This is a genomic window from Mesorhizobium sp. LSJC280B00 (assembly GCF_000502835.1).
Classification (GTDB): Bacteria; Pseudomonadota; Alphaproteobacteria; order Rhizobiales; family Rhizobiaceae; genus Mesorhizobium.
In genome coordinates, this window is record NZ_AYVL01000040.1 from 1 (window position 1) to 52,615 (window position 52,615).

Consider the following 52,615-nt stretch of genomic DNA (forward strand, 5'->3'; position numbering starts at 1 on the left):
CCATCCCGGAGGTCGGCGGTCACGTCAGCCGTTTTCTTCAGCCCCTGGCGGAACCATTCCAAGGAGTGGAGTGAGGCGTTCCGTACCCATGTCGAACGGTTGCCGGAGGTGATCGATTTCTAATCGGATCGGAGGAGATTGGGACTACCTGATCAAGGTCGTGACACAAGGCATGTCCGGCTACGATGCATTCTACCAGAAACTGATCACGAACTTCGACCTGGCTACGGTGTCAGGCTTCTTTTCCATGGAAGCGATCATCAACAATCGTCCAGTGGATCTGACCAATCTGCGATAATGCGGCGCCTGCTGTTAGACACTTCGCCTTCATCGTCGCCAAGCCGTCGACCGTGGCACCACCAGGGTGAGGTGTCGATTACATGAGCCCGCAGGTCTGGCTGCGAGTTCGCCCCATCAGCTGTTTGCAGGCCTCAACTGAGCCTTGAGTTCCTCCGCCCTTGCTGCGCGGGTCCTGACGACGCTTCGGTCAGGTCCGCACCCTCAGCGCCTGCTCCAGCCTGTCGGCAATCTGGGTGACGATATAGGCAATCACCATGTAGATCACGACGGCAATCACGAAGGCTTCGAGGTAGTAGTAGTTCAGCGCGGCGGTCAACTGGGACTGGGCGAAGATGTCGACAACCTCGATGGCGAATCCGAGAGAAAGCGCCTTCATGATGACCATCATCGAGGTTGTGAGGTCGGGAATTGCCGTGAGGGCCACCTGGGGAAATAGGATACGTCGGAACAGTTGGCCGCCCGTATAGCCCAGCGAATGGGCTGCGTCCGACTGACCGGTGTCGAACGCATTCAGGGCTCCCTTGATAATCTCCGATTGGAACGCGGCGACACAGCCGGTAATCGCAACTACAAGGATGACCCAATTGGGGGTTTCGTGGGCGTTGAAGTTGATCCCCAGCAATGAGACCAGGAACTGGAATGCGGGCGGCAGACCGAAATAGGCGAGGAAAATCACGATAACCATCGGAACGCCCTTGAAGACAATCTTGTAAGTCATGATGAGCTCTCGCAGCACCGGCACCCGTCTGTATTCGATAAGCGCGAATATGCTGCCGACGATCGTCGACAGGACGAAGATCATGAGCGCCATTCCAATTGTCATGGGTACGGCACTCAAAATTTCCTGCGTGTCCTGGAGCAAAATATCGGTATCGAACATGGTTTAATACCCTTTAGGTCAGACGCTGGCGACGGCCGCATTCTTGATCGGAGTTGTTGTCGTCGCCTCAGGCGCTTGCATCGGCGATCGAAGCTCGAAGAAGCGCACGATGAGCCATGCGACCAGGCACATCAGCGAATAGATGACCGCCAGGACGAGGTAGGTTTCGAACTGGAACTGGTTGTAGTCGCGCTCCATGATCAGATGCGCAGTCGCCATCACGTCGGCCGCCCCGATGTACATGACCAGCGCAACGTTATGGATCAGGTAGATGATGGCGTTCCCATAGCCCGGCAAAGCGAAGTGCACCGCTTGCGGGCCGACGACGCGGGTGATCTTCTGTCGGAAGGTATATCNTGGCGAGAGTCAGCGGCAACGCCGAGACCAACTCGGGAATCATAGCAGAAACATCCACTTTGAAACGCTCCTTCTTGCAATTCAGCCTTACCGCTGGCTATCGCTACATGGTTGGGAAAAGGTCCTGTTACTTCATGTATTTGACGATGTCCTCGCCGAACCATTTCTGCGAGAGCTTTTCGATCGTGCCATCGTCTTTTAATTCCTTGAGAACCTTGTTCACATCGTCGGCTAAAACCTTGTTTTCGTCCGACCTATGAATCAGCATGTAGGTGTTGTTGCTGAAGACCGGATCGGACGCCACGATATCGAGCTTCTTTTCCTCGATGACGGTCTGCTCACCGAGATTCGAAGGCAGAACAAGCGCGTCGAATTTGCCGTTCTGAACTTCGTCCAGTCGGTTGGGATAGGGAATACCGGCGCTCGATGCCGTAACATCAAGCTTGTATTGTGGATTTTCTTTTTGCCAGTTCATGATGAACTTGTAGGTGCCGCCGCCGGCCGTGGTCGGAACGATCCTCTTGCCGACCAGGTCCTTCATTTCCTTGATGCCGCTGCCTTTTTTGCTGTAGATCTTCATCAGGCTGGCGCCCATGGGGTTTTCCGGAATGAAGAACTGCTTGGCGCGCTCAGGGGNTTTTGCTGTAGATCTTCATCAGGCTGGCGCCCATGGGGTTTTCCGGAATGAAGAACTGCTTGGCGCGCTCAGGGGATTTGTAGTAGCCACCGACGGCGATGTCGTACTTGCCCGTGGCGAGGCCGGTTTCCTGCGCGATATCCGAAACACCTTCCATTTCGAACTTATACTGCGGCAGCTTTGCGTTGATCGCTCTCAGAAGATCGGGTTCATAGCCTTGCGGCTCTACGCCGATCGCACCCCATGCCAGCGGCTTGGATTCGGCAGACGTCGCGATCTTGATCGTGCGAACGGTCTGACCATTGCTGATCCCCGAGGTTGCAAGAGCAANACGCCGATCGCACCCCATGCCAGCGGCTTGGATTCGGCAGACGTCGCGATCTTGATCGTGCGAACGGTCTGACCATTGCTGATCCCCGCGGTTGCAAGAGCAATTGCGATGCCGCCGGCAACAGCCAGGGCAGCGCGACGGGAAAAACTGGATGTGATTGCAGACATTTCTTAGGTTCCCTTCTTGTTGAGCTATTGAAAAGCGAGTTCTGACTGCAGGAATTGAGCAAGTCGTGGGCTGGATGGTGCATCGAAGATCTCAGCTGGACTGCCATCGGCGGCAACCACGCCACGATCCATGAAGACGATCCGGTTCGAGATGTTCTTTGCGAATTGCATCTCGTGGGTCACGAGCAGCGAAGTGATCCCTGACGACGTGACATCCTTGATCACCTTCAGAACTTCACCGACGAGTTCAGGATCCAGCGATGACGTAGGCTCATCGAAGAGCATCACGTTGGGACGAACCGCCAGCGCACGCGCGATGCCGGTGCGCTGGAGCTGGCCGCCCGACAGCTGGGACGGATAGCTGTCCCGCTTCGCTGAGAGACCGACCCGGTCAAGCTCTCGCAGCGCGATTTCACGCGCCTCGTCCGTTGACTTGCGCTGCACGACGACCAGCGGATCCATCACGTTCTGGAGGACGGTCATGTTCTTGAAGACATTGAACTGCTGAAAGACCATCGCTGTGCGAAGCCGGATCGCCTGGACAGCGGTCTTGTCGGCGCGCTGGTAGTCCATCCGAATCTGGTCGAACGCGATGGTTCCTGACGACGGCTTGGCCAGGTAGTTGATGCATTTCAGCAGCGTGGTCTTGCCGGTGCCGCTGGGGCCGATGATCGACACCACGTCACCCCGCTTTACCGAGAGATTGACGCCGTTCAGGACCTGCGTGCTTCCGTAAGACAGCTTTACATCTTTGAGTTCAAGCATTTCTGGTTGGTCCTTCAGAGTGGGACGGACTGCTTTGACCGTATGCGACGTCATCATCCGCTCTCCGCGTGGCCGAGAACGTGCATCAGCCTGTTTGCCCAGCCGAAGATCGCTATGGCGTGGACAAGGTCGATGATCTCGGCATCATTCATGCCGACGGCACGCAGCGAGGCGATGTCGTCTACCGTTGCTTCCGACGGCGCCGCCGACAGACGGCGGGCAAAGCTGTAGATTGCCGCATCGCGCGGCCCGAGCGCCTCGGGTTTGTCGAGATAAANATAAAGCGCGGTGACCACATCATCGCTCTTGGTCAGCTCTGCATGGCGGCGGGCGTGAACAACGGCGCAGAATTTGCAGCCATTGACGATCGAGGCACCCAATGCGCCAAGTTCGCGGTCGGGACGGGCAAGCCCGCCTTCGACATACATGATCGCGTTGAACAGAATCGTGCGGGCAAGATAGCTCTCTGGGTCATGCACAAGGGTGCGCACATATTCCGAAACTTTCTTGGCCGATGGCGTAACCTTCATCGCTTCAAGCTGTTCCGGCGTCGCCCCGGAGAGCTCGACCGGCGCGATGTACGGGTGCCAATTCAATGGCTTCAGGCGAACCGAGGAAATCATATCGACCTCATCAGGCGCAAGCCGGCCGCCACCCGTGTCTGGAAGTTCACAAAGGCAATCAGTTCGGAGAGCGCGACGATTTGAGGATTGTTCAATCCGGCCTTGGCGAGGAGGGCGATATGGCTCGCTTCCGCCTTTTTCGGCATCAGCGTGATCAGGTCGACGTGACGGGCGATGGTCGCCAATGGCTCATCGAGATCCGTTTCGCCCCGAGCCAATGCTCTGAGCTGCTCTGTCGGACCAAGTTGGGCCAGTTGCACATCATATTCGGCCATCAGGACGGGATCGGCATTCAGAGCGGCCATGCGACGGGCCAGAGCAACCCTCAAATTCGGCGCCAGCCCCTGATCGTTTGCCGGCTGCAGGACGGAGAGGCGACATTCCTCCGCCCCTTGCACAAATTCGGGCCGAAACCGCCGCGCAGCGAAAAGTGCATCGTTCGGCGAAATACCGGCGGCCTTGTCCATTGCGTCGATCACAGCGCGGCCTCCTTATGCAGCAAGGGTGTTGAATCGACCCATTCGTCGCCCAGAAGCTCGGGCGTGTCGTAGGCGATCAGATTGGCGAAGTGGGTTTCGACATCTTCGGCAAACAGCGATGCGGCAATGCCGCGGACGAGACGGTCGGCCCCGGCGCTGACGGCCGGGATGTCGCCGGAGANTCCGACCAGGTGCGGATATGTGGGGCGATCGCCGCAAATTCCGGGCGGCCGCTGAAGTCATTTGAGAAGCCGGTTGCCGCGATCAGGAAGTCGTATCGCATCGGCCCTTGTGTGGTTTCGACCAGAAGGCCTCCCGCATCTTCCTTCACCGCAACTATGCCGCAGTCGAGAAAGAACCGGGCATTCGAGTGGCGAGACACGCGAAGCGTCGATGAACGCGGCGGCGGTGTCTGGGTCGAGGCGGTATAGTCGAAGAATTTCCACTTCCAGGCATCGGGCAGGTGGTAGATGCCGAGGACGACACCCTGGCTACCTATGCCGGTCAGCTTGTTGATGCGCGGCATTTCCTTGCGCCGGATTAACATGTCGACAGAGCCGGCACCCGCTTCGAGTGCCGTTGCGGCATTGTCCATGGACGAGGCACCAGCGCCGATAACCGCTACACGCTTACCTTTCAGCGCGTCGAAATCGATGTCGCCGGCAGAATGGGCCCAATAGGCGCGATCGATGCCCCTGAGGAAATCGGGCACGGCAAAACCGCCGAGACCGGACCGACCGGTGGCCAGAACGAGGCGACGGGTGAGAACCCGGCCGGCTTCCGCGCCCTCGATATCGATTGCAATCAGATCACCAACGGCTGCGACGCCGGTCATGCGTACACTGTTGCGCACCGGCAGACCAAGAACCTTCCGGTACCAGACCAGGTAGTCCATCCACTGGCCCTTGGGGATTTTGTCCAGCGACTGCCAGGCCTCAGGTCCCCATTGTGCCGTAAACCAGGCGCGGAACGTGAGCTGCGGCAGCCCGAGCGACGGACCGTGGAGGGTCTTCGGCGAGCGCAGCGTCTGCATACGCGCAAACGTTACCCATGGTCCTTCGAGCCCGGCCGGAGCCGCATCGTAGGCAACGACATTGGTTATCCCGGTCAGCACAAGCTTTGCCGTGGCAGCAAGTCCGCACATGCCGGCGCCGATCACTACGACGTCACGGACANAGGCAACGACATTGGTTATCCCGGTCAGCACAAGCTTTGCCGTGGCAGCAAGTCCGCACATGCCGGCGCCGATCACTACGACGTCACGGACTGGGGCGCCATCGTGCGTGCGCTTGGGAACCCATGGCTTGGCGGGCAGTTCGAGAAAGTCGAGATCTTGCGCGAGCTGTGCTTCGAGCGCAGCAAGACCTGTCGGCGTTGGCGCGGCGGGGGTATGCTTCATATTCCCGTTCCGTGATTTGTGCCGGATGCAGGATCGCTCACCAATTGGCCAGCGAGGGTCGGATCTAGCTTCTTGAAGCCGACGATCGACCGTTCAGCCACCGCCTCGACCGCATCCATCAACGCCTGCGCGACTGGACGAAGGGGACGTTTTTCGGCAGCCACAACCCCCCAATAAAAGAGAACGGTCGCGTCAATCGGGCGGATGGCGACCCCAGGCAAGGCCACGCCATAGGCGGTGAGGGGATCAATGACAGCGGCAACGCCGGTCCGGCGCACGAGCTGCAACGCGCCATAGGCAGTATTCGTCCGGATCACTGGCCCGGTGTCGATGCCCCTGGCGGCCAATGCCTTGGAGACGTGCAGTTGGAAACGCAGCGGGTTGAGCAACGTAGCGACGCGACGGCCGGCAAAGGCCGAAAGCGGTATGACACCAAGTTCTGCCAGCGGATCATCCTCCCGCACGGCAGCAACATCGGGCGCCGAATAGAGCCGCAGGACATCCAGACCGGGCGTATCGAGCGGCAGGCTTGAAAAGCCGATCTCGGCACGACCGCTGCGTACTTCCTGGGCGACGGTGGAAGGAAGAAACTGTCCGAGATGTGTCTCGTGCGGAAGCTCGATACCCTTGAGCTCGGCCATGGCCGTCGGAATTAGGCCAGTGCCGATCGCAGAGGTTGTGACGATCTGCAGGATCCGACCCCGGCCGGCGGCGATCATCTTGGCCCGCGCGGCAAGCTCGGTGAAGGACATCAGCAGTCGCCGCGCCTCCTCTTCGAAAGCTACACCCTCTTCAGATAGCTGCACCCGGCGACCGACACGGTGCAGCAATTCGAAGCCGAGCTCCGCCTCGAGGTCCTGAATGGTGCGTGTCACCGAAGGCTGGGAACAGCCGAGCATCTCGGCAGCCTTGGTGATGCTGCCNCAATTCGAAGCCGAGCTCCGCCTCGCGGTCCTGAATGGTGCGTGTCACCGAAGGCTGGGAACAGCCGAGCATCTCGGCAGCCTTGGTGATGCTGCCGTTGGCGGCAACGGCAAGAAAGGCCTGGAGATCTCGTGTTTCCATTTACGCCTGCATGCGCATTGTGTATGAGTAAGATCGTCTCATGCAGATTTGATATATGTCAAGGCGGAAATGAAATATGGCCGGAGGCGCGTGATTCGCCGTACGGTCGGAATAATTCGCAAGCCCACAGAGCGTCGTCGGCCGTCTCGGCCATGTGGCTCGAACGCGTTCCAGCTGAACCCCGTGGATGACGATTTCATGGGTAGCCAGGCTCTAGGAAGCGATGGGTTTGGATCGAGCTGTGCCTGCCTGTTGGCTGTGCATGCAATGGCGTTCGCCGCGCTGCGATCCATTAGGACTGGAACAGGAGAAATCCTATGCGCGTGAGTATTCTGGGGGCCGGCGCAATTGCTTACGGCCTTGCTGCCTACCTGGCGGAGGCGGGGCACGATCCAATGCTTTGGTCGCCGTCGGGAGAGCGCACCAAGGCGCTGGCCACCGGCGAATCGCTAACGGCCACGGGTGCTGTCGAGGTAACGGTCTCGGTGCGTATCGCCAAGGATTGTAAAGAGGCTATTGCCACTGCAGACGTTGTGATGATCGCGATGCCGGCTAATGGGCACAAGAAAGTGATGGATGCTGCCGCTCCTTATCTGAGGGAGGGAACGCCGGTAATCATCAGCTCGCACAGTTCCTTCGGAGCGCTGTATCTCTCCAGGCAGTTGGCGCAACGTAAGGTTAGTCTGCCGATCGNGCCGCCCATTTTGGAATTGCCGTGCGCACAGTTGAAGAGCATTTTTCATTGTCGTTTCACGTCCCCATGGCCACCGTTTCGGAAATGAACCAGGAGATGGATCGCCAAAGCCGCGGCGGCTTCGGCCCGTCAACCATCGAAAGCCGCTATATTCTCGAGGACGTTCCGTTCGGGCTGCTGCCGACCGTTTTGTTGGGGAAGATCAGCGGAAATTCAGCGATTCTCCATGAATCTGGAATTGCCATATTCTCGGCGGCTTACGGTCGCGATCTTAAGGGAGATAATGATATTCTTCCCGCGCTGGGCTTCGAGGGAATGGCAAAAGCGGACCTCGAAAACCTTTGCCGTAAGGGATTTTAACAAGTTTCCACAGTGGACTGGGACATAGGCCAAGTGCCCGAAAAACCACCGGGGCTGGTTGCCGGCGAGCACGACATGCAGGTTCCTCGGCGAGCGCCGGGAGATGTCTCCAGGAACTCAGCACGAGATCAAATGGTCCCGCCCGGCGGTGTGAGTGGGTCTGTAGCAGGGTCCGTCATCGAAACCCAGTGCGGCATGGTTCCGTCAGTTGCCAGATGCCTGAACATTGCATCAACTGCGCAGGCGCTTCGCGCCTCCATCAAGCCATGCAGGCGCCGACAGTCCGGAACAACGAGTGTCGTAGCCCGTTCAGGATAAGTGGTTCGTCCACAATCAGCTACGCGAGATAGACATGTTCCGATTTCTAGCGTTGGCAGGGACCATCTTGGGTCTGACGATCTCGCCGGCGCAGGCCGCCAGTGATGCGGATCAGGCTGTCGAACAATTTCACCGTACCTGTCTGGCCGAGGGTCCCAATTTCGAGCGCATGATAGAGACCGCGCACGAACGCAGGTGGACACTTATTGCCGAAGCAGGCTTCGCCGAACTCGCGCCAATCGCTAATCCAACCTCAGTGGAGGCATGGCTGGTGGCCGAAGCGGAGGAAGGATTGCCAGCAGGAACCATCATCGGCACCACCAAGGCAACGATGAGCGGCAAACCGGTGCAGACGTGTACGCTGGCATTTCCCGATATCGATCATGAGGCATTTCGGAAGAGTTTCTTCACCCGTACGGATGCCGAGAAGATTGCCGAAGATCGCGATACGGAGGAGTTCTCGCGTCTCTACATCCTTATTGCCGGCGGACGTAAGCAATTTGTCCGGCTGGTGGTCCTGCCTTCAACGCCACCAGGAAACCCGCGCGTCGTTGCCAGTTCGATCATCGCCGACTGACATGTCATTCCTCCCGCCCCCGTGCTCCTCTGGAGGGCGAACACTGCGAAATGTCGCGAGCAGCAGAAGGTCGTAGATAATTTTCAGCCCACCGGCGATGATCAGGGGCCAGCCGAAGCTGGAGACGGCAAGGAGAGCCCCTGCGAGGACTGGACTGGCGGCCGCCGCGAGGCTGCGCGGGACGGCGGTGATGCTCGCCGCGGCAGCCCGCTCTTCGGGCGTCACCACGGCCATGACGTACGATGTGCGGGTCGGCACGTCCATCTGCGACAGCGCGCTTCTAATCAGCAGAAGAACGATAGCCGGAGCGACGCTCGGCATGAACGGGATGAGCACCAGACAGAGGCTCGACGGAAGGTGCGTAAACACCATCGTGTTTATGAGTCCGATCTGCTGGGAAATTCGCACAGCGACCAAATAGGACGCAGCCGAAAGGACACCCGTCCAGAAAAAGATTGCGCCGGTCGCGGCGAGCGACAGGCCGAACCGTTGAAAGAGCCAGAGGGCCAACAACGACTGGACGACGAAGCCGCCTGCGAAAGCATCGAGGCTGAAGAGTGCGGCGAGCGTTAGAACGATGGAGCGAGACCTGCGCAATGGCTGTGCCGACACTCTGTTTGCGTCAGGCGCGTCACTCGGCAGCCGCCGATAGAGGAGCACCGCCGCCAACCCAAGCGAGGCATAAAGTAGAAAAGCTGCCTGGAGGGCCTGTTTCATTTCCAGACCGATGGCGTCGCGGAGAAAGTCGGGCGCTCCGGCGGCCAGCGCCCCGACGGCGCCGGCGAGGGAGCCGATGAGGCTGTACCGCGCAAAGAGCGCCGTGCGGCCGCGGTCGGTGACGTTCTGAGCAAGCTGCGCATGTTCGAGCGGTAGAAACACGCTGACGTCCCCTGAAGATGGGTTCAGCGTGCCGACGAATGCGATGAGAAGCAGCGGCCAGAAGTCGTGAACTGCAGCGAAGACGATCCCCGTGGCTATCATCAGGACAGCCGCTGCGGTCAGCAGGGCACGACGGGAGAAGCGATGCGCGACGATCCCAACGGCCAGGGTGAGGACGGCTGAACCGGCGAGCGTCGCCGTCGACAGGGTTCCGATCTCGAAGGCGTCGAAGCCGAGCGTGGCCAAATAGGCGGGAAGCAGGATGCTGACCAGACCGTCACCGAACGCCCGCAGTCCCCTTGATATCAGCAGGTTCGCAGCAGTCGGCTCAGCACCGGCGGGAAGGAGCCTGAAGCGCCGCTTCGGAATAGCTTTGCGCAAGCCGTGCACGAGCCGCTGTAACGTCAACGATGCCTCCTTACCCCTGGTAAGCGGCGCTGGCTGCACGGCTTAGATCGCTCCTGTCGCCATCCCGTAGAGCAGCCCGAGGATCGAACAGCCGGCGAGCACCGGGAGCATGCCGATCTTGAAGCGAAACACCGCTAGCAGCGCACCCAATGTCAGGACGAGCGACGCGATGTTGACGGAGCTGGGCACGGGCACATCGAATGTCATGCCGAACCCTTTGACCTCGCGCAGTGCTCCAAACAGGACGTGAAGCGCGAACCACACCGCCAGGTTCAGGATCACGCCCACCACGGCCGCCGTGATGGTCGCCAGCGCGGCGGACAAGGCCTTGTTGCTGCGCAGAGTTTCCACAAATGGCGCACCAACAAATATCCACAGGAAGCAAGGCGTGAAGGTGACCCAGGTGGTGAGCAGGCCGCCCAGCGTTCCGGCGAGCAGTGGATTAAGCGATCCCGGCGCCCGGAACGCGCCCATGAAGCCGACGAACTGGGTCACCATGATCAAGGGGCCAGGCGTCGTCTCCGCCATGCCGAGGGCGTCCAGCATCTCGCCANCCGACGAACTGGGTCACCATGATCAAGGGGCCAGGCGTCGTCTCCGCCATGCCGAGGCCGTCCAGCATCTCGCCAGGCTTCAGCCACCCATAGGTATCGACAGCCTGCTGCGCCACGTAAGCAAGGACGGCGTAGGCGCCTCCGAAGGTCACGACCGCCATCTTCGAGAAAAAGACCGCGATATCGGCGAAGACATTGCCGGACCCGAACAGCACGAAAAGGCCGAGGACAGGTGCCAGCCATAGCACCAGAAACACACCTCCGATCTTCAACGACCAGCTGACCGGCGGGCGAGCATGGGCAGGAATGCCTTCGCCGAGCGCCGATTCCGCGTCGGCGACCTGCTTGCCGCCGACCTTGCCATGGCCGTTGCCCGCCATGAACGCTGTCAGCCCGGCCCGCCCGCCGACGTACCCGATCACTCCGGCCGTCAGGACAATGAGCGGGAACGGGAGATGGAACAGGAAGAGCCCGATAAAGGCGGCGGCGGCGAGGCCTATCATGACCTTGTTCTTGAGCGCTCGCTTGCCGACCCGGATAACCGCCTCGAGCACGATGGCGAGGACGGCGGCCTTCAGACCGAAGAAAAGCGCCTGCACCGCGCCGACATTGCCTAAAATCGCATAGATCCAGCTCAGCGCCATGATGGCGAGGACGCCCNCCCGGCAGTACGAACAGCGTGCCGGCCACGAGCCCGCCTCGGGTTTTATGCAGGAGCCACCCGATGTAGACGGCGAGCTGCTGGGCCTCCGGTCCTGGCAGGAGCATGCAGTAGTTCAGCGCATGCAGGAACCGCGTCTCGCCGATCCAGCGCTTCTCCTCAACGAGGATGCGATGCATTACCGCGATCTGGCCGGCCGGGCCACCAAAACTCAATGCAGCGACTCGCGCCCAGACCCGCACTGCTTCGCGGAAGGGGATGGCATGCGAAGGTTCATCCCCCAGCGCATTCGGATGGACGGCATGGACGCTGGTCATTGGTTCCCCTCACCCGCGCTTCTGGCGGAAATACTGGTAGAGATTGTCGAAGACCGGGCCGCCCTGCCCGATCCGCTGCTCGTCGCCCTTATTCGTCATGGCGATGCCCGCGATTAGGCTGGCAATGCCCGTCGTCTCGTCGCGCCCGAACTTGCCGTCCTTGAGGTCAATATCATGGACGATCTCGGCGATGGCCTGCAGCGCCGGGTCGTCAAGCCCGGCCCGGGTGAGCAGCACCTCGAAGCTGCAGCGGTCGCCCTCATGGGTGATCTCACCGTCAAACATATCAAAGCGCAGCTCTCCCGGTTTTGCCGCATAGCTCTTGCCCGGGACGAAGCGGATGACGGCGTCTGGATCAATGAAGCGGCGGATTAGCCAGCTGCAGGCCATCCGGTCGACGTGCACGTCGCGGCGTGTCACCCAGATCCGGCCCTTGAGGTCAGTAATCGGCTCAGTCGCCTTTGACTCCTCGGTCATGGGCCGGTCCTCCACGAGATGCGTCTCGAGCTCGCCGAGCAAACCCTCGACCGCGAGGCGACCTGTGGCGCCGAAGAAGTCGATCGTGTCCACCTCGGCGAGCCGCTTGCGTATTCGGCCGAGCTGCGACCGTGTCTCCGCACGCTTTTCCGGCGTGGCGTTCGCGCCGATCTCGGTGGCGAGACCACGCGCTTCCTTGGCGATCTCCGCATAGTCGGCATCACGCGCCGCATCGAAGAGCGCTTGGACCTCGGCATCCGACAATCCGTCGACGAGACGCGCCTCGCATACCATCGCCTCGCCACCACCCGCGACGATCTCCTTCAGGAGCCACTCGAAATCCTCCTGCGTCTCGGCATTGGCCGGCAGTGCATAGACGGTGCTTTTTACCGCGACCGCGCCGATGCCTTGCAGCCGCCGCCAGATCTTCACCCGGAAATAGGCCGGCTTGCTCGGCAGCCGATGGATAAGGAGCAGCCAGCGCTGTTCCGTCGTTTCCCCCTCACTCATAAGTGAACCGTATCACGTGCACAAATAAATGCAACACTTGTATCATTTCATATTCGGGCGTAGCCTTGACCTCCTTATGGCAGTGGGCCGCCTGGGCTTGTTGCCAAAACAAGGGAGACAAGGCCGTGAAATGGGTTACCCGCGAACGTCCGGTCATCGACCGCATTGCCTGCCCCTGGCTGATCGCCCGCTTCATCGACAAGGAGTCCGAATTCCTGTTCGTGCCACCCGATCAGGTGATCCGTGTTGCCCAGGAAACGGGCGCCACACCGTACGACGTGCCGGGCGTCGAATTCACGCATGTCGGCGACGGCTGCAGTTTCGACACCTTCGTCTCGAAATACGGCCTCGAGCGCGATCCAGCCATCGTGACGATCGCTTCGATCGTTCGCGGCGCCGACACGGATCGGCACGATCTTACTCCACAGTCGGCGGGGCTGCTTGCGATCTCCATGGGGCTCAGGGACGTGACGCCCGATGACCAGGAAGTGCTCAAGCACGGCTTCGTCATCTACGACGCGCTCTATGCCTGGGCTTCGCGCCGCAAGGCGGAAACGCATAGTTGGCCACCTGCCATGAAACCGGCCGTGGCTTGAAAAGCTGGGCGATGGGGGCAGATCAAGGAGAACTCCCATGCGTGCAAAACTCGTGAGCGGCGCGATGCTGATCGCGGTCTCGGCGCTGCTGGAACCAGCATCGGCGGCATCCAATTGGCAGACAGTCGCGCAAACACTGGGCAAAGCCGGAACGGAAATGCCTGGCGGCGTCTACCGGGTCGGGTTGCCACGAACGGACCTGAAGGTTTCGCTCGACGGTGTGGCCCTTCAGCCCGGCTTTGCGCTCGGAGGCTGGGTCGCGTTCGAACCCATGGGAAACCAGACTATGGTCATGGGCGACATCGTTCTAACCCAGGACGAGCTGAACCCGGTCATGAAGAAGCTTGAAGAAGGTGGGATCGAGATAACTGCGGTGCACAACCACTTGTTGCGCGCCGAACCGATGACACTCTACATGCACGTCTTCGGCCAGGGTGACCCCGTCACGCTCGCCACAGCGCTTCATTCCGGTTTGGCGCTGACAAAGACGCCGATGGAGAATGCCGCGTCCGGTGCGTCACAATCGCAAGCATCCACGCAGCAGATCGAGTTCGACACAGCGGCCGTCGACCGGGCTATTGGTTACAAAGGAAAGGCCAATGGCGGCGTCTACCAGTTCAGTATCCCGCGCGCCGAACCGGTCAAGGAGAACGGGATGGACGTGCCGGCTGCCTTGGGCACGGCCATAGCGATCAACTTCCAATCGACCGACGGCGACAAAGCAGCGATCACGGGTGATTTTGTGCTGATCGCCAAGGAGGTCAATCCGGTTATCAAGGCCATACAAGACAACGGCATCGAGATCACGGCGTTGCATAGCCACATGCTCGATGAGCAGCCCCGGCTCTTCTTCATGCATTTCTGGGCGAACGACGATGCGCAGAAGCTGGCGAAAGGCCTGCGCGCAGCCCTCGACAAGGTCGCCGTCAAGAAGAGCTAAATATTGGGCCTCCGCGCGATCGCACGCAGGGAGGGAATCAGCCGATGTTGATGCGAAGCCGGATGTCTGACAAGGCGCAAATCGCTACACGGCAAGAGGGAGGATATGCCCTTCAGGTCGGTGCGTTGACCAAGCGCTATGGCGAGCAAACCGCGTTGGCGGATGTTGCCTTCAACGAGGGGGCCGGCGAAGTTCTCGGTCTTATCGGGCCGAACGGCGCCGGCAAGACTACGCTGTTGGAAGCGATCGCCGGGCTTCTTCCGGCCGACTCGGGAAGGATTCTCCGGCACGGCGCCTCTCTGCCGCCTGCATCGCGCCGCAGGTCGATCTTCTTCCTTCCCGACGGCCTGCGGCCCTGGCGCGACCAGTACGTCGAACATGTTCTTGCGTTCTTCGCTGATGTCTACCGGACATCGCATCTCGACGTCGCGGAGACAGTCGGGGCCGTCGGACTTGCACCGGTGTTAATCAAGCGCGTGTCTGAATTGTCCAAGGGGTATGCCCGTCGACTGATGCTGGCGCTTGCCCTGATCACGCCGCATCCCGTGCTGCTGATGGACGAGCCCTTTGACGGCTTCGACTTACGACAGACCCGCGAGATCATGAGCGTGCTTCGCAAGGTCGCGGCGCAGGGGCGCAGCCTCGTCCTCGCGATACACCAACTGCTCGATGCCGAGCGCATGTGCGACCGTTTCGTCTTGCTCGCGGACGGCCGCGTGCGCGGCATCGGATCCCTGAGCGACCTGCGGGCGCGTGCGGGAATTTCGTCCGGTGGGTTGGAGGAGGTTTTCCTTGCGCTCACCTGAGGCAGCCGTACCGCTCGGCGCTCCCTTCGGCCCCTTGCTGGCCAAGGAGCTGCGGGAAATGGCGAGCGGCCGGCCGCTCTGGACAATGCTGCTGATGCTCTGCCCTCTCATCGGCTTCAGCTTCTTTCAGGCCGTGTCGCTCTACGGCGAAACGAGCGCTACTGCCCTCACCTCGCCTGGGCTCGCGAGCGCACTATCCCCGCTGGACGGCGTACTGGTTCCGACGTTCGGCGGCTTCTACGTCGCCGTTACGCTGCTGTTTCCCTTTGTTGCCATACGCGTGCTCGGCAACGAAAAGGAGTCCGGCGCCTTGCGGCTCCTGATCCAGCTGCCCTATCGACCGCCGACTTTGATTGGCGCCAAGCTGGTCGCCGTCTTCGCAGCTTGGCTCATTGCCAGTATCCCTGCGCCCTCTGCGCTCGCGATTTGGGAGTTCATGGGTGGACATCTGTTCGTCGCCGAGACCCTGAATGTTGTTCTCGGACATCTCCTCTACGGCCTGTTGGTCGGCGCCATCGCGTTATTCGCAGCTGCGCTTACCGAGAGCGCGGCAACCGCGGCGATTGTCACACTCGGCTTCACACTCGGTCGTGGGTCACCGACTTCGCGGCGGCCAGCCAACCCGACCTCCTTGGCTGGTCGTCGCGGCTGTCGCTCACGCAAACGCTGCACACCTTTGAGCTCGGATTGTTGTCGCTCAGTCTGGTCGTCGGGGTGCTTGCGGCGATTCTTGGATTTGCCGCACTCGCTGCCATGTGGCTCCCCATGGGTGCTACCGTGCGCATCAAGCTTGTCCGTTCGCTCATCTGCCTCGTGGCGACCTGTCTTGTGATGGTCGCGGCTACCCAGATCAGATGGTCCGCCGATNTGACCGTCACCGTTCACCTGGCGCCCGAAGACCCCCGGTACGCCGATTTGCGAACAAGCGTCCTATCGAAGCTCGAGCGGGTCATTCCACGGATTGTCATCCGTTTTGCAGGCGACCAGCAGAGTGTTGTCGGCAGCGCAAGCGATGAGTCGTATGGCGAAGTCGAGTACAGCTATGGCGGCCGGTCGGCCGTCAGTCGATCGACCGGCACCGAGGAGGTACTGCCGCTCCTTTATGGGCTCGCAAATGTACCTCTGCCCGTGCCGGCGACCGGGGCCGGCGATTATCCCGGCTATCCGCTCGTCGCGGCTCCGTGGATCGCGCTTCCCTGGTTCCTCGGCGGCCTGCCGCTGCTCGTCTGGGTTGCTTGGTGGCGGAGCCGCCGCGCACCGGCCATCAAATACACTTCAAGCCAGAAGGAGATCAGCCGTGGACATCTTACATCGCCTCAAGACAATTGCCGCGGCAGGTGTCGGCTTGGTGGCCTTGCTGCTGCCGAGGAAGTTGGCACAGATTCGAAGGCGATGCCCGGCGTGGTAGGCATTTGGCGGATCGAAATGGAAGCCGACAACAAGGTGTTGGCCGTCGACGGGCGCCAATGGAAGGAGGGACAGACTTCCGCTGGTCTCGCAGACAAGGCGCGGGCGCTCTATGAGGAGCGGTACGCCGAGTTTCTCGACCGCGTCCAGGCTTATGCATACTTCCCCTACGCAGTCTTTGAACGCACGCCAGATTTCCGCGATGGAGAGATCGCCGTCCGTTTCGAGGGCATCAGCGGCCGCATCGACCAGGGTGCTGGGATATTGTTCAACCTTAAGCCCAATGGCGACTATCTCACGATTCGCGCCAACCCTCTGGAGAACAACCTTGTGTTGTGGAAGTTCGAGAAAGGCAAACGCTCGTCGGTGACCTGGGTCAAGAACACCCCGACCCCAACCCATGAATGGCACGACCTGAAGGTGCGCATCGCCGGCACCAAGGTCGAAGGCTATGTCGACGGCAAGCTCTACCTCCAGGACACGCTGCCTGAGCCGGTGAGCGGGCGTGTTGGCTTGTGGTCGAAGGCCGACAGTCACGTGTATTTTGATGACTTCACCGTAACTCCGGCTGGTTAAGCGGTCCGCTTTCAACCAGTTTTCAAATGTATCGGCGGTACGGTGCGCCGGAGTCCGGTCTTCCGGGCGCCCGCGTTTGGCCCGGTAATGGGTGATTATTTCCATCGCACACGAGACTCAAGAGGCGAGCCTGGCTTTTGCGAATCGATGCGTTCGGAACGATCGAAGGCCCGCTTCGTTCTGATCGGATGGACTGGATTAGACTAGGCCTCCTGGCGTTGGCGGGGTTCTCACCTGGACACTGAACACCCTATCGGCCGGAGGCGGAGGTCTATTGCTGATAGGCCGTGACTTTCATCACAGGCAGCGCCGCGGTTGCGCCGGTCATCACCTTGACCGAACTCATCGGCAATCCCATCCGCGCATAGATTGGAGCTTGGTCCGTTGGTACCTGCCGGGCGCCATCGCCGGTGCCGCTGCGGGCTCCTGGCTCTTCGCCAACAGTCGGGCGGAATGGCTCCAGATACTCATAGGAATCTATCTGATCGGTGCAGTCTGGGAATTTCGCGGCGGGGCGCGCGAGCGGAGCTACCGAGCCCGGCGCTGGTGGTTCCTCCCGGCCGGCCTGATCGTCGCGCTGTTGTCGGCGCTGATGGGCACGGTGGGACCCGTCCTGAATTCGCTCTATCTGAACTACGGTTCGGAGAAGGAGACGTTGGTCGCCACGAAATCGGTGAACTCGTTTGTGACCGATGTCGTCAAGATCGCGGTATTCACTGGACTTGGCGCGCTCGGTGGTCAGGCGGCCGTATACGGCGTAGCCGCGGGTTTGGGCGCCGCGCTTGCCAATCTGCTGGCCAAGCGCTGGCTCGAACGCCTGAGTGGACGACAATTCCGCGGCCTTGTGGTCGCGCTCATGGCTGTCAGTGGAGCGCTGATGATATGGAACCAGCACAGCTTCGTTGTGCAGGCCTGGCGCGCGGCCACAAGAATGTCTTGACAATGTCGATGTTGGCTAGAGCGCCGCGGCGTAGCTTGGTTGACCGGTCGCGCGATACGCAGAAGCTGGCGAAAGGCCTGCGCGCGGCCCTCAACAAGGTCGCTGTCAAAAAGAGCTGGGCTTCCCGTCCGCCTAAATTAAATCAGACGGGGCTCTTCGGCTGGTTCCTTTGAACCCGTCGACCTAACCAGCTCAGCTTGGAGAAGATTCGCGACGTCAGATGACGCTCAGTGTCACGGCCGCAAGAACAAGATAACGGCCGGCCTTGGCGGCAGTGACCAACAAAAGGAAAACCCGAAAAGGCTCGCGCAGGACGCCCGCGACGACGGTCAGCGGATCACCGACAACCGGCAGCCAACTCAGCAGGAGCGACCATTTCCCATAGCTGCGATACCAGTCTTGCGCGCGTTCCAGTTGCGCTTGGTTCATCGGAAACCACCGCCGATCCCGAAAGCGCTCGATGCCTCGCCCGAGCAGCCAGTTGATCACCGATCCAAGCACATTGCCGACGCTGGCCACCGCGATGAGCAGCCAGGGCGAATAATCCGCAAGCAAGAGGCCGACCAGCACTGCTTCTGATTGCATCGGCAAGATCGTCGCGGCGATCAAGGCCGCCAGGAACAGACCAGCATAGGCCGCGAGATCGGTCATTGAACCGGATATCCGCCAGTCGATCTAATGATGGTGACCTTCGGGTTCGACCATCTTGAACGGCAGCACCTGTTCGCGATCTTTCGCGGTCAGCACCAGACTTGCCTGGAACTCATGCGGTTCGGCAGGGGCGACGGTGCTCTCAAGCCGATGATGGTTGTCGGCGACGGGTTCGAGGCGAAGCGTCTCCGGCCCATTGGGTCGGTCGATGATCACCGTGGCTGTAAAATCATCGGTGTGCCGTTCTATGGTCAGCCGCATCCGCTCGCCGGCCGCCGTGTCGACGATTTCCAACGTCCCCGCAGCCAGATCGCAGGCGACTTTGAAGGGCTCCGGCGCATGATGGTGAGCATGAGAGGCTTCCGCGCCAGTGACGGCCAGCCCGGCTGGGCTCACCAGGCGGACATTGGCTTCCGCCAACGCCGGCAAGTGGGCGAACAGCTCCTCCTTGAGGGCTTCGGTTACGCCCAGCACGTCCTTGGCCGTCGCCATCTCCGGAACACTGATGGCCACGTCGGCATGCAGACGATGTCCGATCCAGCGTGCCTGCACGCTTTCAACGCGCCCGATGCCCGACACGTGTTCGGCGGCATGATGGATTTCATCGACGATGGCGGNAATACGGCGCCCGCTTCATTGCCGATGAAGCCGATGAGGCCGGCGATGGCGACCCAGCCAAGAAACGTGATGGGACGCGGATTGATCAGCCGGTCGATCGCCTCGTAGCCGGCGACGATGGCACTGAAGAGGATGATGAGAACGATGACGATCCCGGCCAGATCCTCGACCCGGCCCAGGCCGTAGGTGAACGTCTTGCTCGGTTTGCGGCGGGCCAGCACGAACGCGATCCACAGCGGAATGGCAGTGGCCGCGTCGCCGACATTGTGGATCGTGTCGGCCAGCAGCGCCACGCTGCCGGAGAGGAACACAACCACAAGCTGGAGCGCTGCCGTGATGGCCAGAACGACGAATGACCATTTGATCGCCCAGATGCCGCGCGTCGTCGTGGCGATCGTCGGATCTATGACACCGTGTGTGTGGCCATGGCCGCCATCACCGTGATCATGTCCGTTCCCCCCCATGCCATGCGTCATCGGGCCAAACCCAAACCAATCGCGAACTTTGTCCATCATGGCGCTTCTCACAGGTACTTGGTGATGTCCTTGAACTCGTCGATCGAGCGGCGCTGCTCGCGCGCCAACGGCCCGACGACGTCTTCAAGGCAATGGTTGAGATGATCCTGGATCAGGGTCTTCTTGGCCTGCGAAATGGCCTTCTCGACAGCATGAAGCTGCTGGGCGAGGTCGAGGCAGGACCGGCCCGCCTCGATCATTTCGATGACACCCTTGAGATGTCCATCAGCCCGTTTCAGGCGCTTGACGATATCGGGGTGGGTTTCGTGGGTGTGGGATTGGTCGCTCATATGTTAATACTATCCTCCCGGAGGGGATATGCAAGTCTCAAAGAGGCCTCGATTCTGAGGTAGCAAAAACCATTCGTTAGGATTTTAGAGAATAATCGCCGTTCATGCCGAATCGGATCCACCGCACGGTTTTTTGCCTGGTCATCGCTTTAGCGATGATGTTCGGCGTGCTGCGTCCTTTCGGCTATTCGACCTCACACGATCCGATCGCGATTGCAGCCGCCGCGGTTGAACGTCACGGCGGAGCCGCCGCGCAGATCGAAGATCTTGGCCACGCACACGATGATGGCGTTTCCGGCGAGCAGAACTCTGATCATTTTCACGGGCACAATGCGGCAGACCACTCGCACGAGGCGGCGAGTACGCCCGCCGACTTCGCACCGACCGTTCCACAGGTCGAGCGGGGCTGGCTGAATTATCCGCCGACTTTCGTCGATCCGGACACGACATTCCGGCTCGAGCGACCGCCGAGACCATTCCTCGCCGCATGATCGCGGCCGCTCGCGCGGCCACCCTCAACGACGAAGATTGGAAATCTCATGCAAGGACCCTTCCACCGGGGCCGGTCACGCTCGCGCCGCGCACGTTGGCGAACCGCCCTGCCCCTGCTTATCGCTCTGCTGACCCTGCCACTGCTCGCCGGAGCAGCCTTCGCCCATGCCGTCGCCGCCGGCGACAAGGGCTATATCCAGGAAATCTCGGGCATCAACGTGCTGCCCTTCATCTATCTCGGCGCCAAGCACATGGTGACGGGATACGACCACATCCTGTTCCTGTTCGGCGTGATCTTCTTCCTCTACCGGATGAAGCATATCGGCATCTATGTCAGCCTGTTCGCGCTCGGCCACTCCACGACCATGCTGCTCGGCGTCTACTTCAATGTCGGCATCAACAGCTACATCATCGACGCGATCATCGGCCTGTCTGTGGTCTACAAGGCGCTCGATAATATGGGCGCCTTCCAGAGCTGGCTCGGCTTCCAGCCGAACACCAAGGTCGCGACGCTTGTCTTCGGCTTCTTCCATGGTTTCGGCCTGTCGACGAAGATCATCGAATACAACATCTCGTCGGACGGCCTGGTGCCCAACCTTTTGGCCTTCAATGTCGGCGTCGAGATCGGGCAGCTCTTGGCTCTTGGCGCCATCCTGATCGTGATGGGCTACTGGCGCCGGACACGAAGTTTCTGGCGCCACGCCTATACCGCAAACGTCATCATGATGACGGCTGGTTTCCTGCTGATCGGATATCAGCTCACCGGCCTGTTCGTCGCCGCATAAGGAACCGAATCATGTACAACACCGACCTTCCCAGCCGCGCCGATTTGCCGACGTCAGCGCAGCTGAAGCGCTCCACCTTCATTGCCGCGCTGACGGCTTTCGCATTGGTCATCACGGTCGTCATGCCGTCCGAGTATGCGATCGACCCGACCGGAGCAGGCAGATTGCTCGGCCTCACCAGAATGGGCGAAATCAAGACACAGCTGGCAGCCGAGGCGGCAGCCGACGAAATGGCCAGCGCGAAGGCACCAACCGAGCGGATGACGCAAATGGTCCCTCCGGCCGAGTTGATGGCGCGCATGGACCGAATCGAAAACCTCCTCGTCGCCCTGACCGCCGAACGGCCTGCTTTGCAGCCGTCGCCAACTGGGGAGGCCGTATCCCAAGACAATGTGACAGTTGGAGAGATCGCTCCTGCCGAGGCTCCGGCCATTGCTATAACGCCTGCCGCCGAAGCAACCTCGGAAGCCCCGATCCAGCCAGATGGAAGGCAAGACGAGCTATCCTTCACGTTGGCGCCAGGCCAGGGTGCCGAAGTCAAGCTCGTGATGCGGCAGGGCGCCAAGGCAAACTTTTCCTGGACAGCTGACGGCGGCGTGGTGAACTTCGAGACGCACGGCGATGGCGGCGGTCAGTCCGTCAGCTATGAAAAGGGTCGCAGCGTTCCAGCTGACGAAGGTGCCATTGAAGCCGCCTTCGATGGAAATCACGGTTGGTTCTGGCGCAACCGCGGTGGCAGCGACGTGACCCTGACGATCCAGACTGAAGGCGACTACATCGACATCAAGCGTATGATCTAGCGCATACAGGGTCGCCCGGCGCCACTTCGAGCGTCGGGCGTCACCTATCCGTCTGTTCCACCGACGAGCGCAGATGCGCGTCGAAGCTTTGCGCCGCGACGAAGACACGGCTGACCTCCAGGTAAACGGGTCTTGATCCACCCCTCGATATGGTTCACCGCATTTCAGCCCGACGTGATCTGCCAAACGGCTACGCCGGCAAGCGCCAAGCCGGCAGCGCCCTCAATGGCTCGGGACATGGCATCGAACAGGCGTGGCCGGCTATCGAAAAAATGCACCAGACGTTCACGAAACAGGATCGACAGCACCGCAACGCAAGACAGCGTCAGCGCCACGCCGGCCATCATGGTGATTGCGAAAAGAATGCCGGCGACCGGAACGCCTCTGGATATCGCAAAGGTCATCACGAAAAGCGTCAGCGGGCATGGGATCAGGCCGGCCATGACGCCGACGGCCTCGCCCTCATGCTTGTGGTGATGGCCGTGGCTCAATGCGCGCCAGAGCATCCAAATGCCGATCAGGCCAAGCAGGCCCCGACTGACGTCTTCCAGCAGCGGGGCGCGGCCAACACTGCCCAGGGCAATCGATACCAACGGCAACGAGAGCGCCGCGATCAGCACGGCAATCGTTACATGCGTGAAGGAGAGTGTCAGCGACACCAGAAGCCCACGCCGGACGCTGGCATCCGATCCTGCCAGATAGGTGGCCAGGACAGCCTTGCTATGGCCCGGCGTCAGCGCATGCGCCGCACCGAACAGAATGCCCATGGGCAGAAAGGCCGTGAACGCCAGCCAACCGCCGCCGGCCGCAAGCAGTTTGATCTGCTCGGCCAGCGCCAGGTAGATCGTGCGTTGGAACTCGACCAGCGTCTGGAACATTGCCATCGAACCGGCTCCGGGTCAGCCGCACGTCAATTCGAGGCGCGTCGCGAAAATCTTGCCGAGATCGGTCCCCGTCGGATCACTGAAGAACGCGTCTGTCAGGCTCTTCTGGTTCTGCGCGATGGCCGTGTCCGGATCTGGACGGACGACGGAACGTGAGCAGCCTTGCGGCAGACCGGCCACCGCAAGCTTGTCGTCGTCGGTAAAATCGATTGCCGTGTAGAAGGTCGGATCGTAGACACCGATACTGACTTTTCCAGCAAGGGCCAACGGGTCCTTCGGCTGCGTTTCGAACTGAACGACGAGTTGATCGTTTTCATAGCTGACGCTGAACTTCGGCGGTGGCGCCATCGTCACGTCCTTGCCGTTCAAGGTCACCATCTGAAAGTAGTTGTACTCGGCCAACGACGCATGGACGGTGAGAGCGACTTCATCGAGTTCCTTCGCATCAAGGACAAGGTCGGAATTCTTGTCGAATTCCATCAGCACAGTGCTGGAAAAGAGGTCGTCGAAACGCCAGAGATGCCGAAGCGACTTGAGCGTCCTGTCTGGACCGACGGTCAGGTCCAGCTTCGCTTCGGCAAAGACATGCGGATGGGCGTTCGCTGCCGCGGTGGAAGCGAGCAACAGCGCCGCGCCGGATACCATGCCTGTCAGTTGCATTTTTCGCTCACATTTCGCTCGTCGATTCCGCATGAGGCAGGACACCTGCCATTGCAAGCAGGCCGAAATGGGACGGGCCAAAGCCCATACCAACCTTGATCGATCAGGGCTGTGTTGCTTCATCTAAGGAGGCAGCTACCCAAGGTCGCCCTTCAGCCAATGTTTGAGCATGATCACCGCGATACCAGCAAGGATTGCCAGCACTATCATCCAGATGATCTTTTGCCGATCGCTCAATTTCCTGCTCCTGATCGATTCAGAGCATTCCTATCGCGAGTTCCTTGCAAACGCAAAAAGCCCCGCGTCCCGTGCAGATAACACCAGCTGATCCGCCCTAGTCGTCGGCGATCGAGCTTGCAATGACCCTGTTCGATGTGATCCGGACCTCGGGAACGTCAAATGGACAAGTGCTTGCGATTGCCGACTGTCAATATGTAGAGTTTGGAAACTTGCATTCCGTTTCTGTCCTCGCCGATTGTTTCGGCATCCGTCCGGGCGAAGAAACGCTCCTCGAATGCCGCGCGGTCGACATCGAATAGGTTTATGGAGCAAGGTTGCACGGACTTGCCATTCAAGTGGCTTTTGTCACCGCGATCATGGTTTTGGCCGGGAGGTCGTCACCGGTAGCCTCCCAGCCCTGGAAGGCGCCTACGTCACCGACGGGGGCAAGTGCTGCGTCGCCGGATACCGGAGTCCATCCGCGTCTCCTGGCCGCAGGACGGTTCGTTCGAAGTCAGGTCCATGGGCAAGACAAATACCGTGAAAAGCTTCCAACGCCAGATCGACATTTATCGGCACGCACCAGCGGCGATCTCAGGCATATAGCAGCGAGCGCCGGGATAAAGAGGGGCTTCGACATCAGCACACCGCAGGGTCAAAAAATGGACCCTCTGGCACGTTAGTCAAGAGTGCCATTTGGCGGGCCCAGCGGCTGCGACGAGATCGACCTGCATCCGACTGTCGGCGGCTGCGCCGTCGCCCCGTAGTATCATTCGCCAGTTATTCTCCGACGCGGTCCGCATTGAAGACCCGCGGTAGCCGTCGAACTTGTGTGTCCATTCCCTCGGCCCTCGGGAGGCTTCTCCACCAGGGTGGGGATCAAAGGAGCGATGAACGCTGGCCGGCTGGGGCTGGCAGTTACTCGTTTACGCATGGAATCGTGTCTAGGTCGCAGGCATATATCCGCGCTCCACACGTCCTAACGTTGGTTGAGATCGGCAGCCAGACCGGCCAGCCACTCTGTGCGCCAAGCGGATAGAGGTGAGTGTCGATCGCGAATTGCAGAAACGGTTGCCAGCGGATAATTGCAAAGTCAGCGCGTCACGCGTACGGATCCATAAGCCCCAGCGCGCTTACATCCATAAGCACCCCAAACCCAATGATCTGCTCCAGCGCAACGTTGCGAGACAATGTGCCCAAACTTTTGGCCGGTTCGGACTTCATGCGGCTGACCAGGGCGTATCGATTGTAGACCGCCAAACCGACCATCGCGACGAATAGGCTGATCTTGAACAGGAGAATTCGACCGTAGCTGTTGCGCGGATCGGGGAACGAGCCAAGCATTAGCCAAGTGGTCATAGCGCCCGTAAAAAAAATGAGCGCAACCGCCACCATACCAAAGCGGGAGAAGCGCCACAGGACGGTTTCCACGCCTGCGACTTCGGATGGATGCCGCTGCGCTGCCGCGATTAGCAGGCCGAGGGGCAGGAGGCCACCTATCCACGCCCCGGCACTTGCAACATGGAGAGCTTGAGTCAGTGAGGCTAGAAGGCCCAACGCCGCCGCGTGGCCCTGCCAACCCTCACAGGTCAGTAGCAAGAAAGCCGGCCCGACGACCAATTCGGGCCGCCCCGAGAAGCTGATCACCAGGAGCAGGAGAACGAGCGAAAGGCGAACAAACCAAACAGTTCCGAAGTCGCTTTCCATGAGAACGCCGTGCAAGGTGTCAACCATACCCTCGCGTCCGGAGAGCCCGGCCGTAAAGCACAGCAGCCAAATTGCCGCGAAGATTGCGGCCGCAAGTGCGAGGGCAGGATTGATGTTAGGGGGTAAAGGCGCAAGCGCGGAAGCCGCGGTTCTGTCTAGCGCATAGAAAGGGAAGAGTGCCGACCCGAATAGAATCATCACTGAGAGGAAGTAGACCCACCGGGCGAAGGCCAGAGTGCCATCAACGTCCATTTCTACGGTCTGACTTCAAATTTGAAATTGCCCTTCACCTTGTGCCCGTCTGCTGACAGCGCGTGCTAATCAACTTGATAAACACCCGGCGCAAGGGACCTTGATACAGGTGACACCATGTCCTCATCGCGCACCGCGATCTCCGTGGTGATCTTCGCACCATCCGGCCCCGACAGATCGATGCCCGAGAATCGAGCCTCAATGGATTCGCTAAAGCGCAGTCGAATCTCAGTGGGCGGAGCGGCAATGGTGCTATTGATCTCTGGAGTAGCCTGGACCAATCGAGCATGCGCAAGCGCCTGGCCCGATAATGGCACGCTCCACAGCGCAACTGTGGCGATCATTCGGATAGTTCGGTTCAACGCGAACTCCTCCCGACGTTCATCAAAGACTATGCACTTTCTGACGAGTATACGAATTTGTTGGTGTTGCAGGGCCGCGACTGTTCGAGCTGTCACGAAATTTTCCGTTTGCCGGAAAAGTGATGGGAGATCAGGCCAACACGTTACCGACCGCCGAGACTCTCGATTGAAGGTCACGGACGCCGCAAGCGTTTGTAATTATCAGGACAAGCGCGGGCCAAACAAGCGTTTGCGCCCGCGTGACTCCGTTTCAGCTACTTAACCGGGATCATGAGATGTGCGTATGGAGTGCCCGGCCACATCACATAGGGCTTGGATGTGTCAGGCTTGGGGTCCGTCGGATAGCCCTGCATCATGTCCATTGCGTTGACGATCATCACATGCGGGCCGGTCTCTATCCAATTGTTGCCTTCCTCGGGCTTCGTCGCATAGGGATCGGTGTTGCTGCCATCGGTACCGCCGGACAGCATGTACATGAAGCCGACCTTGCCCTTGGGCGGTTCCTTCTTTTCCATCCATGCCATCGCCCATTCCATCGCGTTGGCATCGCCGCACATTGGGTCCGGGCCGGGCGTGGACGGGCTGTCTGGCATGCACCAGAAGCCGTTCTTGCCCTCGCGCAGGGTGCGCATGGCGCCCTTTTCATCCGCGGCGTAGACCGCAGCGCCGCTTGCCACGGCAGGGGGTGCAGCAGATTCAGCGCTCTTGATCATCGCAGCGTCGTCGGCGGCTGCGCCTTGCATCGTAACCAAACTGCCTGCCGCCAAAAAGGCAGCGACCGTCAGAAGCCGTTTCATGGCCGTTCTCCGGTTTGAGTTGATCTTGTGCATGACGTCCGACGCACGGCTTTCCAGAGCTGTTTGTCGGTGATCAAACAGTAGCAGATTACATGCCTCCGGACAATTTACGTTTTAGCGCTGTCTAATGTCTTTGCAGGGGGCGTGCTATTAAACCTTCAAATCGGTCACGAAACTCCTGAGGGTTCACTAACCAAGATGGTGCTGTTCAGCGAGTGGCCAAATTTGCGCGGTTTCCCAGCAACCTTGCTTGCGTCGTCAAATCGCCACCTGCCCTAACCCTAGATTAGCCCGCGCATCGTCAGTTCAGCCTTCAGATAGGCATAATAGATCGGCGCGGCGACAAGACCCGGCATACCGAACCAGGCTTCCATGAAAACCATCGCCAGAAGAAGCTCCCAGGCACGCGCATTGATCCGCGAACCGATGATCTTGGCGTTTACGAAGTATTCGAGCTTGTGAATGATGATGAGAAAGGCAAGCGAGCCGAGCGCTGCAAGGAAGGAGATGCTGAGGCTGACAACCACGATCACCGTGTTGGAGATCAGATTGCCGATGACCGGCAGAAGGCCGGCGACGAAAGTCAGCGCTATCATTGTCCTGATGAATGGCAGATCGATGCCGAAGGACGGCAGAACAGCGACGAGATAGACCGCCGTCAGAAACGTATTCAACGCCGAAATCCGGATTTGCGAGAACACGATGTTGCGAAAGGCCTTGCTCAGAATGTTGACACGATCCGCCAGCGCGACCGCCAGTGGGCCGGGCTCGCGCGATGGCGCCGCCGAGCTCACCGCGATCAAGCCGCCGATCACCATGCCGACGACAATGTGGACCACCAGGACGCCAACATCCCGCCCAACGAGTTGAAGCTGGCCGGCATGTTCGCGGAGCCACCGGGCCGCGAAGACTTCCAGTTCCTCGATGTTCGAGGGAAAATAGGCCATCGCCCAGGTCGGGAGATGGACGCGCGCGGTATCGATGATCTCGGCCATCTTCTTGAGGAGCGTCACGACGTTCTCCGAACCGCCAGTCAATTGCGACATGCCGCTAAAGATAGCGGCGGCTATCAGGAGCGTGAAGATCAATGCCACCAAGGTCAGCGCAAGGCTTTTCGTCAGGCTGTTGGAGACGCCGATTCGATGGAGCATCGGTGCGGCGAAATGAACGAGATTGAACACGAGAAGGCCCGAAAGCAGTGCCGGAAGCAGCCCGAGTTCGAGAACGGCGACGAGCGCTATAAGCGCAAGCAGGCACGACGCGAGATAGAACCATGAGAAAGTCAGCACTTTTCACCTGCAGAAGCAGCCAAGTCCTCTCCGGGTTTCATTAGCTTTGATACCCGGTGATGCGCAAGCGAACACGCGTTCAACACGTGTGTAAGGCTAACCGCCTCGCAGATCCCATGCTTGCGCGCCAGGTCGCCCGCTTTTGCCCCGCCTCATGCTCACGCAGGACCGCGATGATCAGCTCTTCCGTAAACCGCATTCTTTTCATCAGTCCGCCCTTCAATCGAGCCGGACTCTAATCTCAGATGGAGGAAATTGCCCGTGGCAGGTCAGCCGCTCGAGAATGTTCATGCCGGTTGGCAAGAATGATCCTCTTGGTGGTGAACGCCGAAGTTCATTCCGCCGCGAAGACCATCAGATCCTCGAAGGGGAACTCGACATGGTATTGGCCGGACGGAAGGGCGTCCCGGGAATAGGTCCGGATGGTCAGGTCATTGCTTTCGAAAATGACTTCATGCCGATCGCCAAGGAAAAGGCTCTCGACGCAGGTCATGGCAATACGTCCAGGGCCGTCCTCCCCGGACCACGTCACCCGCTCAAGCCGGACGAGTGCGGTGACTTTGGCGCCGACGGTCAGCTCCTGCTGGGCGCTGCCCACAAGATGGATGCCGTTGGCGACAATTTCCGCACGGTTGCCGTTGATGGCGGTAACCACGCCGTCAAGGCGATTGCTGGCGCCCATGAACTCTGCTGCAAACAGGCTCTTCGGCTTGTTGTAGATTTGCTTGGGCGTTCCGTCCTGTTCGATCTGGCCGCCGTTGAGCAGCAGGATGCGGTCGGCGAGCGCCATGGCTTCCACCTGATCATGGGTGACGCACAGCGCCGATAGCCCGAGATTGGTGATGAGGCGGCGCAGCCAGATCCGCGCTTCTTCGCGTAGCTTGGCGTCCAGATTTGAGAGCGGCTCATCGAGCAGAATCACGTTCGGCTCGTAGACCAGCGCACGGGCCAACGCCACGCGCTGCTGCTGTCCGCCGGAGAGCTGATGCGGATAGCGCTCGCCCAGTTTGCCGAGGCCGATGCTGTCCAAAGCCTTCTGGACGCGGCTCGCAACATCTGCCTGGGACACTTTGCGCAGCTTCAGGGGATAACCCACATTCTCGGACACCGTCCGATGCGGCCACAGCGCATAGGACTGGAATACCAGCCCGAGACCGCGCGTTTCCGGCGCCAGATTGATGTTCTGCCCGGCATCGAAAAGCGGCTTGTCACCGAGCAGTATCTTGCCGCTCTTGGGTGTCTCCAGACCGGCGACCGCTCGCAAGAGCGTCGTCTTGCCGGACCCGGACGCGCCGAGCAAGGCGACGATCTGACCCGGTTCGACCGAGAAGGACACACCTTTCAGGATTTCAAGGTTGCCGTAACTGAGGCGCAGGCCGTCTATGATGATGTCAGTCATTGAGGCGGACTCCAAAGCGCATCGCGAGGGCAAGACCGGTCACGATGATGACGGTGTTGATGACGGCGAGAGCCGAGACCAGATCGATCGCGCCGGTGCCCCAAAGGGAAACCATGAGCGAGCCGATCACTTCGGTTCCCGGTCCGAGCAGATAGACGCCCGTCGAATATTCACGGGCGAAGATCAGGAAGATCAACAGCCAGGCCGAGAACATGCCGCCGCGGATGAGCGGCAGCGTGATGTCCCGGGCGACCCGGCCCTCGCTGGCGCCAACTGACCGGCCGGCTTCCTCGAGCTCCTTGCCGATCTGCAGGAGCGTTCCGGAAATCAGCCGCATGCCATAGGCGAACCAGACAATGGTATNGGCGAGCCATACCGAGATCATCGTGGCACGCAGGGGTGCGATCGGCTTGAAGAAGAGAAATATCCACAGCATGGCCAGGCCAGCCACAATGCCCGGCATCGCCCGCGGTATCATGGCCACGTAATCGACGACTTTAGTCAGGGGTGCGTTCGAGCGGTGACCGGCGAGTGCCACGGCAGTATAGGCCGCGATCGAAGCCGCGCCGCCGACCACCGCGACGCCGACCGTGTTGAGAATGGCGCTGATGACATTCGGATAGTCAGCGAGATCGCGATAGTGATCCAACGTCAGCACCTGGAAGATATTCACCCCGACGCCCCAGCTTGTCACCAGTGAACGAATTGCGACGCCGCCCACCGGTATGATCACGGTGGCCGCGANGCACCACCGGCATCACCATGGGCAGCGACACACTGGCGGCGACGCGCCAAGGGCCAGCGCCGGCGGTGCGTGCCGCCTCTTCGAGGTCGGCGCCAACGTTGCGGAGCGCCGCCGATGCATAGAGATAGACATGTGGGACATGGGTGAGCCCGGCAATGATCGCGATCGATGTCACCGAATAGACATTCCAGGGCACGTAGCCGATCATCGACTTGACCGCCAGCGAGACGAAGCCGACTGGTCCCAGTGTCATCACATAGCCGAAGGCCAGCACCACCGCCGACATGAAAACCGGGATCAGGATGATCGGCTCCAGCCAGCGCTTGCCCGGCACGTCGGTGCGCACGATGATGAACGCCAGCAGGATTCCCACCGGAACTGCGATCACCGTCATGCCCACCGCGAGCTTGAGCGAAGTCGTCAGCGCTAGCCAGAAATCCGCGTCCGCGAGGATGAAGCTGTAGGCGTTCAGCGACAGATGCGCGNGCGAAGTCGTCAGCGCTAGCCAGAAATCCGCGTCCGCGAGGATGAAGCTGTAGGCGTTCAGCGACAGATGCGCGGTTTTCTGGAAGAAAGGCGCGGACAGAAAACTCTGATAAATGATCAGGGTGACCGGTGCCAGCACCACCAGGATGGCGAGGAGGTTGGTGCTGACACGAAAGACACGGAAGGGCATGATCGCCTCGAACAAAGCCGGGGGCCGTCCGCTAGCAAGAGCGCAAGCGCGCGGTTCCGATGATTCTTAATAGCAAGAAGGGTGAGAGAGCCGACTGTGGAGGCACTCCCGATCAAGCGATTACTCGCCCTTCATGGCTTTCTGCCACTCGTTGAGGAACGCCAGCCGTGTCGTCTCGTCGAGACCTTCGAGCAGCTTGTCGTCGAGCGCGATCGGGTGAACGTTTTCACCGGCGGCGGCCTTTATGGACGCCAGCGTGGTTGCCCCTTCAACGTCATCACGAACGGCATAGAGCTTGATGTCGTCGGCGATCAGCTTCTGCGCGCGCGCCGACAGCAGATAGTCTACGAATAGCTTCGCAGCATTGGGATCCTGGGCTTCCGCCGGAATGACGGTGGCGCGGGTGGTCACCAGGACATAGTCCTTCGGGATTATCACACCGAGGTTCTCGTCCTTGGCCTGCTTGGCGAGGCCATATGAGCCGAAGATGCCATAGGCGATGGAATGTTCGCCAGACGTGACCTTCTCGATCATCGAGCCGGCGGAGCTGTAGAGCTTGATATGGGCCTTGCCAAAAGCCTTGTTAAGCGCCCAGGAATCGGTCCAGTTCTTGGCGTCCTGGTTGTAGAAATAGAAGCCGACACCGGATTTTTCCGGATCGTAGGACGCGATCTTGCCATCATATTCTGCGGTCTTCCCGGTCATCAGCTTGAGAAGATCGGCGTGGGTTGCGGGAACATCGCCTTCAGGCACGAGACGCTTGTTGTAGACGAAAGTCACCGGGTCGGCGGTGGTACCATAGACCATGTCCTTGTAGGACGCCCAGGCCGGAAGGTGGGCCGCCTCCACGGATTTGTATTCCTGCGCATAGCCGTCTGAGGCAAGTTTGATCTGCAGATCCGGAGCCGAAGACCATGCGACATCTGCCGTGCCTTGGCCCGAAGCGGTTTCGGCAATGACGCGATTGTAGAGTTCGGTGGAATTGAGGTCGGAATATTCGACGGCGATGCCGGGGAATGCTGCTTCGAAGTCCTTGAGCAAGGGCTGGACCAGCGCCGCATCGGTCGTCGAATAGATGCTGAGCTGTCCTTCCGCGGTGGCGGCGGCCACCAGATCCTTGTAGTTGTCCGGATACCCGGCGGGGATCTCGGCAGCGGCGGCAAGCGTCGCGAAAGCGGCTGACAGCGAAAACGCGGCCATCATCGTCGCAAGACGATTTTTCATTAGGGTCTCCTCCAAGTTCGCCTAAATCGTACGCCTCCAGGCACAAAGGCGAGTATCATCCTGACCTGTCACCAACCTGTCACGGCGATGTCGAGGTTTGCTCAGCCGACTAGGCCCGATGGGTCGTGATCAGATTGTCGACGACAGCCGGATCGGCCACATCGACGTATTGCCGAATTTTTGAAATCTTGGGACGGCATCCTACGCGTCACGGTCGCTGGCCCTGCGCATCGATCATGGACTTGCTCCAATCCTCGATGAAGCGGCGGCGCAACGCCTCGTCCTGTACGGCAAGTAACGCAGGGCCGATGCGTATGGCGCGCGCGATACCAGACTCCCCAAGTTTTTCCGGGCCGTCCGCTCCCTCAGGCAATTGCCCGTTCTCGGCAAAAAAGAAGGCGCTATCCCTGGCAACCTTCTGTCCCCGGGCTGACAGAAGGTAGTCGAGAAATCGTTTGGCAACGCCCATATTCGGCGCCGTCTTCGGAATGAGCGCGCCACGACTGAGTATCAGCGCATAGTCCCGCGGGACAACGACCCTCAAATCGGAATTGCCCCTGGCCGCCGCGTAGGCATATGACCCGATCATATTGTAGCCTATATATAGGCTCCCGTTTGCAACGTCCTGAAGGGTCTCCGCGGTGCAACAACGCACCACAGTTTCCGCTCGGCTCATGCTTTCCAGAAGCCGACCGTAGACCGCCGTCGTCTGCCGCGCATCACTGAACGCCAATAGGTAGCCGATGCCCGAAAGTCGGATGTCGAACGTTCCGACCCGTCCGCGATAAAAATCGATCCGCCGCCTGAGAAGATCGGCGAGTTCGATGTGGGTGCGCGGTACGTCGCCGGACGGCACGAGGCGGGCGTTATAGACGAAGACGGCCGGTTCGTAGGTAAAGCCGAATACCTCGTCGCGCCAGTTTGCCCAATTGGCGACATGCGCGGTTTCGGCCGACACGTGCGGCGCCGCGCAGCCGTCATTGGCGAGCTTCACGAGTTGGTCGACCGACGGAGACAACAAGATGTCGCCCAGCACCGCGTCCGTCCGACAGGCTTCACTGGCACTCCTTTGCAAGTCGTTGGTGACATATTCAACATAGTCGACTGCCACGTTGGGGAAAACGGACTGAAAATCCCGGATCAGTGGTTGCATAGCCGCCAGATCGGTCGCGGCGTGGATCGACAGTCGGTCCTTCTCCGGCTGAGACGAAGGGAAAAATGCGCTGCTTCCTTCAGCAGCTCTTGCCGCGTGACCGATGCATAGGAGGACGGCAGCCATCAAACCGAATGTCGGCAATGTTCCCGTTATCATCCGGTCTTCTCCGTGGCGATGGGCAACGTCAAGGTGACGGTGAACCCTTGCGTGCCCTTCCCGCCATCCTTGCTTGTCTCGCGAAAGGTCAGCGCGCCACCGTGAGCCGCCGCAACCTCCGACGCGATGGCGAAACCAAGACCTGCGCTGCCGTCATGAGATTTGGACGTTTCGAAGCGCTGCGTGACCCGCTCCCACTCGCCCGGCGGAATGCCCGGTCCGTCATCTTCGACCTCGAGATGGGCACGCGTACCGTCGCTGCGTACTCTGACCTCAAGGCGCGACACTACTCCATGGCGCAAGGCATTGTCGATGATATTGACGATCGCTTCGCGAAGGCTGACGGCGTCCGCAAGCACGACCGGCTCGTCGTCAGGCGCCTCGAAGGAGACGATGATGTCCGGATCGATAGTTATCGGAACCGCCGCACGGAAAGCGCGCCGTGCGACATCTGCCAGATCGTGCCGCTGAAGCTGCACGGAATCGGCACGATGGATGACCATGGCGTGGCTGAGCAACTGGTTGGTCAGGCGCGCAAGTTCGCTGGCGCGCTGCTGTACGCGATCGAGATGCTGGCGGCTCGACTTGTCCAGCTTGGCTTGACTCAACAGATCGAGCTGCGCCGTTAGCGCTGTCAGCGGCGTTCTGATCTGGTGCGCCGCGTCGGCGATGAAGCGCTGCAGGAGTTTCACGCGCTCGTCGAGCCGACTCATGAAATAATTGATGGAAGTAACGAAGGGCCGCAATTCTCTCGGTACGACGACCGTTACCGGCGTCAGGTCTTGTGGATCGCGACGGCGGAGCGTCGCTCCGAGATGCTTGACCGGTTGCAGAGAATAGCGAATAGCAATCATCGCTCCAGCCAATGCCAATATGCTCATGATCGCCAGGAGGACGGTCGCCCTGAGAGTCAATTCACCCGCGAGCGCGCGACGGGCTTCCGTGGTCTGCCCAACGATGACATGCGCCCAACCGGATACGGCTGGATCGGACAGTGCGCGCGCCACCACCGCAATCCGAACCGGTTCGCCGCGATAATGCGCCGATTCCAATACCGGGACATCGTGTATTGCGGCCAGATCAACTTCTGTTTGCAGATCGGCATAACCTGTCAGCGTCGCGCCGGAAGGGCCGATCACGCGATAGAAGATGCGATCGCGGCTGGCGAGGCCCAGGAGTTCAAAAGCTGATACCGGCAGGTTGATGATGAGCGAACCGGATTCAACCGTAAGGCTGTCTGCCATCTGGATGGCCGCACCAAGCAGAAGCCGGTCATAGGCGTCATCGGCGGCGGTACGTGCGTAGTACGACGCCGCACTCACCAGAAGAGCCGCACCCAGGCCCAGCACCAGCGAGATGCGGACCGCCAGGCGCGTGAAAAGGGAAGGCTCAGCCGGTATCATCGGAAGCCAGCTGATATCCCACGCCCCGCACGGTAACGATCTGCGCCTTGGCGCCTTCCAGCTTCTTGCGCAGCCGCCCGACATAAAGTTCGATCGCGTTCTGATTGGCCGGCTCGTCAAACCCGAAAAGCTGATCGATAAGTTCATCTTTGCTGAAGACGCGGCCTGGCCGCGACGCCAGTATCTCAAGCAACGTCATCTCGCGTCGTTTCAATTGCACCTCGCGCCTGCCTACTCGGACTGAGCGGCTGCCGCGGTCGAGCACGACATCGCCACACTGTACGATGTTGGTCGCCTCGCCGCTTTTCCGCCGGAGCAGAACACGGGCGCGCGCTTCCAATTCCCGGAAATCGAACGGTTTGACCAGATAGTCGTCGGCGCCGAGATCGAGCGCGCCAACGCGGTCCTCTATCTCGGAACGGGCCGTCAACATCAGAACCGGGGTCGTATTCCTTGCCTGCCGGAGCCGTCGAACGATTTCAAACCCGTCGAGGCTGGGCAGCATGACGTCGAGGATGACGAGATCGNCTGCGCATCCACGCCAAGAACGCGGCGCGTCGGTACATGACCCGCGCTGCAAGCCACGGCTGGACCACGCACTTTGCCGCATTCAACGTATTCGACCGCACCGTGATCAGTCGCTAGTAGATGCACCACCATCGCCATCAGGGGATTATGCTTCTGGCGATCGTGATGCTGATAGCGATTGCGCAATGCCATCATTTGCGCTTCAGAGACGTATCCAATTGCGTCATTAAGAGGATATCATGCCGACAGGCGATGGCAGTTTGAGCGACATTCTTGGAATCTTGTCGGTTCTCCTACTCGTGGCCGCAAACGGCTTCTTTGTCGCCGCCGAGTTTTCCCTGGTCGCCGTGCGCCGAAGCCGAGTTGCCGAACTCGCTGCGGCTGGGCGGCTGAACGCGGCAGCGCTCCAGCGGGCCGTCGACAATCTCGATGCCAATCTGGCGGCGACCCAGCTCGGCATCACCATTTCATCGCTGGCGCTCGGCTGGATCGGCGAACCTGCTCTCGCGCATCTCGTCGAGCCTCTCTTGATCGGGCTGCTGGGGTCGTTGGCGACTGCGGGCTCACACACTGTCGCCGTCGCGATCGCTTTCATCATCATCACCGCGCTTCACATCGTGCTTGGCGAGCTCGCACCAAAGAGTCTGGCGCTCCAGCGCAGCGAAGACACTGCGCTCTGGGTCGTGCGTCCGCTCGGTCTGTTCCTCTTTCTGCTCAGGCCGGCGATTCTAATGCTGAATGGTCTCGGCAACCTCGTTCTGCGACTCTGCGGCCTGCGCCCGGGAACCGGTGAGGATTCATTGCACTCGCCAGACGAGCTGAAGCTTCTGATCTCGGCCAGTCAGGAAGGCGGGCTGTTGCAGCAGGCGCAGCGGGAGATGGTCGAGCGGGTCTTCAATATCGGCGAGCGCCGCATCAGTGACATCATGACGCCTCGGCCGGATATCGACTGGATCGACGTGAATGATGACCGAACCGAGATTCTTCGTACGATCCGCGATTGCCGCCATGAGCAGCTCCTTGTCGGCAAGGGCGGTATCGATGAACTGCTCGGCATGGTTCTGAAGAAGGACATGCTCGACCAGGTTCTTGACGGGCAGGTTCTCGATCCGATGGCGATCATCCGTGAGCCGCTCGTCGTTCATGAATCAACGCCGATTTTCAAAGTGCTGGAGCAGTTCAGGAAGGCGCCCGTCCGCATAGCAATGGTCCTCGACGAGTACGGAAGTCTGGAAGGAATTGTTACCCAGACCGATTTGCTCGAAGCCATCGCCGGCGACCTGCCCAACATCGAAGGCGAAGAGCCGGATATCGTCGAGCGTGAAGACGGCTCCCTTCTCGTGGATGGTATGATGTCGGCCCAGGACGCCTTCGATCGCCTTGGTTTTCGAGCACGGCCAACTGAAGGCGACTTCCATACGATCGCAGGATTTGCCCTGTTTCGACTAGGGCATCTGCCTGAGGTCGGGGAACATTTTGATTATGGCGGCTGGCACTTCGAGATCGTGGACATGGATGGCCGGCGGATCGACAAACTGCTCGCACGAAGGAACTCTCCCACGGGGCGGCAAGAAACATCGGAGTAAGAATGCCCGGATTCCTGCAAGACAGGCGTCGTCATTTTCATTTTTGCGTGGTTGCTCGGCGGCGCCCTTGCTTTATCCCGCAAACCCGGCAGTCGTGGTGGTGATTCTGCCGTTAGTCATGATGACGCGGCAGTTGGTTGCCTGCGTGGCTCCCTTCCCTGATGGCCTTTGGAACGGCTTGGGCTAGCGGACGGATGGGTTTCGCCTGTATTAAAAAAACTCGCCAACTTGTCCAAAGTGTCAACGGAGCATTGCCCTTGCCTTATCGCCGCTTGGAGTGTGATCGGCAATCGTGGTATCGCAATGCCGGGAGGCGACGATGCGTGTCATTTTCCGATGTGATCCAATGTTGGTCGAGCATTTGCCACGCCCGATCCTCGCGCGCGGCGCGTTGCCGGATTGGCTGCGCACAATGCCCGCTACTTCCTTTTCGGCGATCCACGGCCGCGACATTCGCACGCTCAAGCAGTGCCCGCCCGTTATCGATGCGATGACCTATGGCTTCATGATCCTCCTGCCGTGCGACGTCGTCGCCGACAAAGGGACCTTTTCCTAGGACTGGCAGATTCCGGACCCGGTCACCGGGAACCACCCCCGAGCGCCTTTGAGCTTCCACACGCCGGGGCAACTCGCAGGCAGCCCGTTTGCCACTCCCGGTCAAGCCGCTATCAAATTCAACAGCTTCTGGACCATACAGATCGAGACGGCTGGTCGCTCTTCGCGACGCATCCGGTCAATCGCGAGGATCTTCCCTTCAGGCTGGTGACTGGCCTGGTGGATTCCGACCGGTTCAGCGATGGGGGCATCAATTTCCCGGCGATCTGGACGGAGCCCGGATTCTCTGGCGTGCTCAGGAAAGGAACTCCAGTCACGCCAATATCTCGTATGCCGTCTTCTGCTTGAAAAAAANCCGGGGCAACTCGCAGGCAGCCCGTTTGCCACTCCCGGTCAAGCCGCCCTCAAATTCAACAGCTTGTGGACCATACAGGTCGAGGACGGCTGGTCGCTGTTCGCGACGCATCCGGTCAATCGCGACGATCTGCCCTTCAGGCTGGTGACGGGCCTGGTGGATTCCGACCGGTTCAACGATGGGGGCATTAATTTCCCGGCGGTCTGGACTGAGCCCGAGTTTTCCGGCTTGCTCAGGAAAGGAACCCCGGTCGCGCAGTGCTTTGCGGTTCCACGGGTTGAGCCGCAGCTGGAATACGAGGTGTTCGATGAAAAGCGGCAGGCATCGTATGCGCAGACGGTCGCCGATATCCTGTCAACGCCCGGTGTGTACCGCAAGCGGTTTCGCGCCAGGCGGGGACGCTCCACCAGCGAGTGAGCGACGCAGCGCTTCCTCATCAAGCCATAGCCGGCCGCTGGACGCCGATGTGAGTGCCATGGCGATGACGCCGAACGTGGATGGGCGCAGACTGTAGGCAATCGAATACGCAGCCATGGCCCGTCGAGGTCGCCGACTTCCTGCAGGACGACACCCAGATTGACGGCAGCTTCCGGGGCGTCCGGGCTCATCTTCACCACCCGCCGATAGGCTTGAGCGGCGCTGCCGAACTTGCGCATGTCCTGACGCACCAGCCCGAGGTCAAACCACGCAGCCGGATGCCCACCGCCGGCGACAGCGCGTTCGAGGAAGCCCTCCGCTTCGGCAGGCGCACCGCGTTGCCAGGCAAGGCGCCCGAGGCGCGCCGCTGCCTCCTGGGATTTCGGATCCCGCTGCAAGACAAGTGTCCAGCATTCGCGCGCGGCCGGGGCGTCGCCTGCCTGATCAAGGGTACGTGCTCGCTCGATGAGGATTTCCGCCTGCAATGATAGCTTGGCTGCGCGATCCAGCTGTTGCAACGCCGCTTCAAACCTGCCTTCGGCCCGGGCAATCCTGCATGCCAGAATCAAGGCAGGCACATTGTCCGGGCGAACGGCAAGGCTCGCTTCGATGCGCGCACGAGCCCCCGGCATGTCTGCCCTTGCGAACAGGACCGCCGCCAGAAGATGGCAAAGCGCTGGATCGCCCGGGTGCTGCCCCAGGCCCAATGCGCACAGATGCATCGCTTGGTCGTGACTACCGGAATTGAAAGCAGCCACCGCCCGGCGGATCAGATCGCCACTATCGCTTTGATTGTGCGCGTTGTTGCTCGGACGCTCACTGGCAGTCATGTCCTCAAGCGCCCGATGTCGATTCCAATTATGTTTGGCGGGGCCGCTTGCCATGAATCGAGCAGAGTAGCCGATTTGGNCCGATTTGGAGCCTCGCTTGTCATCACGCTTAACCGCTTTCAAAGGCAAGAAGGCCACAATCCGCCCCAACTGCTGCTCCCGTGCCCTTGGGCACACACGCTCTAGTGACGACCATTCTATGAGCGCGCTTGTAAATATTGGCTACTCGCAAGGGATGTCGATAGGCGTTCGTCAAATTCCAGCAAAAGCGGTCTCATGTTGACCAGCTTTTCCGGTGTAAATCTGGTCAGCGGTCCAGAAACAGCCAGCGCTCCGGCCAAGCCCTCGCTGCCTGAAAAAACCGGTACGGCCATCGTCGCTGTTTCAGAATCTCCCTCCCCGAGCGATACAAACGGAATCTTCGCCATAAGAGCTATTCGCATTCTAGGCTTAGCGAGACTAAACCGAGCAAGCACTTGGCCAGCTGCATGATGGTCAAGCGAAAGCACATCGCCCTCTCGGATTTGATCCCGGATCAAATGGCGACAGTCTGCACGAAACAGGCAAATGCTGCGATTTCCCTCCTTTCGAAAAAACGATGCGCTTTCATTCGCCTGTTCAACAAGGCTCAAAAGGAGAGGCCGAACGAAGGCCTCCATCTTAAAACGACGAGGGTAGAATGAGCCCAATATCATCGGCGTAGGGCCGGCAGCAAAGCGCTTGTCCGCCATGCGAACAATGTAGCCACTCCGGACAAGGGATTCCGTTAACCGAAGGATCGTGCTTTTGTAGAGGCCTGTTCTAGAAGAAATCTCGGCCAAGCTTAAACCTTCGTCGCGCTCTGTGAAGCACCCGAGGATCGAAAGCGCGCGATCGACAGCTTCAACCCCTCCCGCTCTTGTGTCTGCTTGGAGCCTGCCGGACATAATGTAGGGACCACAACACTGGCGCGTCGGTTGCGCCAGGCTGCGTTACAGCTTCGCTAGGCATCCAGGTTTGGCCGGTATCCGGATTCAGGAAGGATGATCGCAGAACGCGGATCCCCAGATGTCAAACCCCGATGGTCCCCGGCGCGGATCGTGAACAGCGGAGTTTCCGCCACATCCTCGGCTGCCGCTACTGTCAAAACAATGCTTGCGGGCGCCACTGCGCTCATGGCAACAAACGGGCTAATCTTTGTTGACATTTCTCGTCATCGATGCCTGCCATTATAGCCACGACCGTTCAGGACGGAATCGATGCGGCGCAAGATCGCCTTGGAATATCGAGGTAGGCGATAGCGAACCTCGGTCGTCTGAGTTTTTTGGCGGGCTGAAGTAGGAGGCTTGAGGTATGTAACACGCGTTGGGCCATTGGTCGCTCGACAGCGACCGAAATCATGGAGCTGAGGTTTAATGAATAAGATTGCCTTACTTCCTCTGGTGACGTATCCGGAAGCGAATTCCACCAAAATCGCCTTAAACGCAATCGCGGTGGTCAAGCACATTGGCGCGGCGCTTCACGCATTAACGATCAATGTCGATATCCCGGGTATTTCCAACCCGGTGTCGAGATACTTGATCAACCTTCCCGAAATGATCCGGGAGACAGAAGCGACCAGCCGCAAGCACGGGCTCGATTTGCTGGAGGCATTGAAAGCTGAAGCGGCACGTGTCGGATCGTCCCTGACAACCGAGGAGATTGCTGTTCAGCCGGCATCTGTCAGCGATGTTGCGGCAGTGAAGTCACGCTATTTCGATTTTGCTTTGATTGGGTTGGAGCCAAATAACCAGACTGCGCGCATGACCGTTGACGCGGTTCTGTTTGGTTCGGGCCGACCGACCATAATTCTGCCGGAAAGCGCAAATGTTGGTGCAATCGATCATGTTATCATCGCTTGGGATGGGAGTCGCGTTGCGGCCCGGGCCGTTGCCGACGCGTATGAGTTTCTGCAATGTGCGGCAAAGATAACCGTACTGACGGTGACAATCGAAAAGCCGCTGCGCGATATTGGCGAAAGCCTTGCTTTAAGCCTGAGAATGCGTGGCCTTCCCGCTGAGGGAGTCTCAATCGATGCGGAAGATCGCCCCATTGGCGTTACGCTTCAGGAGCGCGCTGTCGGCATGGGCGCCGATCTGCTTGTCATGGGTGCGTACGGCCATTCCCGGATGAGAGATTTTGTCGTGGGTGGCGCAACCAAGGGCGTTCTGGGCGATCTGCGCCTGCCTGTCCTTTTGTCGCACTAGAAATCTGCAAATCTGGCCTCGAGTAGCGGCGGCGAGCTGGCTCCTATGGTTGCGCCAGCGGCGTCAAAGGAACCAGCTACGAGTTCAAGACGAAACCGTGCCTAATTCTCTTGAGTTGCGGATTGTTTCGCCTTCGAAATTCGAACTCGAACTGAACTGGGGAGCATACCCGTTCGCGCCGCCTACGATTGATTCCTGCCCTTGCCAGAGGCAGACAATGACGGTCCGCCTTTGGTGCCCATCAAATCCACGCCTGCAGCCATTTGAGGCCGAAGGCGCCGGGAGCCAGAATACCTGTGGCCCAGACGAAGGCTGAGGTGATGTTGGCAATCTGAAACGTCAAGGCGGGCATCTTACAGATGCCCGCCGCCAATGGCACGGATGCGCGCAAAGGACCGAAGAAGCGCCCAAAGAACACCCCGGCCACCCCCCATCGCTCGAAGAACAGGTGACCGCGCGGAATGAGGTTTGGATAACGTGACAGGGGCCAATGGTGCGAAACCCCGTTTCCCAACCGCGTGCCGATCCAGAAGGACAGCCAGTCCCCCAATGCCGCCCCAATGGCGGCGGCAAGCCACAGGGGCAGAATGCGATACCGCTTTCGCCGATGAGAAAACCGACACCGATCAGGATCACGGTTGCAGGCAACAACAGAGAGATGAACGCCAGCGATTCCCCAAAGGCCAGCACGAGCACCAGCGGAACACCCCATGCTTCATGCATCCGGATAAACGCGATCGTCGCTTGCGTGACCTCATCGAGGCTCATTCATCACTTTCCAATTCGCACCAAGCGTGACCGACGGTTGACATCTCACCATATCGGTCCCTCTGGCAAAGACCTGCCGCGCAGGAAACGGAAATCGTGCAGACGTGTAGCGGCCGAGCAACGCACACGGCGCGAGTAACCATTCAGAAGGATCTTCCTCCCGCTCTGATTGACAGAACCCACGGGATCGACCTTAACTCATTCTTAACAAAGGTGGTTGGGCGGGTCGGATGAGTTCCTCACGAGTGCGGTTGTGCGTTCGGTTGGGCGGCGGTGCGGTCGTTGCAATCATTGCGATAATGTCCACGTGGTCGGCGGCGACGGCTTCACAGTCGATGCCGATCGGTGGCTTTACCTCGCAGCCGATCGGTCACTACGATTTCTGCAAATCCCATCGGGCCGAATGTGAGATCCGCTCACGCGACAATGGTCCGGAGCACATGACCGGAAAACTCTGGCGGCAGATTACGAGCGTTAACCTGACGGTCAACAACAACGTCAAGCCGATGAGCGATCTCGACCAGTACGGACAGGACGAATTCTGGGCTTATCCGGACAGTGGTTTCGGCGATTGCGAAGACTATGCGCTGGAAAAGCGTCGCCGTCTGATAAACAGCGGCATTCCTGTGTCGGATCTGCTGATGACGGTTGTTCGCAAGCCCGACGGCGAGGGTCATGCAGTGCTGACTGTTCGTACCGACACGGGCGACTTCATCCTCGACAACCTCACCGACACGGTGCGCCGCTGGGACCAGACCGGCTACCGCTTCCTGAAGAGGCAAGCCGGCACCGACACGGGGCGCTGGGTCTCCCTCGATGGCGACAACCCGCTGGTCAGCGCAATCAAGTGACGGTAGTGTAACAGTTCACCCCAAAGTTGACGCCTTGCCGAAAGAGATCTCTGTGGCTGATGCGCAGCCTGCTCTTCGTCTTAGGTCGGAGTGTTCGTCGTTGTTAAGGCTTTGTGTCCGGCTTCGCCTGATTGCTGCTCGCCCCCTTCGACGAGCACGCTCAATGGCGCTGTCGCCTCCGGGCAGCCGCTCTGAATTTTTTTCCATGACGAAATGTTGAGAACCATGTCGCATTGCGCGAGTTCCGGTCCAGACGGCAATCGCAGACAGGCGAATTCACCGTGATGGAACGTCCGGCCGTTGGCGAGGCACTGACATTCTGCCCGCGCGGGCGTTGCAACAAGCGCCACGAAAACCAGGATGCAAGAGGCATGGAACGTCCTCATGCGAAATCATAGCACGATCCGGAGCGGGCGCCAGATCGCCCAGCATGAGCTACAGCGCCGTGATGATGACGAACGCAATCGCGACCGCGGTGGCATGGGAACCGGCGTTGGCGAGCGAGCCCGGGAGGCCACTCAGCAGAGGCTCGATCAGATGCACAGATAAGCACCCGTCGCCGGCCGCTCCGGCGCCCGTGAGCAGTAGCGGCGCCACTTCCATCACTTCTTGCGATTTAAGAAGGGCCGTATCTGTTACAAGCGACGCAATTTTGCGCTTGTCGGAGCGGCGTGAGAGGGTCGAAATTGGGCGAGGCGGAGCGTCCGAGTTCTCGCCGCACTAATGGCGGGCGGTTGATCGACCAGAAGGTGTAGCCGAGCGTGCCGCAAACACCCGGCGCCGGCGCATCACCATTGGGCGACCAGCCAAAGACGAAGTCCATTGTCTCGGGATCGGCAAGATCCGGCTCCGGTACGCGATTCGGCCGCAGCGGCTTGAGTTCGCCAAGCGTCCGCCCCGCGCTGGCGCCGATAGGCCGGAATCGGACGAGAACGCGAGGTCCCTTGGCTGTTCTGAGATTCAGGCTGACGATCTCGTCTTCGCCATCAGGCACGCGGAGGGCGACATCGGCGCGCTGGCCGGGCGCGATGACAATGCCCCGAGGCGCAACAGGCTGCGGCAGCGGGTTGGCATCAAGAGCGATCACTTTGGCCGTTCCGCCATCGAGGTCATAAGTGCCGATACGGGTGACATCCGTGACTGCCAAACGCAGGCGCACAAGGCTGCCCGCCGGCAGATCGTAAATCGGGGTGACTTCCCAATTTACCGTCGAGACCGTACCCAGCGTGCCGCCGCGCGCAGCGTTGCGTGCCTTGACCAATTCGATGAACTGGCCGTCTTCGCCGAGACGGAAGTCGCGTATATTGAGCGGCAAATCCTGGTCGAAACCGGCATCTTCGTCATCTTCGACAACAAGCATGCCTGTCAGACCGCGGGCCATCTGATCGAGCGTGTTGCAATGCGNTCTTCGTCATCTTCGACAACAAGCATGCCTGTCAGACCGCGGGCCATCTGATCGAGCGTGTTGCAATGCGGATGATACCAATAGGTGCCGGCATCCGGCGGTATCAGAGTGTAACGGAAGCTTTCGCCCGCCGCGATGGGACGCTGGGTGAGATAAGGCACGCCGTCCATGGCATTGGCGATGCGCAATCCATGCCAGTGCACACTCGTCGCTTCGTCGAGATCATTGACCACGTCTATGGAAAACGGCCTACCTCGCAATAAACGCAGAGTGGGCGGCGGCCCGCCCGCACCGAAACTCATCATCCCTTTGGTGACGGTGCCGGGCAAAATCGACCGAGTGATCGCTGAAACCGGCAAGGTCAGATCGGCTGCTACGGCCCTGCCGGCAATCAGCCCGCCTGCAGCGCCGACAGCTACTGCTGCCGTGCCGCCCAGCAAGAATCCCCTGCGCGACATTCCCGACATGAAGCAGCCCTTTCAGTGGAGTATAGCGGACGTGGTGTTGTTGTCTCTTCGTTCACGAATTTCGAACCCTGGCAATGATTCAAGGTCAAGGTGGCGTAGTCTCCGAAGGACTTCAACTGAAGTTGGAGTTTCACTTGCTTTTTGATGATTGCCACACAACGTCGCACTGAGCCGCGAGGCGTCTACGTGGCAGCTCTCGCCGAACCGCGTGTTGTGGGTGTAGCGTGCCCGATTGGCAGGAGTTACGACGCAAGCTATCCCCTTGCCGGAAATGGGCTCGCCTGAAATAGCACATTTGAAGCGGCCACCGTCTCTTAAACGCCCATAAACGCAAACGCCCATAGACGCTCATCACTCGTCAGCGCTCTATCTCGGCCCATTTCTGCTCGCCGCAGGATCGGTGCAAATACGGTCGTCCAATTTCAATAACGGAACCCTGTAATGCTGCCATCACATACGGTGGCTAGGCGGATGCAGGGCGCCCTGCCCGTCCAACCTCTGGAGACAACCATGCGCGCTTTGCCGACTGTCATGGCGCTTGCGGCCCTGCTGGGCACGCAGCCCGCTTTCGCCGAATTCGTCACAGCTTTCGATTTTCCGCAGCCGAAAGACACCAGCGAATTTTACACGGTTATCGAGATTCCGGCGGGAAGCTTCACCAAATATGAGATCGATGCCGAGACAGGCCATGTCGTCGTCGATCGATATCAGTCCATGCCGGTCGTCTATCCGGCCAGCTATGGTTCCGTTACCAGTTCGTTGGGCGGCGACGGCGACCCGTTGGATGCGCTTGTCTTCACCCGGGAACCCGTTGTGCCCGGTGCTCTGATCAAAGTCCGCGCCATCGGCGTGCTCAACATGGTCGACGGCGGCGAAGCGGATGACAAGATCATCGCTGTGCCGGCTACGGATATCGATCCGCAATATGACGGGGTCAAGACCATCGATGATCTTCCGGCCATCGAACGACAGCGCATCGAGGCATTCTTTCGAGTTTACAAGCAGCTACCTGAAGGCCGCAAGGCCGTTGGATTTCGCCGTGATGGAAAATGTGGCCGTTGGCGAGGCACTGGCATTCGGCCCGCGCGGGCGTTGCAGCGAGCGCCGCGAAAACCAGAATGTAAGAGGCCGTGATCGTCCTCATGCGCAAGATCATAGCACGATCCGGACTGTCGCTAGTGTGAACGCTTCACAAGTAACTCGGCGGAGAACTCGTACCGCGGGCGCTCACGATCCTCAATCGTCGTTCGCGTCGGTTTTTGTCCTGTTGTCCGTNCGTACCGCGGGCGCTCACGATCCTCAATCGTCGTTCGCGTCGGTTTTTGCCCTGTTGTCCGTATTTTGTGGCCCGAATCAAAGGCACGGCCAAGCGACCAAAATGACCAGCAAATCCATCGGCATGCCGCGCCCAACGACACCTGCCAAACTGCCGGCATGCATGACGAGCAGCGTTGTTCGAACCAACGGCCGCGATGATGCGCGACACGTTCAGGTTGAGGGAATGCGCGGGTCCTGAACGAGATAGAGCCGCGCAGTCGGCGTGAAATCAGTCACCAGGAATGAGAACGAAACCGTGCTCAGCGGATCGACCTCGCCTTTCCGGAACAGAAGATGGTCATAAGGTTCGAATTCACGACTGAATTCGGCGAAACTATCGGACCGAATTGCATCCGTTTCGCGGCGCGCCTGGTCGAACGAAAGCCCGTCGCTGGAATCGCTTGGCTGGTTGAGAATCTCCTGCAACTCGAACTCGAATTCGACCCAGGCGTGACCGCTGTTGTTGAGGGCAACGATCCTTAGGGAAATGAACCCGGTGGCATAGTTGCCGGAGGCATCGAATGGCTGAACCGGCCGGATGGCGCGTATGGTGAGGGTTACCGGGCTTGCCGACTCGAGTTCCTCGGTGATCACGACGGGATCGGCCCTTGTTCCGGCTCCCGAAGCGGCAATGATCCGGAATCCGCCGAGTTCGTCGGAAAAGGAGTAGGCGCCTGCTTCAAATATTCTGGGCCTTGTGCCATCGGCTCCAGCGAGGAGTCCGCTTGCTGCGAGCACGGTTGCGAATATCCCTACCAGACGTGCGCCTGATATTCGGGTTGACGAGTGGTGCCACATGGCTCGAAGTATGAACGACATTCCCGCGGCCGCATACTGGAATGGCTCAGGCGAGAGGGTATGATGGTTGGATTTGGCGCCGTAGGTCGAGGCATTCAACCGGATCGGTCGCCGCAAACCGCGGAGAGGTTGTCGCTGCCGGCGATATGCGCGAGAGGACGTACCGATGTTCGGACTTGGCATGACCCACCTGTTGGTTATCTTCGTGGTGGCGCTGGTTGTTTTCGGCCCGGAGGAGCTTCCAAAAGTCATGCGATCGGCGGGGGCAATGATGAAGACATTCAATCGGATTGCGGGCGATTTTCGAAAGCAGTTTGACGACGCCGTACGTCAAGCCGAGAAGGAACTCGACCTGCAGGAAACCCGCTCGATGCTTCAGAATGCGATGGAGGACGTGCCGCGAAGCGCTGACAAGGCCATAGTAGGGAAGGACAGCAATCTCGATCCGGCCGCTGAGCGGGGCGCAGAATCTGAACTGACGTCGGTCACGGCCAAGGATGCGAGGTTTAATGCCGAAACGTCATCAAACCAGTGATCGGGCAGAAGAGCAGTCGCCCATCGGAACCATCGCGAGGCTCCCAGCCGCTCCACCTTCACCGTTTCGGTTTCGCCGACTGCGCGCCGGGACTCAAAACCTCATCTCGGGCATTCCCCTCGCTATAAAATCCCTTCACAGGTTACCATTGTTCCAGCACTGCCGTGCTGCAGCCGTGGTCTGTTTGACAATCGTGTTGCTGACTGCGGCGGTCACCGACGTCGGCTCCGCTTCAGCGCATCGCAACGCGCTCTGGCAGGTTGTGCAGACCTGCGCTCTTGCCGCAGCGCATCTTGGCAGCGCTTTCCCCTGCGAGGAAGTGATCCTGCCCAGGCAGGGCGTGCCTGGATCAGCTCTCATTAAATCACCCCGATACCGGACCGAGTTTCTGTTGACGCCACTTACGGCTGTTGCCGGCCTTGAAACCCCGTCTGTCCGTTGGCAGGGCAGTTCCCAACTCTGGAATCGGGCATGGAAAGCACGAAGCAAGGTCTCGGCGAGCCTCGGACGTCACCTTCCACGAACGGCCATCGCCATGGCTGTGAATTCCAGGACTGAGCGATCCCAGGATCAGTTCCACATCCATATCGATTGCGTTGCGGTGTCGGTGGAAAAGAAACTTGTCCTGAAGGGGCCGAAGGTGGAAGGTCCGTGGCAGCTTCTCCCTTTGGCTCTGATGGGGAAACGCTATTGGATCAAGGCAGTCGACAAGCCGGATTTGGAAACGACCAACGTAGTCGGCATCATCGCTTCCGGCCTGCCGCAGGCCCGGGGCGCCATGCATCACGTAAATGTCGTCGTCGTTGGCGCCGAACTCGCCGGCGCAAGACCGGGATTTTACATCCTGACCAATTGGGAAAGCTCAGCGGCCGAGCGCCTTTTGGATCACGACTGCACCTCGCGTTGAGCGCCCACGAGGCAACTGGCGAAGCAATAGCCGCACCCGGACATTCGACGGAAGTCTCAAAGCAGTCTTCGCGGAATGGTATCCGGGCATGGCAAACGACAATCCAAGACCCGATCAGCGCAGCAAAGCTGCGTGACCGCCCCGCAGTTCCTCATGCTCTCCTATCTGCAGGCCCGCACCGGCTAACGTCGGCTCTTCGACGATCCGATGAAGGGACAGCCCGAGACGAGCTGCGCACCATGCGCCTCGAAACGCGCAAGATGGGTCGCGGTTGTCATCGCTCGGACGCAATAATGACCGCTTGTTCGTGGTCTGTGACGTCGACACGTGGCAAATTCGTCGTTTTTGGTCGGCGCGCGTTTCCTGCCATGTCACATCGCTGACACGGACATCGCCGAACATTGTCCGTGAACCCACCCGGAGCCTGCCATGCACCGTCTTATCGCTGCACTCGCAATAACAACAAGCTTGAACACCGTTGCGGGGGCAGCGACGGTCTACCCGCTTGATCGGGCCACGATCCTGGCGCAGTCGCCTTTCGACGTGAAGGTCGAGTTCGACAAGGTCGTTAGCGCCGACCAAGTCACGGTTACGACCAACGGCCAGCCGGCGGAAACCGTGTTGGGCAAGAAATTCGAATTCCTCGAGAAGGAAGAAGATTTCGACGCTTCGGCGCTGTTGATCCGCGCAGCCAGCATTTCGCAGCCTGGTACCTACAAGCTGGAGGCGAAGGCCGGCGACGAAATGAAGTCGGTGAGCTGGCAGGTTTTCGGCACCCCGGCAACGCCCAAGGCCAAGAACGTCATCTTCTTCCTCGGCGACGGGCTTTCGGTCGCGCATCGCACCGGCGCCCGCATCATGTCGAAGGGCATGACGGAAGGCAAAGCCAACGGGCGCCTCAACATGGACGACCCTCGATCACCTGGCCTTCATAGGCACGTCCGCGACCAATGCGATCTCAACCGATAGCGCCAACACGATGTCGGCTTACATGACGGGCCACAAGACGGCTGTCAACGCGCTCGGCGTCTATGCGGATCGCACCAAGGCCAGCCTTGACGACCCCAGGGTCGAGACGATCGCAGAGGCGCTGCGGCGCACCGGCAACAAGTCGATCGGCGTTGTCTCAACCGCCGAGGTGGAAGACGCCACCCCTGCGGCGGTCGTCGCCCATACCCGCCTGCGTGCCGACAAGGCTGACATTGTCGGCATGTTCTTCGTCGTCAAGCCCGAAATCGTCCTTGGCGGCGGCTCCGCCTACTTCCTGCCGCAGAGCACGCCGGGCTCGAAGCGCAAGGACGACAAGGACTACATCGCAATGTTCAGGGATGCCGGTTACACATTGGCGACCGACAAGACCGAACTCGTGGCCGCCAAGGGAACCAACACCGGCAAGATCCTCGGCCTTTTCCACACCGGCAACATGGACACGACACTCGACCGTGAATTCCTCAAGAAGGGCAGCGTCGAGAAGTTCCCGAACCAGCCCGGCCTTGTCGAGATGACGCAGACCGCACTCGATCAGCTTTCCAAGGACGAGGACGGCTTCTTCCTCATGGTCGAAGCGGCGTCCGTCGACAAGATGTCGCATCCGATGGACTGGGAGCGGTCGCTGTTCGAGACCATCGAGTTCGACAAAGCCGTCGGCATCGGGATGGAGTTCGCCAAGACGCATCCGGACACGCTGATCGTCGCCACGGGCGATCACACGCACGGCGTGTCGATCATCGGTACCATCGACGACCAGAAACCGGGCGAGGAGATGCGCGACAAGGTCGGCGTCTATGCCGATGCGGGCTTCCCGAACTACACCGACGAGAACGGCGACGGTTATCCCGACAAGGTGGACGTCACGCGGCGACTGGCTATATTCGCCAGCAACTTTCCCGACTACTACGAAACCTTCCGTCCGAAGCTGGATGGTCCGTTCGAGCCGGCCGTGCAGAACGGGGCGAAGCAGTACATCGCCAACGAGAAGTACAAGGACGTTCCGGGAGCGGTCCTGCGCGTCGGCAATCTGCCGAAGACGGCCGGCACGGCCGTCCACGCCGTTGACGATGTCGTGCTCCAGGCGACCGGCCCTGGCGCCGAGGAATTCAAGGGCTATATGGAAGAGAGCGACGTCTATCGCGTGCTTGCCGATACCCTGGCTCTTGCGCCGGCAACGAACTGATGCACTTTAGCCGATCTGGCTTGATGAACCAAGTCGCGCCATGGCTCCTGACGCTACGGCGCCTGGAGCAGAACGCCGGAAGCAAGTTTCGCTTATGAAACAGCGCCCGATCACCCGCCGCAAATTGGTGCTGCTTGGCTCGGCCGTCGCACTGGTCAAGATGACTGGCGCGAGTTCCGCTTCCACGGCAACGGCAACGGCAACCCTTGGCTTCGATGAGCTCTATGGAAAGATCAGCGTTCTCGGGCTCAGCTTTTCGGACAAGGTGAAAGGGCTCGCGGAAGCGGAAGTCTCCATGCAAGGCTTCATGGCGCCGCCGCTCAAGGCCGAGGCGAATTTCTTCGTGCTCACGGAAACCCCGATGGCGCTTTGCCCGTTCTGTTCCTCCGACGCCGACTGGCCGGACAACATCGTGGTCATCTACCTCGACGAGGCGCAGACCTTCGAGCAGGCCAATGCCCCGATCGAGGTGAGCGGGCGGCTGGAGGTCGGTTCATGGACCGACCCGGAAACCGGCTTCGTCAGCCTGCTTCGAATCGTCGATGCGCATTTCCGCACGGCCTAACCGCAAATGCTCCGTTTGACGATCCGTGACCTTGAGATGTCGTTTCAGGGTCTTGGCAGGCCTGCGCTGGCTCTGTCCGCGCTGGAAATCGCGCCAACCGAAAAGGTTGCCGTTACCGGTCCGTCCGGGTGCGGGAAGACGACCTTCCTGAACGTCGTCACCGGGCTCGATCGCGTTCGGAAGGGTTCGGTTCGATGGGGCGAGACCGATCTTTCCGGTCTTTCGGAAGCTGGTCGCGACCGTTGGCGCGCTATGCATGTCGGCCTTGTCATGCAGGAGATCCACCTGTTCCCCGGCCTCTCGGCGCTCGATAACGTGCTGTTGCCGAGCCGACTGTCGCGGCTCCGTTCGAATACCGACTTCAGAGCGGACGGCATGCAGTTGCTCGAGCTGGTCGATATAGATCGTCCCGATCAGCCGGTCGAAACCATGTCTCGTGGACAGATGCAGCGGATCGCGGTGGCTCGGGCATTGGTCGGGCGGCCGGCAATCATCGTGGCCGACGAACCGACAGCCAGTCTCGATGCCGATTCTGGGGCCTCTGTCGCGGACCTGTTGCTGCGACTCTCCAACCAGGCGGGTGCGACGCTGATCGTGGCGAGCCACCAAAAACGCCTCATCGAAGGCCTCGATCGCGTGATCCATCTGGAGTCTGGCGCCGTCGTCAGCGACACCGGCAAGCCCGCGGCCACGCATGATGAGGCGTTTCTTTGACGTCCGCGCACGATCGGTCGCGAATCCGATCAGCCGAGGTAACCATACTGCCGGTTCTGCGGCCGCCCTCACGCGAAGGAAATGACCCTTGTTGCGGTTTATCGCTGCGGACTTGAAGCGACACTGGATCGGCGTGGCTGCGGTGGCGCTGCTCATCGCGCTCGCGACCGCGCTCGGCGTCGCTGTCACGCTCGGCGAGCGGGCGCTTCGGTTGGGTAGCGCACGTGCGGCGGGCGCCTTCGATCTGGTAGTCGGCGCGCCCGGCAGCGAGACCCAATTGCTGCTGTCCGCCGTGTTCCTACAGGCAGCGCCCTTGACGCTCATGCCGGGCAATGTACTGGCGGGGCTGATCAGGGACGAACGTGTGGCCTGGGCGGCCCCCGTCGGGTTCGGTGATTTCGTCGAGGATTTCCCGATCGTCGGCACGACGCAAGCGCTGGTCGACGGACTGGGCGGCGTCTCCGAAGGACGCACGTTCGAGAAGCTCGGCGAAGCGCTTGTCGGAGCGTCCGTGGC

The 52,615-nt window shown here is 60.0% G+C and carries 47 protein-coding genes and 14 pseudogenes; 24 read left to right on the forward strand and 37 right to left on the reverse strand.

The window, feature by feature from the left end; translation table 11 throughout:
* A pseudogene (locus tag X773_RS70165) lies at positions 1-298 on the forward strand (Lrp/AsnC ligand binding domain-containing protein); the annotation flags it as partial.
* 189 nt (positions 299-487) lie between these two features.
* On the opposite strand, the gene X773_RS70170 reads toward X773_RS70165, so the two are convergent.
* The 10 genes and pseudogenes from X773_RS70170 to X773_RS79380 form a co-directional block, all read right to left on the reverse strand.
* Positions 488-1,180: an ABC transporter permease subunit gene (locus X773_RS70170; RefSeq protein WP_023680150.1), complete on the reverse strand. Its 693-nt coding sequence runs from the start codon at positions 1,178-1,180 to the stop codon at positions 488-490.
* A gap of 18 nt (positions 1,181-1,198) precedes the next feature.
* A pseudogene (locus tag X773_RS70175) lies at positions 1,199-1,534 on the reverse strand (ABC transporter permease subunit); the annotation flags it as partial.
* Positions 1,535-1,664: 130 nt separating this feature from the next.
* Positions 1,665-2,672: pseudogene (locus X773_RS79175) on the reverse strand (transporter substrate-binding domain-containing protein).
* 24 nt (positions 2,673-2,696) lie between these two features.
* Complete coding sequence (locus X773_RS70185; RefSeq protein ID WP_031212966.1) at positions 2,697-3,437, reverse strand: amino acid ABC transporter ATP-binding protein; 741 nt, start codon at positions 3,435-3,437, stop codon at positions 2,697-2,699.
* Positions 3,438-3,490: 53 nt separating this feature from the next.
* Complete coding sequence (locus tag X773_RS70190; protein WP_023680155.1) at positions 3,491-4,060, reverse strand: peroxidase-related enzyme; 570 nt, start codon at positions 4,058-4,060, stop codon at positions 3,491-3,493.
* A complete protein-coding gene (locus X773_RS70195; RefSeq protein ID WP_198023648.1) occupies positions 4,057-4,527 on the reverse strand; it encodes a hypothetical protein in 471 nt (156 codons plus the stop codon). The genes X773_RS70190 and X773_RS70195 overlap by 4 nt, the downstream gene beginning before the upstream one ends.
* Before the next feature lie 8 nt (positions 4,528-4,535).
* A pseudogene (locus tag X773_RS70200) lies at positions 4,536-5,938 on the reverse strand (NAD(P)/FAD-dependent oxidoreductase).
* Positions 5,935-6,657 carry a LysR substrate-binding domain-containing protein gene (locus tag X773_RS70205; protein WP_245274849.1) on the reverse strand — a complete coding sequence of 241 codons (723 nt, stop codon included), beginning with the start codon at positions 6,655-6,657 and terminating at the stop codon, positions 5,935-5,937. Before X773_RS70205 ends, X773_RS70200 begins: the two are co-directional and overlap by 4 nt.
* Positions 6,658-6,783: 126 nt before the next feature.
* Positions 6,784-6,837 (reverse strand): annotated as a pseudogene (locus X773_RS78610) (hypothetical protein); the annotation flags it as partial.
* Positions 6,838-6,907: 70 nt separating this feature from the next.
* Positions 6,908-7,003 (reverse strand): annotated as a pseudogene (locus tag X773_RS79380) (LysR family transcriptional regulator); the annotation flags it as partial.
* A 317-nt stretch (positions 7,004-7,320) separates the two neighbouring features.
* On the opposite strand from X773_RS79380, the pseudogene X773_RS70210 reads away from it, so the two are divergent.
* Together X773_RS70210 and X773_RS70215 are read left to right on the forward strand one after the other, a co-directional pair.
* A pseudogene (locus X773_RS70210) lies at positions 7,321-8,057 on the forward strand (NAD/NADP octopine/nopaline dehydrogenase family protein).
* Between the two features lie 352 nt (positions 8,058-8,409).
* Positions 8,410-8,952: a hypothetical protein gene (locus X773_RS70215; protein WP_156937472.1), complete on the forward strand. Its 543-nt coding sequence runs from the start codon at positions 8,410-8,412 to the stop codon at positions 8,950-8,952.
* Here X773_RS70215 and X773_RS70220 read toward each other — a convergent pair.
* The 3 genes and pseudogenes from X773_RS70220 to X773_RS70230 form a co-directional block, all read right to left on the reverse strand.
* Positions 8,899-10,143: an MFS transporter gene (locus tag X773_RS70220; protein WP_198023651.1), complete on the reverse strand. Its 1,245-nt coding sequence runs from the start codon at positions 10,141-10,143 to the stop codon at positions 8,899-8,901. The two genes, X773_RS70215 and X773_RS70220, sit on opposite strands and share 54 nt — an antisense overlap.
* Before the next feature lie 138 nt (positions 10,144-10,281).
* Positions 10,282-11,771 (reverse strand): annotated as a pseudogene (locus tag X773_RS70225) (chromate transporter).
* Between the two features lie 9 nt (positions 11,772-11,780).
* Entirely contained in the window at positions 11,781-12,758 is a 978-nt protein-coding gene (locus tag X773_RS70230) for a chromate resistance protein ChrB domain-containing protein (RefSeq protein ID WP_023680166.1), read from the reverse strand.
* 125 nt (positions 12,759-12,883) lie between these two features.
* Between X773_RS70230 and X773_RS70235 the strand changes: the two genes are divergently transcribed.
* The 5 genes from X773_RS70235 to X773_RS70255 all read left to right on the forward strand — a co-directional run bounded on the left by X773_RS70235 (position 12,884) and on the right by X773_RS70255 (position 18,023).
* Positions 12,884-13,354, forward strand: a complete 471-nt coding sequence (locus X773_RS70235; protein WP_023680167.1) for a chromate resistance protein ChrB domain-containing protein — start codon at positions 12,884-12,886, stop codon at positions 13,352-13,354.
* Positions 13,355-13,391: 37 nt separating this feature from the next.
* Positions 13,392-14,294 (forward strand): DUF1259 domain-containing protein, encoded by a 903-nt coding sequence (locus X773_RS70240; protein WP_023680168.1) that lies wholly within the window; start codon positions 13,392-13,394, stop codon positions 14,292-14,294.
* Positions 14,295-14,419: 125 nt separating this feature from the next.
* Positions 14,420-15,100: an ABC transporter ATP-binding protein gene (locus X773_RS70245; protein ID WP_245274842.1), complete on the forward strand. Its 681-nt coding sequence runs from the start codon at positions 14,420-14,422 to the stop codon at positions 15,098-15,100.
* A complete protein-coding gene (locus X773_RS78620; RefSeq protein ID WP_245274843.1) occupies positions 15,087-15,932 on the forward strand; it encodes an ABC transporter permease in 846 nt (281 codons plus the stop codon). The genes X773_RS70245 and X773_RS78620 overlap by 14 nt, the downstream gene beginning before the upstream one ends.
* Before the next feature lie 1,425 nt (positions 15,933-17,357).
* Positions 17,358-18,023: a sulfite exporter TauE/SafE family protein gene (locus X773_RS70255; RefSeq protein ID WP_198023649.1), complete on the forward strand. Its 666-nt coding sequence runs from the start codon at positions 17,358-17,360 to the stop codon at positions 18,021-18,023.
* 216 nt (positions 18,024-18,239) lie between these two features.
* Here the strand turns inward: X773_RS70255 and X773_RS70260 are convergent, their stop codons facing one another.
* From X773_RS70260 to X773_RS70270, 4 genes are all read right to left on the reverse strand, one after another.
* Entirely contained in the window at positions 18,240-18,674 is a 435-nt protein-coding gene (locus X773_RS70260; protein ID WP_023680173.1) for a YqaA family protein, read from the reverse strand.
* A 24-nt stretch (positions 18,675-18,698) separates the two neighbouring features.
* Positions 18,699-19,187, reverse strand: coding sequence for a hypothetical protein (locus X773_RS79385; RefSeq protein ID WP_348625951.1), 489 nt, complete (start codon positions 19,185-19,187; stop codon positions 18,699-18,701).
* The gene (locus X773_RS79390) at positions 19,136-19,807 is read right to left on the reverse strand and encodes a cation diffusion facilitator family transporter (RefSeq protein WP_348625952.1); all 672 of its coding nucleotides are present in this window, start codon (positions 19,805-19,807) and stop codon (positions 19,136-19,138) included. The genes X773_RS79385 and X773_RS79390 overlap by 52 nt, the downstream gene beginning before the upstream one ends.
* An 8-nt stretch (positions 19,808-19,815) precedes the next feature.
* Positions 19,816-20,097, reverse strand: coding sequence for a metal-sensing transcriptional repressor (locus tag X773_RS70270; RefSeq protein WP_023680176.1), 282 nt, complete (start codon positions 20,095-20,097; stop codon positions 19,816-19,818).
* A gap of 155 nt (positions 20,098-20,252) precedes the next feature.
* On the opposite strand from X773_RS70270, the gene X773_RS73980 reads away from it, so the two are divergent.
* The 3 genes from X773_RS73980 to X773_RS70280 are packed head-to-tail and all read left to right on the forward strand — an operon-like array spanning position 20,253 to position 22,174.
* Complete coding sequence (locus X773_RS73980; protein ID WP_156937473.1) at positions 20,253-20,588, forward strand: hypothetical protein; 336 nt, start codon at positions 20,253-20,255, stop codon at positions 20,586-20,588.
* Between the two features lie 48 nt (positions 20,589-20,636).
* Positions 20,637-21,374, forward strand: a complete 738-nt coding sequence (locus X773_RS70275; RefSeq protein ID WP_023680178.1) for a HupE/UreJ family protein — start codon at positions 20,637-20,639, stop codon at positions 21,372-21,374.
* Between the two features lie 11 nt (positions 21,375-21,385).
* A complete protein-coding gene (locus X773_RS70280; RefSeq protein WP_023680179.1) occupies positions 21,386-22,174 on the forward strand; it encodes a hypothetical protein in 789 nt (262 codons plus the stop codon).
* 164 nt (positions 22,175-22,338) lie between these two features.
* On the opposite strand, the gene X773_RS70285 is transcribed toward X773_RS70280, so the two are convergent.
* Positions 22,339-23,052, reverse strand: a complete 714-nt coding sequence (locus tag X773_RS70285; RefSeq protein ID WP_031212981.1) for an ABC transporter permease — start codon at positions 23,050-23,052, stop codon at positions 22,339-22,341.
* A gap of 21 nt (positions 23,053-23,073) precedes the next feature.
* Entirely contained in the window at positions 23,074-23,703 is a 630-nt protein-coding gene (locus X773_RS70290) for a DUF1007 family protein (protein WP_031212983.1), read from the reverse strand.
* Between the two features lie 374 nt (positions 23,704-24,077).
* Between X773_RS70290 and X773_RS70295 the strand changes: the two genes are divergently transcribed.
* Entirely contained in the window at positions 24,078-24,257 is a 180-nt protein-coding gene (locus X773_RS70295; RefSeq protein WP_023680183.1) for a hypothetical protein, read from the forward strand.
* 781 nt (positions 24,258-25,038) lie between these two features.
* Here X773_RS70295 and copD read toward each other — a convergent pair.
* From copD to X773_RS70345, 12 genes and pseudogenes are all read right to left on the reverse strand, one after another.
* Positions 25,039-25,896: a copper homeostasis membrane protein CopD gene (gene copD, locus X773_RS70300; RefSeq protein WP_023680184.1), complete on the reverse strand. Its 858-nt coding sequence runs from the start codon at positions 25,894-25,896 to the stop codon at positions 25,039-25,041.
* A gap of 65 nt (positions 25,897-25,961) precedes the next feature.
* Positions 25,962-26,354 carry a copper resistance protein CopC gene (locus X773_RS70305; protein ID WP_084641759.1) on the reverse strand — a complete coding sequence of 131 codons (393 nt, stop codon included), beginning with the start codon at positions 26,352-26,354 and terminating at the stop codon, positions 25,962-25,964.
* Positions 26,355-26,512: 158 nt separating this feature from the next.
* Entirely contained in the window at positions 26,513-27,088 is a 576-nt protein-coding gene (locus X773_RS70310) for a hypothetical protein (protein ID WP_245274844.1), read from the reverse strand.
* 248 nt (positions 27,089-27,336) lie between these two features.
* Positions 27,337-28,344: an AI-2E family transporter gene (locus tag X773_RS70315; RefSeq protein WP_023680187.1), complete on the reverse strand. Its 1,008-nt coding sequence runs from the start codon at positions 28,342-28,344 to the stop codon at positions 27,337-27,339.
* A 101-nt stretch (positions 28,345-28,445) separates the two neighbouring features.
* Positions 28,446-28,552 (reverse strand): annotated as a pseudogene (locus tag X773_RS75570) (transposase); the annotation flags it as partial.
* A gap of 126 nt (positions 28,553-28,678) precedes the next feature.
* Positions 28,679-29,743, reverse strand: coding sequence for an ABC transporter ATP-binding protein (locus X773_RS70320; protein ID WP_023680188.1), 1,065 nt, complete (start codon positions 29,741-29,743; stop codon positions 28,679-28,681).
* Positions 29,736-30,416 (reverse strand): ABC transporter permease subunit, encoded by a 681-nt coding sequence (locus X773_RS78625; protein ID WP_245274845.1) that lies wholly within the window; start codon positions 30,414-30,416, stop codon positions 29,736-29,738. The genes X773_RS70320 and X773_RS78625 overlap by 8 nt, the downstream gene beginning before the upstream one ends.
* On the reverse strand, positions 30,367-31,164 hold the full coding sequence (locus tag X773_RS78630; protein WP_245274846.1) for an ABC transporter permease subunit: 798 nt from the start codon (positions 31,162-31,164) through the stop codon (positions 30,367-30,369). Before X773_RS78630 ends, X773_RS78625 begins: the two co-directional genes overlap by 50 nt.
* Positions 31,165-31,284: 120 nt before the next feature.
* Positions 31,285-32,388 carry an ABC transporter substrate-binding protein gene (locus X773_RS70330; RefSeq protein ID WP_023680191.1) on the reverse strand — a complete coding sequence of 368 codons (1,104 nt, stop codon included), beginning with the start codon at positions 32,386-32,388 and terminating at the stop codon, positions 31,285-31,287.
* A 208-nt stretch (positions 32,389-32,596) separates the two neighbouring features.
* Positions 32,597-33,700: an ABC transporter substrate-binding protein gene (locus tag X773_RS70335; protein ID WP_031212986.1), complete on the reverse strand. Its 1,104-nt coding sequence runs from the start codon at positions 33,698-33,700 to the stop codon at positions 32,597-32,599.
* A complete protein-coding gene (locus X773_RS70340; protein ID WP_348625953.1) occupies positions 33,697-35,049 on the reverse strand; it encodes a sensor histidine kinase in 1,353 nt (450 codons plus the stop codon). Before X773_RS70340 ends, X773_RS70335 begins: the two co-directional genes overlap by 4 nt.
* A 40-nt stretch (positions 35,050-35,089) precedes the next feature.
* Positions 35,090-35,713: a response regulator transcription factor gene (locus X773_RS70345; RefSeq protein WP_084641764.1), complete on the reverse strand. Its 624-nt coding sequence runs from the start codon at positions 35,711-35,713 to the stop codon at positions 35,090-35,092.
* A gap of 157 nt (positions 35,714-35,870) precedes the next feature.
* Here X773_RS70345 and X773_RS70350 point away from each other — a divergent pair, with 157 nt between their 5' ends.
* The 3 genes and pseudogenes from X773_RS70350 to X773_RS70360 all read left to right on the forward strand — a co-directional run.
* The gene (locus X773_RS70350; protein ID WP_023680195.1) at positions 35,871-37,217 is read left to right on the forward strand and encodes a hemolysin family protein; all 1,347 of its coding nucleotides are present in this window, start codon (positions 35,871-35,873) and stop codon (positions 37,215-37,217) included.
* Between the two features lie 346 nt (positions 37,218-37,563).
* Complete coding sequence (locus X773_RS78635) at positions 37,564-37,773, forward strand: hypothetical protein (protein WP_023680196.1); 210 nt, start codon at positions 37,564-37,566, stop codon at positions 37,771-37,773.
* A gap of 360 nt (positions 37,774-38,133) precedes the next feature.
* A pseudogene (locus tag X773_RS70360) lies at positions 38,134-38,544 on the forward strand (hypothetical protein); the annotation flags it as partial.
* 182 nt (positions 38,545-38,726) lie between these two features.
* Here the strand turns inward: X773_RS70360 and X773_RS79395 are convergent.
* Positions 38,727-39,428 (reverse strand): annotated as a pseudogene (locus X773_RS79395) (tetratricopeptide repeat protein); the annotation flags it as partial.
* Between the two features lie 143 nt (positions 39,429-39,571).
* The gene (locus X773_RS0139760; protein WP_031213001.1) at positions 39,572-40,300 is read right to left on the reverse strand and encodes a helix-turn-helix domain-containing protein; all 729 of its coding nucleotides are present in this window, start codon (positions 40,298-40,300) and stop codon (positions 39,572-39,574) included.
* A gap of 468 nt (positions 40,301-40,768) precedes the next feature.
* On the opposite strand from X773_RS0139760, the gene X773_RS70370 reads away from it, so the two are divergent.
* The gene (locus X773_RS70370; protein ID WP_023680201.1) at positions 40,769-41,599 is read left to right on the forward strand and encodes a universal stress protein; all 831 of its coding nucleotides are present in this window, start codon (positions 40,769-40,771) and stop codon (positions 41,597-41,599) included.
* Positions 41,600-41,840: 241 nt separating this feature from the next.
* Here the strand turns inward: X773_RS70370 and X773_RS70375 are convergent.
* Positions 41,841-42,367: pseudogene (locus X773_RS70375) on the reverse strand (DedA family protein).
* A gap of 230 nt (positions 42,368-42,597) precedes the next feature.
* Between X773_RS70375 and X773_RS70380 the strand changes: the two are divergent.
* Positions 42,598-43,218: a transglutaminase-like cysteine peptidase gene (locus tag X773_RS70380; RefSeq protein WP_031213004.1), complete on the forward strand. Its 621-nt coding sequence runs from the start codon at positions 42,598-42,600 to the stop codon at positions 43,216-43,218.
* A gap of 616 nt (positions 43,219-43,834) precedes the next feature.
* Here the strand turns inward: X773_RS70380 and X773_RS75585 are convergent.
* Complete coding sequence (locus X773_RS75585; protein ID WP_156937474.1) at positions 43,835-44,578, reverse strand: hypothetical protein; 744 nt, start codon at positions 44,576-44,578, stop codon at positions 43,835-43,837.
* Positions 44,579-44,583: 5 nt separating this feature from the next.
* Complete coding sequence (locus X773_RS75590; RefSeq protein ID WP_023680206.1) at positions 44,584-45,063, reverse strand: multicopper oxidase domain-containing protein; 480 nt, start codon at positions 45,061-45,063, stop codon at positions 44,584-44,586.
* Positions 45,064-45,561: 498 nt separating this feature from the next.
* On the opposite strand from X773_RS75590, the gene X773_RS0139775 reads away from it, so the two are divergent.
* Positions 45,562-46,224 (forward strand): inorganic diphosphatase, encoded by a 663-nt coding sequence (locus X773_RS0139775; protein ID WP_023680207.1) that lies wholly within the window; start codon positions 45,562-45,564, stop codon positions 46,222-46,224.
* Positions 46,225-46,578: 354 nt separating this feature from the next.
* On the opposite strand, the gene X773_RS70390 is transcribed toward X773_RS0139775, so the two are convergent.
* A complete protein-coding gene (locus X773_RS70390; protein WP_023680208.1) occupies positions 46,579-47,145 on the reverse strand; it encodes a hypothetical protein in 567 nt (188 codons plus the stop codon).
* A 226-nt stretch (positions 47,146-47,371) separates the two neighbouring features.
* On the opposite strand from X773_RS70390, the gene tatB reads away from it, so the two are divergent.
* The 6 genes and pseudogenes from tatB to X773_RS0139790 all read left to right on the forward strand — a co-directional run.
* Complete coding sequence (gene tatB, locus X773_RS0139780; protein ID WP_023680209.1) at positions 47,372-47,740, forward strand: Sec-independent protein translocase protein TatB; 369 nt, start codon at positions 47,372-47,374, stop codon at positions 47,738-47,740.
* Entirely contained in the window at positions 47,715-48,647 is a 933-nt protein-coding gene (locus X773_RS75595; RefSeq protein ID WP_198023650.1) for a CDP-diacylglycerol diphosphatase, read from the forward strand. The genes tatB and X773_RS75595 overlap by 26 nt, the downstream gene beginning before the upstream one ends.
* Positions 48,648-49,076: 429 nt before the next feature.
* Positions 49,077-50,820: pseudogene (locus X773_RS70400) on the forward strand (alkaline phosphatase).
* Between the two features lie 94 nt (positions 50,821-50,914).
* Positions 50,915-51,385, forward strand: a complete 471-nt coding sequence (locus X773_RS70405; protein ID WP_023680213.1) for a hypothetical protein — start codon at positions 50,915-50,917, stop codon at positions 51,383-51,385.
* A gap of 36 nt (positions 51,386-51,421) precedes the next feature.
* Entirely contained in the window at positions 51,422-52,099 is a 678-nt protein-coding gene (locus X773_RS70410) for an ATP-binding cassette domain-containing protein (protein WP_348625954.1), read from the forward strand.
* An 88-nt stretch (positions 52,100-52,187) separates the two neighbouring features.
* A pseudogene (locus tag X773_RS0139790) lies at positions 52,188-52,615 on the forward strand (ABC transporter permease); the annotation flags it as partial.

Bases quoted from the DNA above. Each gene is read 5' to 3' on its own strand.
- X773_RS70295 (WP_023680183.1), top strand. From the start codon at position 24,078: ATGACCCTGTTCGATGTGATCCGGACCTCGGGAACGTCAAATGGACAA.
- X773_RS70270 (WP_023680176.1), bottom strand. From the start codon at position 20,097: ATGAGCGACCAATCCCACACCCACGAAACCCACCCCGATATCGTCAAG.
- X773_RS70280 (WP_023680179.1), top strand. From the start codon at position 21,386: ATGTACAACACCGACCTTCCCAGCCGCGCCGATTTGCCGACGTCAGCG.
- X773_RS70350 (WP_023680195.1), top strand. From the start codon at position 35,871: ATGCCGACAGGCGATGGCAGTTTGAGCGACATTCTTGGAATCTTGTCG.
- X773_RS70290 (WP_031212983.1), bottom strand. From the start codon at position 23,703: ATGGTATCCGGCGCGGCGCTGTTGCTCGCTTCCACCGCGGCAGCGAAC.
- X773_RS75585 (WP_156937474.1), bottom strand. From the start codon at position 44,578: ATGCTTGTTGTCGAAGATGACGAAGATGCCGGTTTCGACCAGGATTTG.
- X773_RS70185 (WP_031212966.1), bottom strand. From the start codon at position 3,437: ATGCTTGAACTCAAAGATGTAAAGCTGTCTTACGGAAGCACGCAGGTC.
- X773_RS70335 (WP_031212986.1), bottom strand. From the start codon at position 33,700: ATGATAACGGGAACATTGCCGACATTCGGTTTGATGGCTGCCGTCCTC.
- X773_RS75595 (WP_198023650.1), top strand. From the start codon at position 47,715: ATGCCGAAACGTCATCAAACCAGTGATCGGGCAGAAGAGCAGTCGCCC.
- X773_RS70285 (WP_031212981.1), bottom strand. From the start codon at position 23,052: ATGTTCCAGACGCTGGTCGAGTTCCAACGCACGATCTACCTGGCGCTG.
- X773_RS70215 (WP_156937472.1), top strand. From the start codon at position 8,410: ATGTTCCGATTTCTAGCGTTGGCAGGGACCATCTTGGGTCTGACGATC.
- X773_RS70240 (WP_023680168.1), top strand. From the start codon at position 13,392: ATGCGTGCAAAACTCGTGAGCGGCGCGATGCTGATCGCGGTCTCGGCG.
- X773_RS0139775 (WP_023680207.1), top strand. From the start codon at position 45,562: ATGCAGGGCGCCCTGCCCGTCCAACCTCTGGAGACAACCATGCGCGCT.
- X773_RS70205 (WP_245274849.1), bottom strand. From the start codon at position 6,657: ATGATCGCCGCCGGCCGGGGTCGGATCCTGCAGATCGTCACAACCTCT.
- X773_RS70170 (WP_023680150.1), bottom strand. From the start codon at position 1,180: ATGTTCGATACCGATATTTTGCTCCAGGACACGCAGGAAATTTTGAGT.
- X773_RS70405 (WP_023680213.1), top strand. From the start codon at position 50,915: ATGAAACAGCGCCCGATCACCCGCCGCAAATTGGTGCTGCTTGGCTCG.
- X773_RS70230 (WP_023680166.1), bottom strand. From the start codon at position 12,758: ATGAGTGAGGGGGAAACGACGGAACAGCGCTGGCTGCTCCTTATCCAT.
- X773_RS70195 (WP_198023648.1), bottom strand. From the start codon at position 4,527: ATGGACAAGGCCGCCGGTATTTCGCCGAACGATGCACTTTTCGCTGCG.
- X773_RS70330 (WP_023680191.1), bottom strand. From the start codon at position 32,388: ATGAAAAATCGTCTTGCGACGATGATGGCCGCGTTTTCGCTGTCAGCC.
- X773_RS70260 (WP_023680173.1), bottom strand. From the start codon at position 18,674: ATGACCGATCTCGCGGCCTATGCTGGTCTGTTCCTGGCGGCCTTGATC.
- X773_RS70310 (WP_245274844.1), bottom strand. From the start codon at position 27,088: ATGCACAAGATCAACTCAAACCGGAGAACGGCCATGAAACGGCTTCTG.
- X773_RS70320 (WP_023680188.1), bottom strand. From the start codon at position 29,743: ATGACTGACATCATCATAGACGGCCTGCGCCTCAGTTACGGCAACCTT.
- X773_RS70275 (WP_023680178.1), top strand. From the start codon at position 20,637: ATGCAAGGACCCTTCCACCGGGGCCGGTCACGCTCGCGCCGCGCACGT.
- copD (WP_023680184.1), bottom strand. From the start codon at position 25,896: ATGGACGTTGATGGCACTCTGGCCTTCGCCCGGTGGGTCTACTTCCTC.
- X773_RS70370 (WP_023680201.1), top strand. From the start codon at position 40,769: ATGAATAAGATTGCCTTACTTCCTCTGGTGACGTATCCGGAAGCGAAT.
- X773_RS70410 (WP_348625954.1), top strand. From the start codon at position 51,422: ATGTCGTTTCAGGGTCTTGGCAGGCCTGCGCTGGCTCTGTCCGCGCTG.
- X773_RS73980 (WP_156937473.1), top strand. From the start codon at position 20,253: ATGATGTTCGGCGTGCTGCGTCCTTTCGGCTATTCGACCTCACACGAT.
- X773_RS0139760 (WP_031213001.1), bottom strand. From the start codon at position 40,300: ATGTCCGGCAGGCTCCAAGCAGACACAAGAGCGGGAGGGGTTGAAGCT.
- tatB (WP_023680209.1), top strand. From the start codon at position 47,372: ATGTTCGGACTTGGCATGACCCACCTGTTGGTTATCTTCGTGGTGGCG.
- X773_RS70380 (WP_031213004.1), top strand. From the start codon at position 42,598: ATGAGTTCCTCACGAGTGCGGTTGTGCGTTCGGTTGGGCGGCGGTGCG.
- X773_RS78635 (WP_023680196.1), top strand. From the start codon at position 37,564: ATGTTGGTCGAGCATTTGCCACGCCCGATCCTCGCGCGCGGCGCGTTG.